36 protein-coding genes and 3 rRNA genes (2 of these 39 only partly in view) are annotated in these 57671 nt (G+C 65.8%); 16 read left to right on the forward strand and 23 right to left on the reverse strand.

Annotated elements, in window-relative coordinates; all coding sequences use genetic code 11:
• Positions 1 to 357, reverse strand: a protein-coding gene (prfB, locus tag TA3x_RS23035) for a peptide chain release factor 2 (RefSeq protein ID WP_435022417.1) whose coding sequence is annotated in 2 segments (ribosomal slippage) — positions 1 to 293 and positions 295 to 357 — 1113 coding nt in all (it extends 757 nt beyond the left edge of the window). Because the reading frame shifts where the segments join, the coding sequence is not laid out codon by codon here.
• 124 nt (positions 358 to 481) lie between these two features.
• Between prfB and gluQRS the strand changes: the two genes are divergently transcribed.
• Positions 482 to 1465 (forward strand): tRNA glutamyl-Q(34) synthetase GluQRS, encoded by a 984-nt coding sequence (gluQRS, locus tag TA3x_RS23040; protein WP_435017021.1) that lies wholly within the window; start codon positions 482 to 484, stop codon positions 1463 to 1465.
• A gap of 10 nt (positions 1466 to 1475) precedes the next feature.
• Here the strand turns inward: gluQRS and TA3x_RS23045 are convergent, their stop codons facing one another.
• The 6 genes from TA3x_RS23045 to TA3x_RS23070 form a co-directional block, all read right to left on the reverse strand.
• Positions 1476 to 2033, reverse strand: a complete 558-nt coding sequence (locus TA3x_RS23045; protein ID WP_435017022.1) for a hypothetical protein — start codon at positions 2031 to 2033, stop codon at positions 1476 to 1478.
• Positions 2030 to 6457: a discoidin domain-containing protein gene (locus TA3x_RS23050; protein ID WP_435017023.1), complete on the reverse strand. Its 4428-nt coding sequence runs from the start codon at positions 6455 to 6457 to the stop codon at positions 2030 to 2032. Before TA3x_RS23050 ends, TA3x_RS23045 begins: the two co-directional genes overlap by 4 nt.
• Positions 6458 to 6478: 21 nt before the next feature.
• Complete coding sequence (locus TA3x_RS23055) at positions 6479 to 7324, reverse strand: sugar phosphate isomerase/epimerase family protein (protein ID WP_435017024.1); 846 nt, start codon at positions 7322 to 7324, stop codon at positions 6479 to 6481.
• A gap of 35 nt (positions 7325 to 7359) precedes the next feature.
• Positions 7360 to 8571, reverse strand: coding sequence for a ribonuclease D (locus tag TA3x_RS23060; RefSeq protein ID WP_435017025.1), 1212 nt, complete (start codon positions 8569 to 8571; stop codon positions 7360 to 7362).
• Positions 8572 to 8722: 151 nt separating this feature from the next.
• Entirely contained in the window at positions 8723 to 9499 is a 777-nt protein-coding gene (locus TA3x_RS23065; protein ID WP_435017026.1) for an alpha/beta fold hydrolase, read from the reverse strand.
• Positions 9500 to 9620: 121 nt separating this feature from the next.
• The gene (locus TA3x_RS23070) at positions 9621 to 9959 is read right to left on the reverse strand and encodes a hypothetical protein (protein ID WP_435017027.1); all 339 of its coding nucleotides are present in this window, start codon (positions 9957 to 9959) and stop codon (positions 9621 to 9623) included.
• Positions 9960 to 10489: 530 nt separating this feature from the next.
• Between TA3x_RS23070 and TA3x_RS23075 the strand changes: the two genes are divergently transcribed.
• From TA3x_RS23075 to TA3x_RS23090, 4 genes are all read left to right on the forward strand, one after another.
• A complete protein-coding gene (locus TA3x_RS23075; protein WP_435017028.1) occupies positions 10490 to 12868 on the forward strand; it encodes a DUF1592 domain-containing protein in 2379 nt (792 codons plus the stop codon).
• 35 nt (positions 12869 to 12903) lie between these two features.
• Positions 12904 to 14241, forward strand: a complete 1338-nt coding sequence (locus TA3x_RS23080) for a DUF1552 domain-containing protein (protein ID WP_435017029.1) — start codon at positions 12904 to 12906, stop codon at positions 14239 to 14241.
• A gap of 224 nt (positions 14242 to 14465) precedes the next feature.
• Positions 14466 to 14723 (forward strand): hypothetical protein, encoded by a 258-nt coding sequence (locus TA3x_RS23085; protein ID WP_435017030.1) that lies wholly within the window; start codon positions 14466 to 14468, stop codon positions 14721 to 14723.
• A gap of 45 nt (positions 14724 to 14768) precedes the next feature.
• The gene (locus tag TA3x_RS23090; protein ID WP_435017031.1) at positions 14769 to 15890 is read left to right on the forward strand and encodes a serine hydrolase domain-containing protein; all 1122 of its coding nucleotides are present in this window, start codon (positions 14769 to 14771) and stop codon (positions 15888 to 15890) included.
• Between the two features lie 4 nt (positions 15891 to 15894).
• On the opposite strand, the gene hrpB is transcribed toward TA3x_RS23090, so the two are convergent.
• A complete protein-coding gene (gene hrpB, locus TA3x_RS23095) occupies positions 15895 to 18465 on the reverse strand; it encodes an ATP-dependent helicase HrpB (RefSeq protein ID WP_435017032.1) in 2571 nt (856 codons plus the stop codon).
• Positions 18466 to 18885: 420 nt separating this feature from the next.
• On the opposite strand from hrpB, the gene pilM reads away from it, so the two are divergent.
• The 7 genes from pilM to TA3x_RS23130 all read left to right on the forward strand — a co-directional run bounded on the left by pilM (position 18886) and on the right by TA3x_RS23130 (position 31169).
• Positions 18886 to 21351 carry a type IV pilus assembly protein PilM gene (gene pilM / locus TA3x_RS23100; RefSeq protein WP_435017033.1) on the forward strand — a complete coding sequence of 822 codons (2466 nt, stop codon included), beginning with the start codon at positions 18886 to 18888 and terminating at the stop codon, positions 21349 to 21351.
• A gap of 148 nt (positions 21352 to 21499) precedes the next feature.
• Positions 21500 to 23068 carry a hypothetical protein gene (locus tag TA3x_RS23105; RefSeq protein WP_435017034.1) on the forward strand — a complete coding sequence of 523 codons (1569 nt, stop codon included), beginning with the start codon at positions 21500 to 21502 and terminating at the stop codon, positions 23066 to 23068.
• Positions 23069 to 23158: 90 nt separating this feature from the next.
• Complete coding sequence (locus tag TA3x_RS23110; protein ID WP_435017035.1) at positions 23159 to 25027, forward strand: hypothetical protein; 1869 nt, start codon at positions 23159 to 23161, stop codon at positions 25025 to 25027.
• A gap of 275 nt (positions 25028 to 25302) precedes the next feature.
• Positions 25303 to 26418: a DUF1559 domain-containing protein gene (locus TA3x_RS23115; protein ID WP_435017036.1), complete on the forward strand. Its 1116-nt coding sequence runs from the start codon at positions 25303 to 25305 to the stop codon at positions 26416 to 26418.
• 10 nt (positions 26419 to 26428) lie between these two features.
• Entirely contained in the window at positions 26429 to 26683 is a 255-nt protein-coding gene (locus tag TA3x_RS23120; RefSeq protein ID WP_435017037.1) for a hypothetical protein, read from the forward strand.
• A gap of 48 nt (positions 26684 to 26731) precedes the next feature.
• Complete coding sequence (locus TA3x_RS23125) at positions 26732 to 28393, forward strand: kelch repeat-containing protein (protein WP_435017038.1); 1662 nt, start codon at positions 26732 to 26734, stop codon at positions 28391 to 28393.
• Positions 28394 to 28796: 403 nt separating this feature from the next.
• Positions 28797 to 31169, forward strand: a complete 2373-nt coding sequence (locus tag TA3x_RS23130; RefSeq protein WP_435017039.1) for an MMPL family transporter — start codon at positions 28797 to 28799, stop codon at positions 31167 to 31169.
• A gap of 308 nt (positions 31170 to 31477) precedes the next feature.
• Here the strand turns inward: TA3x_RS23130 and TA3x_RS23135 are convergent, their stop codons facing one another.
• On the reverse strand, positions 31478 to 34018 hold the full coding sequence (locus TA3x_RS23135) for an ATP-dependent Clp protease ATP-binding subunit (RefSeq protein ID WP_435017040.1): 2541 nt from the start codon (positions 34016 to 34018) through the stop codon (positions 31478 to 31480).
• 1207 nt (positions 34019 to 35225) lie between these two features.
• Between TA3x_RS23135 and TA3x_RS23140 the strand changes: the two genes are divergently transcribed.
• A complete protein-coding gene (locus tag TA3x_RS23140) occupies positions 35226 to 35903 on the forward strand; it encodes a hypothetical protein (RefSeq protein WP_435017041.1) in 678 nt (225 codons plus the stop codon).
• 18 nt (positions 35904 to 35921) lie between these two features.
• Here the strand turns inward: TA3x_RS23140 and TA3x_RS23145 are convergent, their stop codons facing one another.
• Positions 35922 to 37049, reverse strand: a complete 1128-nt coding sequence (locus tag TA3x_RS23145) for an AI-2E family transporter (RefSeq protein ID WP_435017042.1) — start codon at positions 37047 to 37049, stop codon at positions 35922 to 35924.
• 205 nt (positions 37050 to 37254) lie between these two features.
• On the opposite strand from TA3x_RS23145, the gene TA3x_RS23150 reads away from it, so the two are divergent.
• Positions 37255 to 37944, forward strand: a complete 690-nt coding sequence (locus tag TA3x_RS23150) for a HEAT repeat domain-containing protein (RefSeq protein WP_435017043.1) — start codon at positions 37255 to 37257, stop codon at positions 37942 to 37944.
• Between the two features lie 11 nt (positions 37945 to 37955).
• Here the strand turns inward: TA3x_RS23150 and TA3x_RS23155 are convergent, their stop codons facing one another.
• The 11 genes from TA3x_RS23155 to TA3x_RS23205 all read right to left on the reverse strand — a co-directional run bounded on the left by TA3x_RS23155 (position 37956) and on the right by TA3x_RS23205 (position 53991).
• Positions 37956 to 39104 carry a glycosyltransferase family 4 protein gene (locus TA3x_RS23155; protein ID WP_435017044.1) on the reverse strand — a complete coding sequence of 383 codons (1149 nt, stop codon included), beginning with the start codon at positions 39102 to 39104 and terminating at the stop codon, positions 37956 to 37958.
• A 506-nt stretch (positions 39105 to 39610) separates the two neighbouring features.
• Positions 39611 to 39719: ribosomal RNA gene (rrf, locus tag TA3x_RS23160) — 5S ribosomal RNA — on the reverse strand.
• 191 nt (positions 39720 to 39910) lie between these two features.
• Positions 39911 to 42718 (reverse strand): 23S ribosomal RNA (locus TA3x_RS23165).
• Positions 42719 to 43317: 599 nt separating this feature from the next.
• Positions 43318 to 44828, reverse strand: a 16S ribosomal RNA gene (locus TA3x_RS23170).
• Together the 16S, 23S and 5S rRNA genes form the textbook arrangement of a ribosomal RNA operon.
• Before the next feature lie 612 nt (positions 44829 to 45440).
• Positions 45441 to 46472 carry a 6-phosphofructokinase gene (locus tag TA3x_RS23175; protein ID WP_435017045.1) on the reverse strand — a complete coding sequence of 344 codons (1032 nt, stop codon included), beginning with the start codon at positions 46470 to 46472 and terminating at the stop codon, positions 45441 to 45443.
• A 151-nt stretch (positions 46473 to 46623) separates the two neighbouring features.
• Positions 46624 to 47697 carry a DHH family phosphoesterase gene (locus tag TA3x_RS23180; protein ID WP_435017046.1) on the reverse strand — a complete coding sequence of 358 codons (1074 nt, stop codon included), beginning with the start codon at positions 47695 to 47697 and terminating at the stop codon, positions 46624 to 46626.
• Positions 47698 to 47790: 93 nt separating this feature from the next.
• Positions 47791 to 48354 (reverse strand): hypothetical protein, encoded by a 564-nt coding sequence (locus tag TA3x_RS23185; RefSeq protein WP_435017047.1) that lies wholly within the window; start codon positions 48352 to 48354, stop codon positions 47791 to 47793.
• Between the two features lie 148 nt (positions 48355 to 48502).
• Positions 48503 to 48811, reverse strand: a complete 309-nt coding sequence (locus tag TA3x_RS23190; RefSeq protein WP_435017048.1) for an antibiotic biosynthesis monooxygenase family protein — start codon at positions 48809 to 48811, stop codon at positions 48503 to 48505.
• Between the two features lie 39 nt (positions 48812 to 48850).
• On the reverse strand, positions 48851 to 49933 hold the full coding sequence (gene mnmA / locus TA3x_RS23195) for a tRNA 2-thiouridine(34) synthase MnmA (RefSeq protein WP_435017049.1): 1083 nt from the start codon (positions 49931 to 49933) through the stop codon (positions 48851 to 48853).
• Between the two features lie 146 nt (positions 49934 to 50079).
• Positions 50080 to 50490 (reverse strand): hypothetical protein, encoded by a 411-nt coding sequence (locus TA3x_RS23200; RefSeq protein ID WP_435017050.1) that lies wholly within the window; start codon positions 50488 to 50490, stop codon positions 50080 to 50082.
• A 135-nt stretch (positions 50491 to 50625) separates the two neighbouring features.
• Positions 50626 to 53991 (reverse strand): hypothetical protein, encoded by a 3366-nt coding sequence (locus TA3x_RS23205; protein WP_435017051.1) that lies wholly within the window; start codon positions 53989 to 53991, stop codon positions 50626 to 50628.
• A 735-nt stretch (positions 53992 to 54726) separates the two neighbouring features.
• Between TA3x_RS23205 and TA3x_RS23210 the strand changes: the two genes are divergently transcribed.
• A complete protein-coding gene (locus TA3x_RS23210) occupies positions 54727 to 55170 on the forward strand; it encodes a methyltransferase family protein (RefSeq protein ID WP_435017052.1) in 444 nt (147 codons plus the stop codon).
• A gap of 27 nt (positions 55171 to 55197) precedes the next feature.
• Here the strand turns inward: TA3x_RS23210 and TA3x_RS23215 are convergent, their stop codons facing one another.
• Positions 55198 to 55542, reverse strand: coding sequence for a hypothetical protein (locus TA3x_RS23215; RefSeq protein ID WP_435017053.1), 345 nt, complete (start codon positions 55540 to 55542; stop codon positions 55198 to 55200).
• The gene (locus TA3x_RS23220) at positions 55539 to 56630 is read right to left on the reverse strand and encodes a YheT family hydrolase (RefSeq protein WP_435017054.1); all 1092 of its coding nucleotides are present in this window, start codon (positions 56628 to 56630) and stop codon (positions 55539 to 55541) included. The genes TA3x_RS23215 and TA3x_RS23220 overlap by 4 nt, the downstream gene beginning before the upstream one ends.
• A 239-nt stretch (positions 56631 to 56869) precedes the next feature.
• Between TA3x_RS23220 and TA3x_RS23225 the strand changes: the two genes are divergently transcribed.
• On the forward strand, positions 56870 to 57671 hold the 5' portion of the coding sequence (locus TA3x_RS23225) for a B12-binding domain-containing radical SAM protein (RefSeq protein ID WP_435017055.1). It continues 767 nt past the right edge of the window; only the first 802 of its 1569 coding nucleotides appear in the window; it begins with the start codon at positions 56870 to 56872; its stop codon lies off the right edge, out of view.

Genomic DNA, 57671 nt, shown 5'->3' on the forward strand with positions numbered 1-57671 from the left:
TTCATGCCGCTCAGCATCGAACGGAGTTCGAATTCCTGGAAGTCGGCCGCGGCTTTCTTCGAAGCCTCGCGCAACTCCTCGTCGAATTCGTCCTCGCCGCTTTCCTCGGCCAGTTCGATCAGGGCTTCCAGGTCTTCCGCCTGGCGCACCAGGGCTTCGAACGGCTTCAGGACGTTGTTCAAGGACTTCATCTCGGCGATGATGGCCTTGGCTTTTTCCTGGTCATTCCAGAAGTTCGGCCCTTCCATCTCGCGGGCCAGCTCGTCGCGTTTTTCGGTCTTGTCGCCCAAGTCAAAGAGAGTCTCGGAGCTGGACGATCCGGTCGATCACGCTGCGTACGTCGCGCTTCAGTTCCAAATCCATCGCGATATGTCCTTGATTCGGCCGGGGATGTCCGGGCCGATCCGATGGATCGGCCGGCCCTCGGCACCGGAAGATTATGACCGATCGCAGCCCTGCCGAGAAGACGGAGCCAGAGGCGATGCCGCCCATCACCACGCCAACCCCGACGACCGGCCGCCTCGCCCCCTCCCCGACCGGCGGCCTCCACCTCGGCCACGCCCGCACCTTCCTGCTGGCCTGGCTCTCGGCCCGGGCGGGCGGCGGCCGGGTCATCTTCCGCCTGGAGGACCTCGACGCCTCCCGCGCCCGGCCCGACGCGGCCCTCGCGGCGATCGACGACCTCTGCTGGCTCGGGATCGACTGGGATGAGGGGCCGGACATCGGCGGCCCATCTTCCCCTTACGTCCAATCCCTGCGGATGGATCGGTACGAACATTCGCTCGAACGGCTCAGGGAGCAGGACGCGATCTACCCGTGCACCTGCACCCGGGCCGACATCGCCCGGGCCGCCTCCGCGCCCCATCCCGAGGACGAAGGCCCCGTCTACCCGGGGACGTGCTCCGGCCGATCGGCCCGCGATGCCGCGTCCCTCGGGGATCGGCCCTTCGCCTGGCGATTCCGCGTCCCGCCCGGCCCGGTCGCGTGGCGGGACGGCTTTCGCGGAGAGGTCTCGCTCGATCCCGCGCGGCTCGGCGGGGATTTTGTCGTCGCCCGGTCGGGAGTCGGCCCGTCCTACCAGCTGGCCGTGGTCCACGACGACGCGGCGATGGGCGTGACCGAGGTCATCCGGGGCGATGACCTGATGCCCAGCACCCCCCGCCAACTCCTGCTCTACCGATCGCTCGGGCTTGAGCCCCCGACCTTCGCGCATGTCCCGCTGGCCATCGGCCCCGATGGCCGACGCCTGGCCAAACGCGACGGATCGCTGAAGTTGTCGACCCTCCGCGCGTCGGGCTGGGATCCCCACCATCTGGTCGGATGGTTGGCCCGGGCCTGCGGGATGACCGACCGGATCGAGCCCGGCCCCCCGGCCTCCTGGATCGATCGGTTCGACCTGGGCCGGGTCCCACGGCAGCCCTGGGTCGTCGATCTCTCGCCGATGTCGCGTCCGCCCGGGTCATGACGGCGGGCGGTCAGGATGCTGCGGTGGTCATCGGCCCGCTCGTCCTGATGGCGTCGCGCATCCTCGCGATCACCGCGTGCCGCTCGGCAGGCGTCGGGAAGGCCCGGTCCGGGATCAGGAGCGCCGACCCGGCGACCCGGAGGTGGACCAGGGAGACCTGGCCGTGATGCGACACCTGGGCGATTTCCGACCAGGCATAGGTCCGGCCGATGCCGTCGGCATCCGGCTCCAGGACGACCCCGTCCGGGGTGATGAGCAGGGCGACGTCGCGCGGCAGGCCGAGGAGGCGGGTAAACTCCCGGCAGCGGAGGCGGGCGAGCCCCTCGCGAACCAGGGCGGCGAGCAGCAGGATCCCCGCGACCCCCGCGATCTCCACCGCGACCGCCCGGAACCCTCCGGACCGGGCCGAGGCGAGGGCCAGGACCACGGCGATGGGGGCGAGCAGGCTGAGCGAGCCGACCCACCTCAGGCAGTGGGATCGGCACCAGCATCGCCGCTGCGATGCGAGCACCCCGGTCAGATCGCCGGGTTCCAGCCGGTAGGCCAGGCGCGTGATCGTCTCGGTCATCGTTGGGGCTCCGCTTGCCCAGGTGTCATCGGTACGGTGGGGGCCGCATCGATCGCGACCTCCGCCGCGGCCATCGACGGCCCGCCATCGACGGCCCCCAGGCCGCGAAGCCGGACGAATCGCGCGAAGCGTCCAGGCCAGGCGACGGGCTGGGGGGCCGGATCGTCGGGCCACGCCCCACGAACTATCGAATGCCATGCCCGACCATCTTCGGAAACCGAGATCTCGAAGTCCTTGACCCTCCCGATCGGGGAGTCCTGCCGGGGGACGTAGACCAGGCCCCGGACCGTCCGCTGGACCCGGAGGTCGATGGTCAGGTCGTGCGGATAGCCCGGCGTTGCGCCGATGAATTCGGTCTGCCAGATCGTCGACAGGTCGCCGTCCAGGGCGAGGCCCGGCTCGTGGCCGGGGGCGTGGTTGTCAGACGTCGCCGGATAACGATCCTCCCCGACCGACGCGGCCGAGGCCGCGCGGATCCAGCCGAGGGCAGCTCCGTAGGCCGGGTGGTCCGGGTCGTCCCACCGCGTCCCTCCGGCGTGGGTCAGGCCGGTCGGGCTGGACGGGTCGGCAGCCCCCTGCCCTTGCGGGCTCCGGGGTTTGCGGAGCAGGAGGCTCGACTCGGGATCCGCGAGTTGGATCACTCGCGTGGCCGACGCATAGTTCATCATCAGGGCCGAGGCCTCGGTGATCCCTCGCGCCGGGTCGGGGGCGGCGAGCCGGAAGACGGCGTGGTTGGAGTGGCACTGGACGCACGAGGTTCCGTCGGGCCCGGGCCGCGTCAGCCAGGGATCGACCTCGTCCCGGAATTTTGAAAGGCCGAGCGGTCGCATCCGGGCCGTGAAGGCATCTGCGACGAGACCGGCGGGATCGAAGCCCTGATCCCTCAACGCCGCGTCGGCCCGGGTGCCCAGGGCCGGATCGCCGGAGAGGGCCCGGACGCGCAGGGCGAGGTCGCGGCGGCCTCGCACCAGGCGTAGCCGCTCGACGACAGACAGGGCTCGGTCCCGGACCCCGAAGTCGGGATCGATGAGCAGCGACCGCAGCCGCTCGACGGCATCCGGCCGGTCCCAGAATCCCGGACGCGACGAGGCGAGGCCCAGCGCGAGTCGCCTGACCGACGGCGCCTCGTCGGCCAGGGACGCGACCAGAAAGCCCAGCGCGGCCCGGCCATCGCGGAATCGACCCCACTCGAAGGACGTATTCAGGGCCCGCTCGCGGATCGAAGCCGATGGATCGGCCATTCCCAATCGGATGATTCGAAGGGCGTCCTCGGCGGGTGCAGGCCGGTCGAGCAGCCAGGGCCGGGCGAACAGGGCATCGAGCAGGCGGGACCGATCCCGTGCCTCGGGGGTGGTCGCCCAGGCGCGGGCGATCGCCGTGAGGACTTCCTCATCGTCGAATGACCGATGGCCCAGGACGGGCACCAGGCCGGACGGGTCGTCCTGCATCAGACTTCGGACGACGGCCCGCACGTCGTCCCGGTCCAGGAGCGACGGGTTTCGGCCGACGGCAGCGGCGACCGCCGAGCGCACCTCGGCGGGGCCGCGGAGACGGTCGATGATCGCCCCGATCAGGTCGGGATGATCCTCGGCGTCGATCAGGCCCAGGTCATTGGCCACCGCCTCACGCGTGGCCGCGCGAATCCCGTCGTCGGGGTCGGTCAGGCCCTGCAAAAGGGCCATCTGGATCGCCGGATTCGCAGTCCGCTCGACCACCCGGAAGAAGCAGGCCAGGCGGATCGCCCGCGACCGGGTTTCGGATTCCATCGTCAGGGTCGGGGAGAGCAGGATCGCGAAGATCCGATCCAGGCGGTCCGGGTCCGGCTCATGGAGGAAGCCGAACTCGCGGTCATTCCCCACGTCCAGCATCCCTTCCGGCCGCCTGGCGAACGATCGGCCCTTGAGGAAGGATCCGTCGAACGAACGGATCAGGGCGTCTCGCCGGAGCGGGTCGCCCGCTTCCAGGGCATCCAGGATCGGCCCGAGCAGGATCGCTCGCTCCACGTCCTCCCGGCCCTTCAGGGCCGACGCCCTCTGGGCTTCGGGCAATGCCGCCAGGTTTTTCTGGAGGCTGACGCCACCGCCGAGGTTCTCGTCGAGCAGGATGTACATCCCTTCGATCAGGGCGCGACGGATCACCGGCTCGTCGGGCACGGACATCGCGGCGAGATAGGCGTCGACGATCCTCCGGCGCAGGCCGTCGTCGTTGGTGCGGTAGAACCATTGCCGCAACGACCGGAGGGCCTGGAGCCGGGTCCAGAGGTCGGCATCCCGGGTCCGGGCAGTGAGCCGATCCGCGATGTCGATCCGCCCGTCCATGCCGTGGAACTGGGCGGAGAAGATCCGGGTCGTCCCGCGTCGTACGGCCGGGTCCGGGTCATCCAGCGCCTCGGCGATCGCATCCACGCCCAGGCCCCGATTCCCCAGCGAGCGCAGGGCCCACGCCGCGGCCCGCCCGACGATCTTGGACGGGTCGCCCAGGCGGGCGATCAGCGGGCCCACGGCCTCCCCCCCGCCCACCCGGCCGAGGCACGACGCCGCCGAGGCCCGGACCAGGGGTTCGGCATGGTCGAGGAACCCGGCGATCTCCGCGGTCATGCGGGGCCGATCCGCCTCGGGCACATCCCACAGGTTGTCGAGGTCATCGAGCAGGGGGACGATCGGGCCCGGCCGGGGAGATCGCGGCGGGCCGCCATCGCGATTACCCCATGAATTCAGGGCGGGGCCGGGTCGCGGGAAGCCCTCCGCCAGCGCCTCGACCGCATAGCGGGTCTCGCGCATTGGGGTGCGGAAATTCTCGTGGGTGTCGGCCTGAAACCAGCCGCCGAACGGTTGCTGCCGGTCCAGGAGGAACCGGAGGGCCTTGCGGATCCGGGGATCATCGCGCCGGGCTCCGGCACGCAGGAGCGTCCAGGCCACCTGGCCGGTCGCGTAGATGGCACTTCGAGCCGGCTTGCGCCCCAGCTCATGCCACCCCCCGTCCTCGTTCTGGAGTGCGAACAGGGCGTCCACCTCGTCCTCGATCCGGCGGGCATATCGGTCGGGGTCGACCGTCTGCCAGGCATGGAGGCGGTGGAGGCGATCCTGAAATGTCTCGACCCGCTGGTCGGTCTCGGGGTCGCCGAGGATGTCGGCGATGTTGTCCGAGGCCCGCGCGTAGGCGATCCGGCCGGTCCGGCGGGCCGCCAGTTCCAGGACCCGCCAGTCGCGCCACAGGAGGGCGAACTTGCTATCCGCCGGGACCACGCCGTTCTGCTCGTCGCCGGGGATCATCGCCCGGGACGACCACGCGGCGCGGAGGAACGGGGCGAACCGCTCGAAGGCGGGCGTCTCGCGGCCGCTCACCTGGGCGTCGAAGTCGGCCAGGATGCCTCCCTGCTTCCCCTGGGCCTGGAGCGGGATGGCGATGAAGCGTTGCCAGTTCAACCCGCCATCGCCGTAGAGCGGCGTCGGCGAATTGGCCAGCCGTTCGATCAGCGATGCCATGCTCGCCTTGGATCGGATCGGATAACCGTTGCGCTGGGCCACCAGCGCGGCCTCGGTCGGGTAGCTCGACGCATGGCAGGCCGTGCAGCGCGTGGCCGTCTCGTGGAGGTTCGCCGCACGAGTGTAACGGTGGCCTTCCCGGGGGATCTGGGCGAACCAGGCATCCCCGGCGTCCAGGAGATAGTCCGAGCCGATTGCGACCGCCTCGCCCGGATCCGCCAGAGGCGGGACGGGGCGTCGGCGGGACCGCAGGATGTAGGCGGGATGGTTGGCGTTGACTTCGAGGTAGTAGGTGCCTCGGGTCAGCGTGCGGGTGATGTAGGTCGAATATCGCTCCCGCTCGCGGTCGTGGATGACCTCGGTCGGATCCTTCCCCATTTCGAAGGGCTTCGTGTTGCCGGCCTCGTCGACGACGTGGAGGCGCAGGTTGGCCGAGACGTCGCGATCGAGCAAATCGAGCTGGAACGTGGCCAGGATCGGCCCATCCTCGGCGATCTCCAGCCGGAACCAATCCAGCCCGGAACGCCCTTCCTCGGGATTGTCCAGGTAGTCGACATCATCGCCCGAGCCGTGGACGTCGCGGCCCAATGTCAGGGGATTCGCCATGCGCCAGGAGTCGTTGGGCTCGGCCTCGATCCGGTCGCTGTCGGGGGCGGAGATATTCAGGCGAGACCACGATGCGGTCGCCTCGCCATCGATGACCAGGCGGGCCGGCCCGGCCACCGTCGGGCGATAGGCGAACGTGATGTCGGGGTCGCCGGCATGAAGGGCCTTGGCAATCCGCTCCCCGCCCGCCCCTTCCAGCATGACGCGGGCCCGGGACTTGGCCGGGAATCCGTTCGGCAGGGCCGCATGGACCCGATAGGTGGCCCCGGCTTCGAGGCCATCCATCGGGACGACCGGGGCGAGAGTACCGAGGGCCAGGAGCATGGCGAGCATGGTCGAGACCCTCGGTGTCGATCATTCGTCCCAGTAGCCGCAGGATCGGAGGTGCTCGACGCTCCGGGCCACCCGCTCGTGGCGGGCTTCGGGTCCCGGTTCTGGCTCCCCGCCGATCCCTTCGATCTCGATGGTATAAGGGCCGGCGAAGCCGACGCCGTCGAGGATCTCGCGGACCCGACGGAAGTCGACCGCCCCGCCATCGCCGATGGCCGGGAAGTACCAGTCCTCGAACCCGCCCCGGTTATCCTTCAGGTGGACGTTGCGGACCAGGTGCTTGACCTTGTCCAACTCGTCGACCGGGTCGACGCCTCGATTATAGTAGGCGATGTTTCCGGTGTCGAAATTGAGGAGGACCGACGGATGGTCGACCTCCGCCATCAGGGCCAGCATCGCGGCGGCGTTCTCGGTGGGCCCCTTGTGGGTCTCCAGGGCGATCACGACCCCGACTTCCCGCGCGACGTCCCCCAGGGCCTGCAACCCGGCCACGATGGCCTTGCGCTCGGCCTGATCGGCGGGCTGACCCACCCCGGTCACCACAACGTCCACCCCAAACCATTCGCGGGCGCGGCGGATTTTGTTCGCGGTCTTCTCCACCCCTTCGGGCGTGCGGAGGTCGCCGCCCCCCACGTTGCAGCCGCTGATGGACACGCCGTTGGCTCGGAGCTGATCCTGGAAGGCCCGGACCGTCGGCTCGTCGGCCTCCTCGGTGATGACCGCCGAGACGGGGATCACCAGCCCGCCGAAGTCGTGGCCGCGCATGGCCAGTTCGAGATGGTCGATCCCGGCCGAACGGACGAGGTCGGCGGCGGCGCGGACCCCCTCGGGTCCGTAGCAATTCGTATAGCAACCGATGATGCGACGCATGGAAACTCCGGTCACGGGCGTGCAGGACGATCGGATCAGGCGGGCGATGCGGGGGCGTCCACGTCGTCGAGCGCGACGGGGACCTCCGCCTCGGGGTCGACGATGCGGAGGGCGCGACGGCCGGAGAGGACGTCCAGGAGGGTCTTGCCGCAGACCTCCGCCCGCCAACCCTGGAGCAGTTCTGGGGTCCGGTCGGACGGCTGGCCATCGGCGTGCCAGCGGATCAGGTCCTTCAAGTCGCTGGCCCCCCCCGTCAGGCCGACCGCGACGTGGTTCTGGGCGCACGACTGGGCCAGGGTCGCCGCCAGGAGGCTGACCACCATCGACTGGCCCGGGCGGTCGTCGTGTCGGGCCGCGGTTTCGGGGAGGTGTTCGGGCAGGACCTTCTGCCCCTGGGCCACCACGTCGAGGATCTCGTGGGTCCGGGACAGCAGGTGGGGGCGATTGAAGTCGCGGAGCGTCTCCAGGTCGCGCGGGTGGCCCGGTTTCCGCTTGGCGATCGCGACCAGCAGGTCGTCGCGGAGGACGTACCTGAGGGGGCGGTTGGCCCGCCGGGCATCCTCCATCCGCCATTCATAGAGCAGGCGGGCGATCTCCAGCCCTCGGCGGTCGAGCATGTGCAGGCCCGATAGCTTGCGCCAGCGGTCCTCCTCGCCTCGGTGGTCGATCTTGTGGAGGAATCCGGCGAACTCGCCGGCGACCCAGTCTTCCCGGTGGAGCCGCCTCAGTTCCCTCTGGAACAGGTCGGCGAGGTCGAGGAGATGGCGGACATCCTCCAGGGCATAGCGGAGCTGGTTCGGGGTGAGCGGCCGCTTCCGCCAATCGGTCCGGGTCTCGCCGCCGAGGAGGGTCACGCCCAACGCCTGGTGGACGAGATTGCCCAGCGACAGGGGATAGCCGTAGCCGACCAGGCCGGCCGCGATCTGGACGTCGAAGATCCTCCGGGGGACGGCCCCGGCCTGGATCCGGCAGATCCGCAAATCCTCGCCACCGGCGTGCATCACGACGTCGAGGTCGGGGTCGAGCACGGCGTCCCAGAACGGGCCCATGCCGCCGATCTTGATCGGGTCGACCACCGCCAGTCGATCGGCGGTCGCGACCTGGACCAGGCACAACACCGGCTCGAAGGTCTCTTCCGAGACGAACTCGGTGTCGAAGGCGAAGCGTCGGGCCTCGCGGAGGTGGGCGATCAGCTCTCGGAGCGCAGCGGGCGTCTCGATCAACGGGGGCGGAGCACTTTCAGCCATCGCGGTCGCTCGCCGGTTCGATCCTGGACGGGGCGATCCGCCCGGCCCTCGCGTCGACGAGGTGCCATCCGAGGCGTCGGCCACCACGATCACGCCCGGAATTATGCCCCCCATGACCGGCCCACGCAAGGGGATGGGCCGGCGCCCCGGATCACCAGAGGGCCTGGAGGAAATCGAGGATGGCCGCATCCACGGCCTCGTGTTTCTCGATCGGCGCGAGGTGGCCCGCGCCGGCGATCGTGACCAGGCGGGCGTTGGGCAATGCGCCTGCCATGCGGTCGGTTTCCTCGGCGGGGACAATCTGATCCTCGGCCCCGGCGATCACGAGCGTGGGCACCTTGATGTTGGGCAGCAACGCCATGCGATCGGGCCGGGTCGCCAGTCCCCGCAAGGTCCCGGCCACCGCCCTCGCGGTCATCCGGGACATCCGCCCGTGCAGCCGGGCCACCGTCTCGGGATGCTCCTGGAAGCTGGAGAGTGAGAACAGCCGGGGCAGCATCTTCGCGATCACGGGCTCGATGTCGCCGGTCCGGTCGACCTCGGTGGCCATCTCCTCGCGGAGCCGGGCCGTCTCCTCGGAGTCGGCCGAGGCCCGCGTGTTCATCAGCATCAGGGCCCGGATCCGATCCGGGTAGCGTTCCGCGATCGAGAGGGCAACGTACCCGCCCATCGACAGCCCGCCCAGCGTCAACGGCTCGTGGAGCTGCAGGGCGTCGAGCAACTCGATCACGTCGTCGGCCATCTCGTCGACCGAATAGACGCCGTCGGGGGCGGCCGAGGTCCCGTGCCCGCGAAGGTCGGGCGCGATCACGCGGTAGATCGACCCGACGCTCGCCTGCTGATGGGACCACATCGAGCGATCGAGCGGGAACCCGTGCAGGAGCACGACCACCGGGCCGGGGCCGTCATCGTCGAAGGAGAGCAGCATTTGGGACGCTCCCGCGGAGGTGCGGCCCCCCGGCCATCTCATCCGGGCGTCGAGGCCGAGCGTATTTTGACCGCGCCCCGCGACGCGGTCAATCCTCGCCCCCGGCCCGGGACCCCGCCCGTCAGCGGCCGATGTGGACGGGGTTGGGGGCCCATGGGACCCCCGGCAGGAAGCCGGGATACCAGCCGGGTTCGTTGGAGGCGCCCGGGGTCGGGCCGATCCCGCCTCCCAGCTGGGAGAACCGTGCCATCTTCGCGGACGGCGTGTCCGACTGGGCCAACGCGTAGGCCCAGGGGCGGCGGCCATACGAGGGGGGCGTCAGGGCGGCGGGCGATTGCAATCCCGGCTCCGCCCATCGGGGAGGGACCTGGGACTCGCGCCGGGGGTGGAGGGGCCAGCCCGCATCGCTGGTCGCGTTCAGGAGCAGGGGAAAGGCGAAAACTAATAGCAACCGCTTCATGGAGATCCCTTCCGGAAGGACGGTTGGACGGGGGGGCGAGGGTTCCGTCAGGAATATGACCCATCCCACCGACGCAGGGATGAATTCCTGCGGCCTTCTTCGGGGCATCACCCGATGCAACGCTCTCGACCCTCACCGCTTGCCGTCTCCCCGGTCCGGATCGACACATCGTCTCGGGTGGGGCGCCTGCACGCCCCGGGCGGGATCGTGCGAGGGCGTCGATTGGCCCGATTCCCCGGCCCTGGTCTCCCTGCAGACCAGCCGAGCCCCCTCCGAGGCGATTCCCCGGCCTGATCGTCGCGATCCAGCGAGCCGATGGGCCTGGAGGGATGGGTCGAAAACGAAGCCAATCGGACCGCGCGCCTTGTCGATCGGGCGTTCGTCCATTATAAAGAACTTCAAGCTCATCGCCCCGACTTGCGCTCGGCCCTGGCCGAGACCGGAGATCGAGGGCGGTCCGCACCCTCCCCCGCCCGATGCGAAATCGGCCCCGCCCGATTCGATACGGCCTTGCCCCCGCGGCGGTCCGCATGACCAAGATCGCTCCCCGCCACCTGAGCGTCGTTGCGCTGCTCGTCCTCGCCGCCGCCCCGTGCCCGGCGAAGGCCGACGACCCGCACCCCGGCGCGGCGACCTATCAGAAACGATGCGCGTCCTGCCACGGGGCCGACGGGGCCGGCACCGCGGAATTCCCGCGTCCCCTCGAAGGGGACCGATCCGTCGCGCAGCTGTCCCGCCTGATCGCCAAGACCATGCCGGAGGATGATCCCGGCACGTGCGTCGGCGAGGAGGCGGATCAGGTCGCGGCCTACATCCATGACGCCTTCTACTCCCCCCTGGCCCGGGCCCGCAACCGCCCCGCCCGGGTGGAACTGTCCCGGCTCACCGTGCGGCAGTATGCCAATGCCGTCGCCGACCTGATCGGGAGCTTCCGGCAGGCCCCCGAACGGCCGGGGGACGCCCAGGGCTTGCACGCGGCCTACTTCAAGAGCCGCCGGATGAGGGATGCCGAAAAGGTGATCGACCGCGTCGACCCGGCGATCCGGTTCGATTTCGGGACGAGTGCGCCGGCCCCGGAAGGCTTCGATCCCAAGGAGTTCGCGATCCGGTGGGATGGGTCGATCCTCCCGCCCGACACCGGCGAATACGAGTTCCTGGTCCATTCCGACCACGCCATGAAGCTGTTCGTCAACGACCCCCGCAAGCCGCTCATCGATGCCACGGTCCGGTCGGGGTCGGACACGGAATACCGGGCGACGATCCACCTGCTGGGCGGTCGCCGGGTGCCGATCCGGCTGGAGTTCACCAAGGCCAAGCCGGGCGTCGACGACTCCAAGGATAAGAAGGAACAGGAAAAGCCCCCTGCGCCTGCCTCGATCACCCTGGCCTGGAAGCCCCCGGGCCGCGTGACCGGGCCCATCCCCGAGCGTTACCTCTCGCCCCAGAACGCGCCGATGGTCTACGCCCTGGAAACCCACTTCCCGCCCGACGACCGGAGCGTCGGCTACGAGCGGGGAACGGCGATCTCCAAGGCGTGGGACCAGGCCACCACCGAGGCCGCGATCGAGGTGGCCGGGTATGTCGTCGACCGGCTGCCGGAACTGGCCGGTGCCCGAGACGATGCGGGCGATCGGCCCGGCAAGATCCGCGAGTTCGCCGCCCGGTTCGTCGAGCGTGCCTTCCGCCGGCCCCTCGATGATGTCCAGAAGGCGACGTACATCGACCGCCAGTTCGCCGAGGGGCGGCCCCCCGAGGAGGCCCTGAAGCGGACCATCCTCCTGGCCCTGAAATCGCCCCGGTTCCTTTATCGCGAGGTTGACCGTCGGGACGACGCCCATGAGGTAGCTTCCCGGTTGTCCTTCGCCCTGTGGGATGGCCCCCCCGACCGGGCCCTGCTCGATGCCGCCGCCTCGGGCAAGCTGGCTAAGCCGGATCAGGTCGAGGCCCAGGCCCGGCGCATGGCCGACGACCCCCGGGCCCGCGCCAAGCTCCGCGAATTCTTCCTCCAGTGGCTCAAGGTGGATCAGGTCCACGACATCGCCAAGGACCCCGCTCTCTATCCGGGGTTCGATGCCGAGGTCGTGGCCGACCTGCGTACCTCGCTCGATCTCTTCCTGGATGACGTGATCGCTTCGCCGGAGGCCGACTTCCGCCGGCTGCTTTTGGCCGATGACGTTTATCTCAACGGGCGGCTCGCCAAGTTCTATGCCCAGGAAGCCCCGGCCGACGCCCCGTTCCGGCGCATGCCGCTCGACCCCGACCAGCGGGCCGGCGTCCTTTCGCATCCCTATCTGATGGCCAGCTTCGCGTATACCGGCTCCACCTCGCCGATCCATCGCGGGGTCTTCGTCGCCCGGAGCGTCCTAGGCCGCGGGCTGAAGCCCCCGCCCGTCGCCGTTTCCCCTCTGGCCCCGGATCTCCACGCCGGCTTGAGCACGCGGGAACGCGTGACGCTCCAGACCAGCCCGGCGGCCTGCATGACCTGCCACGGGATGATCAATCCCCTGGGATTCGGCATGGAGCGCTTCGATGCGGTGGGCCGCCTCCGAACCGAGGAGAAGGGGAAGCCGATCGATGCCTCGGGCAGTTACGATCCCCCCTCGGGCACGCCGATCCCGTATGATGGGGCGAGGGGCCTGGGGAAGATCCTGGCGGAGAGCGATGAGGTGCGTGAGGCCTTCGTCGGACAGCTTTTCCACTTCATGGTCAAGCAGCCGATCGCGGCCTATTCGCCCCAGGCGCGGGCCGAATTGGCCCGCTCGTTCGCATCGTCCCAGTCCAACATCCGCGAGTTGATGATCTCGATCGCCGTGCTCGGTCAGAAGCCGGTCGCCGTCGCCTCGGGGGCAAGTCCAGCGACGGCCTCTCGGACCGATGACTCGAAACCGGCTTCCCCGACGAACCAGTGACGCGGCGGACCACCTGTCCCGGGAGCATTCCGATCATGGCCCAGACGAAGACTCGACGCGATTTCCTTCGTGACCTGGGCGTCGGGGCCGCGGCCCTGCCGTTCCTCTGGAACCTGCCCAGCCTGGCCCGCGCCGGGGACGGGGCGGCGGCCGGGGAACTGCTGCGCAAGAAGCGGCTGGTCATCATCTTCAGCCCGAACGGGGTCATCCCCAAGAACTTCTGGCCGGATGAGGAAGGCCCGCTCGCCTCGTTCAAGGAGAGCCTCACGCCGCTGGAACCGTTCCGGGACCGGACGCTCACCCTCCACGGGGTCTGCGACAAGGTCCGCGGCGACGGCGACAACCACATGCGCGGGATGGGCTGCCTTCTGACCGGCATCGAGCTGTTCCCCGGGAACATCCAGGGCGGGTCGGACACCCCGGCCGGCTGGGCCAGCGGGCACTCGATCGACCAGGAGATCAAGAACCACCTCCAGGCTAACCCGGCGACGCGGACGAGGTTCGGCTCGCTCGAATACGGGGTCCTGGTCCCCGACCGGGCCGATACGTGGACTCGCATGGTCTACGCCGGCCCCAACAAGCCGCTCACGCCGATCGACGATCCGTACCGGATGTTCGCCAAGATGTACGGCGGGGCCAAGGATCGCGCCAGCCTCCGGAGCATCCTCGACGACCTCCAGGACGATTTCAAGAAGGTGGGCGCCTGCGTCGGGGCCGAGGACCGGCGCATCCTGGACGAGCACGCCACCTTCGTCCGCGAGATGGAGCAAGAACTCCGGGCCGACGACAGCGCCCACCTCGACCACGAGGTCCCGGAGCTGGAGCCTGGGGTGAAGGCCCAGAACGACAACATCCCCCGCCTGAGCAAGATGCAGATCGACCTGATGGTCAACGGCTTCGCCGCCGACTTCAACCGCGTCGCCACCCTCCAGTACACCCACTCGGTGGGCGGGGCCAAGATGCGCTGGATCGGGGTCGACGAGGGGCATCACGAACTCTCGCACAACCCCGACAGCGACGAGAGTTCGGTCGAGAAGCTCACCAAGATCAACAAGTGGTACGCCGAGCAGGTGGCCTACCTCGCCAGGCGCCTGGCCGAGACGCCCGAGCCGGGCGGCCCCGGCACCCTGCTGGACAACACCACGATCGTCTGGACCAACGAGCTGGGCAAGGGCAATTCCCACACCCTGGACAACATCCCGTTCGTCCTGGTGGGCAACGGCCTCGACTTCAAGATGGGCCGTTCGCTCAAGTACAAGAAGGTCTCCCACAACCGCCTCCTGATGGCGATGGCCCACGGCATGGGGCACACGATCGAGCGGTTCGGCAACCCGGACTTCTGTGGCGATGGCATCCTGCCCGGCCTGAGCTGACGCCCTCACGATCGATTCCCGATCGAACCCATCTCGGCCCGGATCCGGCGGTTGCCCACCGCCGGATCCGGGCCGTTTTCGTCGTGCAGATCGATGGGCGAAAAAGGGCGTCGAAAAATGACGCAAATGGTTGTGCTTTCGCGAACTTGGATCGTCTCGCCGGCGTATTAATGGGAGCCAAATCGAACGAGTATGGACCACTTCATTCATCGAGGTTGACCACCGTGCGGAAGCTCCAGAATTACGTCGCGAAGTATGGCCCCGAGGTGGGCCCCCGGTTCTATCACCTGCTCCAGAGCCAGGCCGCGCATGCCAGCGTCTCGGCGCGGCTCCGGAAGAAAATCGAAGCCATCCGTGGCCGTCCGGCCGTCACAGAATCCGTCGTCAAGGCGGAGGCCGACTCCATGCCATTGTTCTCCCGGCCCTCCGCGATCGATGGGGCCGCCCCCTGCCCCATTGCCGACCTACCGGCCGTGGGGTAAACCAGGGGCCGACACAGGCCCCCTCGTCCCGGACGGAGCATGCCCTTGGCCGAGCCAACCCGACTCCCCGGCGAGGGCCGCCCGACCTGGTCCCTGAACCGGATGGCCGAGGCATTCGCCCTGGTCGATGCCTGGACGGCATCGGGCGAGGTCCCGGGGCTCGCCGTCTGCGTGGGCCAGGCCGGTGCAACCCTGGAGAAGCTCGCCGGGCGGGTCTCAAACGAACCCAAGGCCGGTCCGATCGGCCCGGAGACCTTGTTCCTGGCCGCATCGCTGACCAAGCCGGTCATCGCGGTCGCCGTGATGCAGATGGTCGAGCGCGGCTGGCTCGCCCTGGACGAATCGGTCGCCTCGATCCTGCCCGAGTTCGCGGCCGAGTCCAAGGGGTTGGTCCGGGTCCGCCACCTCCTCGCCCACACGTCGGGGCTTCCCGACATGCTTCCCGATAACGACGCCCTCCGCGCCTCGTTCTCTCCCAACGACGCGTTCGTCGCCGGGTCCTGCCGCCAGCCCCTCCTGTTCCCGCCCGGCTCGCGGTCCTGGTATTCGAGCATGGCCTTCGCCGTCCTGGGCGCCATCATTTCCAAACTGTCGGAGTTGCCGCTGCCCGAGGCTCTGGCGTCCCAGATCTTCCGCCCGCTCGGCATGACCGACACTTCGCTGGGTGCAAGCCCGGACCGCCAGGCGCGGGTGGCGAGGATCCAGCTCGATCCCGAGACGAAACGAACCCAACATCACTGGAACTCGCCCTACTGGCTCGGGCTCGGTTCGGCCTGGGGCGGGCTGATCACCACGGCCGCCGACTACGCGAGGTTCCTCCGGATGGCCCTGGACGGCGGGAGCCTCGACGGGGTCCGCATCCTGGGCTCGGCCTCGGCCCGGCTCATGACCGCAAACCAGACCGCGACCTTCCCCGGGATCGAGGCCGAAACTCGTCGGCTCCGCCCCTGGGGGCTCGGATGGCGGCTGATGTGGCCGGGGACCTCGGCCTACTTCGGCGACCTGGTCGGCCCCCGCGGTTTCGGCCACTGGGGAGCCACCGGGACCGTCGCCTGGGCGGACCCCGATAGCGACTCGTTCGCGGTGATCCTCTCGACCCTCCCGCAAGGTATAGAAGGGGCGTACCTGGCCCGGCTCTCGAATGCGATCGTATCGGCCCTGTGCTGAAGGCTCACCCGGACGTCCGCCGGCTCCCCTTGGCCTCGGCCCGGGCCGCCAGGGGATCATCGGGCCACGAATGCTTGGGATACCGGGAACGGAGATCCTTGCGGACCTGGAAATACGTCTCCATCCAGAAGTTGCGCAGATCCTCTGTGATCTGGACCGGGCGATAGTTGGGCCCCAGCAGGTGCAGCACCACCGGCATCCGGCCCCCGGCGATCCTCGGGGTCTCGGCCAGCCCGAACATCTCCTGGAGGCGGACCGCCAGGATCGGCGGGCCGTCGGGCCGGTATTCGAGACGGATCCGGTTGCCCGACGGGACCGCGAGCGCCTCGGGGACCTGCTCGTCGAGCGTCCGATTCAGGGCGTAGTTCAGCTTCGATTTGAGGGCGGCGAGAACCATCCCCGACCTGATCTCATCCAGCCCCTTGCAGCCCCGGCAAGCCGAGGCGATCAGGTCGGACCAGTCCTCCTCCGAGAACTCCGGCCAGCCGACCTCGGGCATCAAGCGCCGGGCCAGGTCGAAACGGAGAAGCCACGGGCCGCACGACGGATCGGCCTCGAACCAGGATCGGCCCTGGGGCTGGAGATAGTCGGCGAGGCAGGCCGCCGCGGCCTCGGCATCGACCGGCGCGTTGGCATCATCGCGGACGGTCAGCCCGCGATAGACCAGGGACGCGACGCCGACCGCGCGACGCCGACCCTCGTCGAACCGGACCGCGCGGTCGCGGCCCACCGAGCCGGGGAACAGTTCGTTGAGCCAGGGCAACTCGATCGCGCTGGCGATCCGGACCCGGGCTTCAAGGGTGCCGCCCCGGCGGTCTTCGCGGGGGTCGATGGCCAGGAAGAATTCGGCCTCGCGGACGACCGAGGCCGGGTCGAGTTTCACGCCCCGGCCGCCGACCATCACGCCGGTCGAGCCGTCGCCGCCCCGGCGTCGGACCACGCGGTCGGGGTAGGCGAGCAGGACCAGACGGAGCAGGTCCGCCTCGTCGGGGTCGCGGCGGCCCTCAGATCCGGGCAGCCTGCGCGCGATCCGGAGCAGGTCATCGCGGACCTTGGCCGCCTGGCGGGCTGAGTTGGGGTCGATCCCGCTGTCGCGAAGATGCGGGGCGAATCGGGCACGTTCCGCCTCGCCGAGCCGGTCGAGCCGGATCAGGATGTCCGATGCAGCATGAACCGAGGGCCTGACCGCCCGGCCGGGTCCGCCCGCCAGGATATCCTTTTCCGAGAGCAGGGCCGCCAGGGCAGCCCCCTCCTCCGCCAGCCCCATCTCCGCCGCCCCCAGCAGCAATCGGCCGATCCGGGGGTGGGCCGGAATCTCCAGGAGACGGCGGCCGATCGGTGTGATTTCCTTCCGGACCGGATCGAGGGCGCCGAGCATCGTCAGGAGCGACTCGGCAGCTTCGAGCGACAGGGCCGGCGGCGCTTCGAACCAACCGAATCGGGACGGGTTGGCCTGCCCCCAGGCGTGGAGGGCCAGGACCGTCCCGCACAGGTCGACCCGGCCGATCTCCGGCACGTCGGCGTCGAGCAGGCCCCGGTGTTCCCCCTCGCTCCACAGCCGGACGCAGCGTCCGGGCCGGGTCCGGCCGGCGCGACCGGCCCGTTGGTCGGCCGAGGCCCGGCTGATCCGCCCGAGTTCGAGCCGGTCCAGCCCGCGCTCCGGGTCGTAGCTGGCATAGCGGGCCCTCCCGCCGTCGATCACCGTGGCCACGCCGTCGATGGTCAAGGATGTCTCTGCGATGTTGGTCGCGAGGATGACCTTGCGTTGCGCGGCCGGCCGCAGGGCCCGGTCCTGCTCGTCCGCCGACAGGGAACCGTGGAGCGGGAGGACCGAGGCGTCCACCTGCCGGGCCCAGCCTTCGAGGGCGCTGCCGGCCCGTCGGATCTCCTCGACGCCGGGCAGGAACGCCAGGATGTCCCCGGTCGCCTCTCCCGAATCCAGGACGTCCCGGACCGCCGACGCGACGCGGTCGTGGAGCGGCGTCGTCGCATCGGCGCTTCCCCGGTAGGAGATGCTGACCGGGTAAGAACGGCCCTGGGCGCGGACGATCGGGCAATCGCCCAGGAACCGCGCGACGGGGCCGGCCTCCATCGTGGCCGACATCACGACCAGGATCAGGTCCTCGCGAACCGTCTCGCGGATCTCGCGGAGGAGGGCGATGGCGAGGTCCGAGTCGTGGCTCCGCTCGTGGAACTCGTCGAGCACCACCGCCCCCACCCCTTCCAGGAATGGGTCGGCGACGAGCTGCCGGTTGAGCAGCCCTTTGGTCAGCACCCGGAGCCGGGTGCGCGGGCCGATCTTCCGTTCGAACCGGATGTGATAGCCGACCTCCTCGCCGAGCCTCCAGCCGTTCTCGTCGGCAATCCGCGCGGCGGCGGCCCGGGCGGCGACCCGCCGGGGCTGGAGTAAGACGAGGCGGGGGTGGGCCGGGTCGAGCAGCCCCGACCCGAGCAAGGCCGGCGGGACCCGGGTCGTCTTGCCCGCGCCCGGGGGGGCGATCAGGACCAGGCTCCGCGCAACCCGCGCGGCCTCCAGGATCTCGGGGATCGAGGCGTCGATCGGCAGTGGATTCATGGGGCAATCGTGACGGATGGACCGGGGCGGGGGGAAGATCATTCCGGGAACCGCGGCCGAACGCCGCTTCGCCCGCGAACGTATGTTACGATTACGCAAATCCGCGGGGAACTCCGCTCGGCACCGCCTTGCTCCCGGCCGACGACGTCCGGCCTCCTGGAATCTCGGGCCCTCCCGGGAACTTTCCGCCGGGATCCTTCGTCGAATGGGTTGCCAGTCGATCGTTCGTCCCTCCGACGCATTGGACATCGGGCGAACGGCTATGCTAGCGTGTTCCTCCGATAGGCGGGCGGCTCCACCGGCCGACCGGTTTGCCCGGTTTTCCCCGTCGCATGGCCTCGACTCATCGGATTGACCGGTTCGTCCGACCCCCGGCCCGTTCCTCGGGCCTGGACGGCGGCCCCCATGGAGACTGATCGCATGGCGAAGATCCAGGCCGTCTGGGCGCTCGACATGGGCCAGGCCGCCCTGAAGGCGCTCAAGCTCGTCCCGGGCGAGACGCCCGACGAGGTCGTGGCCGAGGCCTTTGACTACGTCGAATATCCCAAGATCCTCAGCCAGCCCGACGCCGATCCCGAAGCCCTGGTCAGCGAGGCGCTGGCCACATTCCTGGACCGCAACGACCTGAAGGGCAGCAAGGTCGCCATCGCCGTGCCGGGCCAGGCCGGCCTGGTCAAGTTCATCAAGCTCCCCCCGGTCGAGAAGAAGCGGATCCCCGACATCGTCAAATTCGAGGCCCGGCAGCAGATCCCCTTCGCCCTGGAAGAGGTGGTCTGGGCCTATCAGCAGATCGGCAACGACGACGAGGAGGCCGAGGAAGAGTTCACGATGGCCGAGGTCGGCCTGTTCGCGATGAAGCGCGACCAGATCCACCGGGCCATCGCCCCGTTCAAGGCCGCCGGCATCGAGATCGACGTCGTCCAGATGGGGCCGATCGCCCTCTATAATTACATCACCTTCGACCAGCTCAAGGGCACGGGCCAGAAGGGGTCGATCGTCCTGCTCGACATCGGGGCGGACAACACCGACCTGATCATCAGCGACGGGACGAGGATCTGGCAGCGGAACGTGCCGATCGGGGGCAACCACTTCACCCGCGCCCTGACCAAGGAACTGAAGCTCACCTTCGCCAAGGCCGAGCACCTGAAGCGGAACGCCACCAAGGCGCCCGACCCGAAGGCCGTGTTCACGGCCATGCGCGGGGTTTTCAACGACTTCGCCAGCGAGGTCAACCGCTCGATCGGCTTCTATTCGAGCGTCAACCGCCAGGCGACGATCCTCAAGGTTGTCGGGCTTGGCAACGGGTTCAAGCTGCCCGGGCTCCAGAAGTTCCTCCAGCAGAACCTCAACGGCCTCGACGTCGAGAAGCTCGACGGCTATGTCAAGCTCGTCGGCGACGAGGTCAAGGCCGCCCCCCAGTTCGTCGAGAACCTGCCGTCGTTCGCCGTCTCCTACGGCCTCGCCCTCCAGGGGCTGGGCAAGAGCCAGCTCAAGACCAACCTCCTCCCGCCCGAGGTCGAGCAGGTCCGGCTGATCCGCCGCAAGAAGCCGTGGGCGCTGGTCGCCTCGGCCATGCTCATGCTCGGCTTCACGGCGCTCTATGCCGGCGCCTACAAGGCCTACGCCAAGGTCGTGAACCCCGAGTTCAAGTCGGCCACCGACCGGGCCAAGAGCGTCGCCGGCCAGGGCGCCAGCTTCGCCTCCGATTTCTCGGCGGCCAAGGGGGCCTGGGAAGGGGAGTTGGCGAAGGGCAAGGCGCTGGTGGTGGCCGACACCGACCGGGCCATGTGGCCCAAGTTCCTCCAGACCATCAATGCCCACCTGCCCGATCCGGCCGCCCAGTACAAGCTGGACCCGCGGATCCCGGCCAACGTTAAGGTCCTGGATAAGCTCCGGGTCCACGTCGACAAGATCAAGCCGGTCTATCGGACCGACGTCGCCGAGTGGTACGGCACCATCAAGGATGCGTTCAAGGGGACCCTCCACCCCCTCGACCGCAAGGAACCGCCCGCCGGCGAAGGCTGGATCATCCAGATCCTTTGCCACCACTACAACCCGACGCCGACCGCCCAGCAGCGCCTGGCCCAGCAGAAGATGCCGCAGGCGCAGTGGGTCGAATTCGGGCCCTACAAGTACATCACCGACAAAATTCTGCCCGAGTTCTACAAACCCAGGCTCCGCGAGATGGGCGTCCACCACGTCGCGTTGACCTGGCTGTCCATCGACAAGAAGTGGACGGCCGAGAGCGGCGCCGCGGGCAATGCCTCCAACAACATCGCCACCCTCCTGGCCCGGGCCACGCCCCCGGTGGCCGCCGCCGGCGAAGGCGGGATGATGATGCCGGGGATGGAAGGCCCCGGCGGGATCGGCGACATGATGGGCATGGGGATGGGCATGGGGCGAGGCATGGGGATGGAAGGTGCCATGCCCGGGATGGGAATGGGCATGGGTATGGGCATGGGGATGGGTATGGGTATGGGAGGCCCCGCGGCCAAAAAGATCGAGCTCGTCACCCAGACCCGGACCGACTTCCTGATCCAGTTCGTCTGGCAGCCGCCCACCGCCGAGAAGCCGGCCAAGCCGCTCGCCGAGATCGTCAAGGAACTCCAGGCGGCCGAGGGCGACGAGAAGAACAAGGGGACGATCGCGGCCACGGCCGACATCGAGATGGAGAAGACCCTGGAGCAGGAGTCCCTCAAGAATTCGCAGGAGGTCCAGACCAAGGTCCAGGAGGCGATGAAGGCGGCCGGCAAGGCGATGCCGACCCCGGCCACGCCCCCGCCGGGCACCGGCGATGCGCCCGCGCCCGGAGAAGAGGCCGCCCCCGGGACGACCCCCGCCCCGGCGCCCGGGGCGGCCCCGGCCGCTCCGCCGGCCGCCCCCTGATCTCTGCACCTTCGATCTCTCACGACCCCGGCGGCACTAACCGGCCGCCGGGGGCCGTGACCCCCGTCCACAACCGATGGCCGCGATGGCCCGATCAGGCCCGGCCCGGACCGCCCCTCGACTTCCCCCGTTCCAGGGCAGGATCACCATGGATCAAGTCAAGGTCTTCCTCCGACAGTGCGTCAAGCATCGCTTCTGGATCGCCGTCGGCATCTCGATGTTGCTGCCGATGATCGGCTATTTCCTCGGCATCGGCCCCATCGTCGAGGCCACCACCAAGGCCGAAGGCGAGATCAAGAACGCCGACACCGAGGTCAAGAAATACAACTCCCCCGGCCTCCCCAACTCCCAGTACCCGCCGATCGTCAAGGAGAAGACCGAACTCCTCACCAAGGACGTCGACGCGACCTGGCAGAAGCTGTTCGAGCAGCAGGAGCCCCTGCTCCGCTGGCCCGCGGTCGTCGAGCCCCAGTTCCGGGCCTGGGGCAAGAAGTGGCCCGAGAACGTGGACCGGGGCGTGGTGACCCAGGCCATCGTCGACTACACGATCGCCTATCCTGACTTCGTCACCAAGCTCTACAAGTCCTTCACCCCCTGGGATCCCCTGGAAGGCACGGGGATCGTCGCGGCCCCCGAGGAGCAGATCCTGATCCGGCCGGCCGCCTTCGACCCCGCCGTCCCGCCCGAACTGGGCAAGGTCTGGGCCGAGCAGGAACGGCTCTGGGTCGTGACCGCCCTGCTCGACGTGGTCCGGAAGGTCAACGACAGCGTCGGCGCCAAGGACTGGGACGGGGCCATCATCAAGCAGATCAACGGCATCGAGGTCGGCACCCAGCTGGCCCAGGATCAGGTCTCGATCGCCCGGGGCGAGACCCTCGAGCCGGCCCAGGATCTCTTCCCCGAGGGCCAGGAACCGGCCGCCGCCCCCACCGCCGACGCGAGCATGGACCCCACCATGATGGGCATGATGAGTCCGAACCCCAACGCTCAGGCCGGGCTCGTGCTCTACATCAAGACCGACAGCACGCAGTACACCTCCCTGCCGATCATGATGAGCGTCCTCGTGGACCAGGCCCACCTCCAGGATTTCCTGATCGGGCTGGAGAACTCCCCGATCTCGATCCAGGTGAAGGAGCCCGAGATCTCCAAGCCGATGAAGCCGGTCGAGAAGCCCGTCTACGGCATGAACATGAACTTCGGCTATGGCATGGGCGGCTATGGCATGGGGATGGGCATGGACGGGGCGATGATGCCCGGCGGCTATGGCATGGGCATGAACATGGGCATGGGCCGAGGGATGGCCATGCCCGGCGAGGGCATGCTCGGCATGGGCATGGGCATGGGCATGAACCCGGCCGCCAAGCAGGGCAAGAGCGTCCGCGACATCGACAAGAAGGCCTTGCGTGAGAAGGCGGCCAAGGAGGCCAAGGCGAAGCCCGTGGTCAAGGCGAAGGCGCTCGATCCCTACTACAACGTGATCGAAGTCACCGTCTACGGCCAGGCCCGGTTCTACAACGCCCCGCCGCCCCCCGCCCCCGCGGAGTCGTCCTCGACCCCGCCGGCCGATGGGGCGACGTCCCCCGATCCGGCCGCGCCGGCCCCGGCCGCCGATCCGGCCACCCCGGCCCCGGCCGATCCCGCCGCCGCCCAGCCGGACGGCGCCGCCCCGGCCTCCGCACCCGCTCCGACTCCGGCCCCGGCGCCTCCCCAATCGTGACGGCCCGTCCGAGTCCCTACCTGACGCCCGGGGGCGGGCTTGGGGCCCGCCCCCCTCGCCGAGGCCTTTCTCGAAAGGGTTTCTCCCATCATGGCTAACGCGGCAGTCGAGAAGCTCAAATCTTTCGGACTCCACCACGGCGAGAAGCTCGTTGTCGGCCTGGCGGCCACCTTGCTCGTCGCGTTCGTGGGCATCGCCGTCAGCAAACCCACGATCGAACTCCAGCCCGATCAGCTCCTCAAGGCGGCCGAGTCCGCCCAGGCGAACATCAATCAGCAGCAGAAGCCCGAGGACATCCTCACCAAGCTGGAAGAAGCGGGCCTCAAGAACCCCGGCTTCCTGGAGATGGTCGAGAATCAGGCCAAGAATGCGTTGAAGCCCGAGGACTACAAGGTCCGCACCGACTGGGCCACCCCCGAACCGGGCGCCGGCCTGATCCGCGACCAGCCCGAACTGGTCGCCCCGACCGATCTGGCCGCCTTCCCCGGCCGCGGGGGGCTTCTGCTCTTCGCGACCGACGAGAAGGGGGAGAAGATCGTCGACGAGGAAGCCTCCAAGAAGATGGTCATGAACTTCGGCGAGGCCGGCATGCCGGGTGGGGCCGCCGCCGATGCCAAGGCGAAGGCCGAGATGGAGCGGCAGCGGGCCGAGGCGGAGAAGCGCCTCAGGAGGAGCCTCGTCGGCATCGGCAAGGTCGACAAGGCCAAGGAGAAGGAAGAACAGGCCAAGATCGATGCGTTGGCCGTCGCACCCCAGCAGATTTACAAGGAGGAAACCAAAGGCCAGCGTTGGGTGACGATCACCGCCGTGATCGATAACGCCAAGCTCCGGGAGAACTTCTCCACCGCCCTGAAGATGCCCCCGATGACGGCCTATCCCAACTACTACGAGGTCGACCTGGAACGCCAGCAGCAGCTTCCCGATGGGGAGTGGACCGAGTGGAAGGCCGTCGACCGCAACGCCAACTACAAAGTCCTCGACAACATCACCGAGGTCGATGAGGAACTGGTCCCCGACGATCGGCGGTTCGAAGCCCTGGTCGACCCCCTGCCGTTCCTCAGGGCCGGCTACTGGACCGGAGTCCACGTCGCCAAGCTCGTCCCGGCCGAGGCGCGGGAGATCCCCAAGGCCAATCCCAACATGATGGGGATGGGCATGGGCATGGGTATGTCCGGCATGGAAGGGGCCGGCATGCAGGGCATGGGCATGCAAGGCATGGGCATGCAGGGCATGGGCATGGAAGGCGGGATGATGATGGGCGGGATGGGCCCGGGCGACGACATGAACTTCGTCAAGTCCGAGCAGCCCGAGCTGATGATCCGCAAGCTCGACTTCAGCGTCGAGCCCGACACGACTTATCGATTCCGTGCCCGGATCCTCGTGGTGAATCCCAACAAGAACCACACCGACGTGAACCCTGGCGTTGATACGGAGTCGGACCACCTGGCCGGCCCCTGGAGCGAGCCCAGCGACGAGGTGACCGTCCCGGCCGACGTCGCCGCCTACGCCCAGACGCCTGTCTCCACCGACCGTCGCAACGACATCGTCCAGTTCCAGGTCGTCAAATGGGACTCCAACACCGGCCAGACGGTCGTCAGGAATGACGACGTCACCCCCGGCGAACTCGTCGGCGAGCAGGCCTCGACCCTGGTCCCGTCCTCCGACGGCAAGGGGGCGTCGAACTCGCTCATCGACTTCAACGCCCGGGCGATCATGTTCGACGCGATCGGCGGAAAGCAATCCCTCCCCGTCATCGCGGGGCTTGAGCGGAATCCGTTCGTCGTCCCCGCCGTGGCCCTCATGGTCCGGCCCGACGGTTCGGTCACCGTCCGGAGCCAGGCCCGCGATAAGGCCGATGACGTGCGACGCGACATGGAAAATAACTACCGCCAGGCCATCAAGGATTCGACCAAGAAGCGCGAGCCGAACATGATGGACGGGATGATGCCCGCGCCCTGATACCAGGCCGCGAAACCTCCCGACCGCGACCAACACCCGACGGCCCTCGGAACCCGCTTCCGAGGGCCGATTTCTTTTGTCGGCGGAATTCCACCGAGATCGTTTTCGACCCTTGAATCCATTGTCCTGGATTTCACCACCAAGGAGTTGACGACCGGCAGTCCAGTCGCTAGAGTCTCATTCAATGAGATTGAGATCCAATCTCATTGAGGTGCATCCTCGCGTCGGTTCCTGGTCCGACCTGGCGCGTGGTCCTGACCGAGATGATGGCTCCGATGGATCGACAGCGACGCTGGCCGCATCGTTCGCCCCGACGTATCGGCTTCACCCTGATCGAGTTGCTGGTGGTGATCGCGATCATCGCCGTATTGATCGCCCTGCTCCTCCCCGCCGTGCAGGCGGCCAGGGAGGCGGCCCGCCGGGCCCAATGCGTGAACCATCTCAAGCAATTGGGCCTGGCCCTGCAGAATTACCACGACACGGCCGGCGTCTTGCCTCCCGCCGCGCAGGGGGGGATGGGCCACGTGTATCTGAACTACACCGGTTATAGCTTCCTCCTGCCATTCCTGGAGCAGGGTAACGCCTACAACACCTTCAACTTCAATCTGAATTCGTACAGCGGCACGACCGCCTACTTCGGCTGGTCTTTGCCGGGGAACAGCACGGGCTTTTCCATCCAGCACTCGGTGTTCCTCTGCCCCTCCAACCGGGCGATGGGCGAGGTGGGGGCGACGGTGGGATCGGGATCGGCCGCCTACTCTCTCGCCCCGGGCAAGGTGGCGGTCACGGACTACCTGTTCAATGGTGGGGCCGGGCGTTACGCGATCTCCGGCTATGGCGAGAGCGATCGGATGGGGCCGATCGGCTTCAATTCGTCGACGAGGCTCGCGGACATCGTCGACGGAACGAGCCAGACCTTCGTGATGGCCGAATCGGCGGGCGGGAACCTCCGCAACCGTTACCGGGCCGTCGGCGGCGGCGCGAGCCGGGTGTGCGTGCCCCTGAGCCCGGGGCTGGCCGCCGCGCCGACGGCCACGGTCTATTATGACAACATCATGTTCATGGCCTATGGCCGGTCGAGGACCTGGGATTCGGACAAGCGGATCATCGGCGGGCTGGTCGCCCGGACCGTCGATCACCTCGGCGCCCCCTACCGGGCCAACGACTGCGGCTTCGACTCGATCACCGACGTCTACACCGACCCGCCCGGGGCCGCCGCGCCGGCCGCTGGGCAGCAGTTGCCCAACTTCCGCTCGGCCCATCCCGGACTGGTCAACGCCGTCTTCGGCGACGGGAGCGTGAGGGCGATCAAGGACACGATCGCCATGCCGGTCTACATGGGCCTGTCGACCATCTCCGGCGGGGAAATCCTCTCATCGGACGCCTTTTGAGGCCACGGGCATGACCCCCGAATCGACCCCGGCGCTCGACACAAGCCGGGCCGCCCTGGCGGTGCTGGCCGCCGGCTTCGCGCTCTTCGTCGCCTCGGGGGGATGCGATCACGGATCGCCCCCCCCCGATGCCTCGCCCATCGTCGATGCCAACTCGGAGCAGGGCAAGAAAGCCCTGGCCGAATCCGAACAACTGCTCAAACTCCGCCAGCAGCAAGAAGCGACCGCCCGCAGGCGGAATCGCGGCCTTCCCGACGAAGGCTGATCCGAATCACGACGCGTCGACCCATACGAAACCCCTCGGAAACCCAAGATGACCCGGTTCGCATCCCGCTGCTTCACGTTGGGCACGATCGCCGCCGCCCTCCTGCTCGCCCCCCGCTCCGGCTCGGCCCACTTCGTCTGGATCACCCTGGAACCGGCGGCCGAGGCCGGAGCGACCACGATCCGACTCTTCCTGAGCGAGACTCCCACGCCGGGCGGCCCCGAATTCCTCGGCATGGTCCGCGACATCCGCCCGAGCGTCGATGGCCAGCCGGTGCCCGCAACCGCAGGCGAAGAGACGATGGATTCTCGATGGGCGGGCAAATTGCCCCGATACGTCGACGCCGCCAAGGATCTCGGTGTCAAGTCGCGCGAGGGGAAGGACTACCGCCTCTATTACACGGCGAGGGCGCAGACCGCCCCGGTCGCGGCCGATGCCAGTGAGGAAGGGGACAAACTCCGGGCCCGCCTCGTCACGGTCGAGGGCAAGCCCCGCGTGCAGGTCCTCTTCGAAGGCAAGCCGGTGGCGAAAGCCCGCCTCAAGGTCACGCCGGAGGACGGCGACCCCTTCGACGCGGTCGCGGACGACGCCGGGATGGCCGACATCGCCGGTTTGGCCGAGGGCAAGTCGGCCCTGTGGGCGAACCATGTCGACGCGAGGGCTGGCGAGATTTCCGGCAAAGCGTTCTCAGAGACCCGCTATTACGCCACCCTGACCGTCTTCCCGAAGATCAGGCCGGTCGCGTCGAGCGACGCCCAGGCGGGAACTGCACCGTTCGCCACCATGACCGAGCCGGCTGTCAACAGCTTCGGCGGGGCTGTCCTGGGGGACTGGCTCTATGTCTACAGCGGACATGTCGGCCATACGCACGAATACAGCGTCAATACCACGTCCCGAAGCTTCCGTCGATTCAACCTCAAGGATCGGACGACCTGGGAATCCCTGCCCATGGCCCGGGACGTTCAGGGGACTGCGCTGGTCAGCGATGGGACGACGGTCTATCGGGTCGGGGGGATGTCGGCCCGGAACCAGCCGGATCAGGAGCACGACCTCTACTCGGTCGCCGACTTCGCCCGGTTCGACCCCGCGACGAAGAAGTGGACGGACCTGCCTCCCCTGCCCCAGCCCCGCTCCACCCATGATGCCGTCATCGTCGGCCGGACCGTGTACGCCGTGGGCGGGTGGGAGATGAAAGGAGCGACCGAGAAGGCCACGTTCGTCGACCACGTCGCGGCCTTCGACCTCGATCATCCCGAGCTTGGCTGGAAGAAGATCGATCAGCCGTTCCGGCGCCGGGCCCTCTCGGCGGCCGAGGCGGGCGGCAAGATCTTTGTCCTGGGCGGCCTCACCGACGGGATGAAGGTGGTCCGCCGGGTCGACGTCTTCGATCCTTCGGCCGGCACCTGGTCCCAGGCCGCCGAACTCCCGGGCACCGGCAAGAATGATGGCTTCGGGACGTCGTCTTTCGGCGTCGACGGCCGGATCTACTACAGCGGGGCCTCCGGCCGGATCTTCCGGCTCGACGATTCGGGCCAGGCCTGGGAGGCCATCGGCGCCTGGGAACTGCCCCGGATCACCCACCGGATCCTGCCCGGCCTCGACCATTCGCTGCTGGCCGTGGGCGGGAATTCACGGGGTCAGCAGACCCCGGTCATCGAATGCGTCCCGCTGCCCCGGCCCCGGACCTCGCCCGCATCGGCCGGCGAGTGATCTTGAAGTCGGCCGATCCTCACTTTCAGGGTCCCGGACGCACCTCGGAGCGAGCCCGGCGTCCGGGACATCGCATGGACGAAGGATATGCCACATGCGACCGTCATTCTCTTGACTGGGCGGACCGTTCAGCCGATATCCATCCTCGGCCCGCCCTATGGGACTCGGGATGGGCCGTGGGATGGAAGGCCTTTCTCGTTATAAAAAGCGGTCGGCAGATACCGACTCGAGCGGCCGCCGATTCCAGGAGAAAATGCCGGCCCGGGCGTCCCAAAATAGGAGGCAGGAAAACACCCCCAAGGTGGTTTGGTATTGCACGGAATTTAACCTTAGGCAATATTCCTCAATCCCTTGTTCACAGCCTTTGTGTTCTCGACGGCCTTGCCCCGGATAGTACATCCCCATGTTCAAATCGTTAGCCGATCTGGTGACTCGTCGGGGGTGGCTGGTCGTCCTGATCTGGCTGATCGCGGTCGGAATCTTATATCGGTTCGCGCCATCATGGGAGACGGTGAGCAAGGATGATGATGTGAGCTTCTTCCCGGCCGGCTACCCCAGCGTGGTCGGCCAGTCGCTCCTGAAGCGGGGATTCCCGGGGGAAGTCGCAAGCTCCCAGGCGGTCATCGTCACCGCCCGGGAAGATGGGCCGTTGAGCCAGGATGATTTCAGGTTCATCGCGGAGCTTTCCGCGGCGATCACCCAATTGAAGAAGGCGGAATCTACCCTGGGGATCCGTCAGATCGTCGATTATCGACTGCCCGTCCTCGGCCCGCGGCTGATCGGCGATGCTCGCGAGGGGAAGGGCCAGGCCGCCTTGATCCTTGTGTCGCTGAATGGGACCTATATCGCCAAGCAGACGAGGATCGCCGTCGATCGCCTCCACCGGCTGATCGACGACTTCCGTCGGCCCCCGCCGGGCCTGAGGCTCTCCATCACCGGGTCGGCCGCCGTCGGCCGTGATATGAACCGGGCCGCCGCCTCGAGCGTCTCCACGACCACTTATGCGACCATCGGCCTCGTGGTCCTGATCCTGCTCGTCGTCTATCGATCCCCGCTGCTGGCCCTCCTGCCCCTGGCGACCATCTCCCTGTCGGTCTGGACATCCCTCCTGGCGATCGCGTCGTTGACGTTGTTGCCCGGACTGCGGTTCCAGGTGATCACGATCACCAACATCTTCGTGATTGTGGTCCTATTCGGGGCGGGGACGGATTATTGCCTGTTCCTGATCGCTCGATATCGCGAGGAACTCGCCCGGGGTCGATCCGGCACCGACGCCTTGCGGGAAGCGATCGAGCAGGTGGGCGGGGCCCTGGTGGCCAGCGCCGGGACGGTGATCGTCGGCCTGGGGATGCTCTGGTTCTCCAGCTTCGCGAAGATCCAGTACACGGGCCCGGCGATTGCCCTGAGCCTCGCCATCGGCCTGCTTGCGGCCCTCACGCTGGCCCCGGTCCTCCTCCACCGACTGCGTGGGGCCGTCTTCTTCCCGTTCCGGCCTCCGCACCATGAGAAGGGGGCCGATCGGGATCAGGAAAGCCTGGCACAGATCCCGCTGTCCGCCTTCTGGGAGTCCGTCGCCTCCTTCGTGATCCGTCGGCCGGGGCTCATCCTCCTCCTCAGCCTCGGCGCACTAGCACCCTTCGCCCTGATCGGTGCCCGGACTTCTTCCAACTACAGCCAGCTCACCGACCTGAGCCAGGATCAGCCCAGCGTGATCGGTGCCAAGATCGTCCGGGGCTATTTCGCGGCCGGCGAACTGGGCCCGACGACCCTCATCCTGCACCATCCCGGGCTCGATTTCCGGTCCGAGGTCGGGAGGGTGGAGACGGAAAAACTCTGCAAGAAGCTGGCCCAGCACCCCAACATCACCGAAGTCCGCTCCGTCTCCCGCCCCCTGGGGTTGCCGCCCGAAAATCTCGGCGAGATCCTGTCCGATCGCATCCGCAGGCCGTTCGTGGATCCTCGCTACGTCGGCATCTCGCCGGTGGATGCTTCCGATCGGAATCATATCAGCCGCATCGATCTCATCTTCAAGAGCGACCCGTTCGCCGATGCCAGCCTGCTTTCGCTCGATGAGGTGCGCCGGATCGTGGGCGATCATCTTTCGACGGATCCGGCGATGAAGGGCGTCGTAGCCCAGGGCGTCATCGGCTCGACCTCGATGGTGGCCGACCTCAAAAATGTGACCACCGAGGACGAGTACCGGATGTATTATCTGGTCACCCTCGGGGTCTATGTGATCTTGGTGGTCCTCCTCAAGAGGCCACTGATCTGCCTGTACCTGATCGCCACGGTCATTCTGGGCTATCTCGCGTCGCTCGGGATGACCGAACTGGTCTTCCGGTATCTCCATGAAGGCCCGGATCCCTGGGTCGGCCTCGACTGGAAGGTGAGCTTCTTCCTCTTCGTAATCCTGGTCGCCGTCGGCGAGGATTACAATATCTTCCTGATGTCGCGCGTCATCGAAGAAGAGAAGAAGCATGGGGTCATCGAAGGGACGCGGCAGGCGATCATGCATACGGGGGGGATCATCAGTTCGTGCGGGCTGATCATGGCCGGGACCTTCGGTTCCATGATCACCGGCAACCTGACGGCACTGCGCGAACTGGGGTTTGCCCTGGCGCTAGGTGTCCTCCTGGATACATTCATCGTCCGCCCGGTCCTCGTCCCGGCCTTCCTGGTCATCCTCGATCGCTACAGGCCACGCCCCATTCACAATGGCCAGGTGATGGTGAAGCCCGTGGGCGTCGTGGATGATCCTCGCGATGCCCAGGCCTGATTCGAGCCGGATTCCTCCGCGACCCGGAACCATCCCTTTCAAATGAACCGATTGCCGTCGATCCTCAGCGAGACGAGGGTCTCGGCCGATGGAAGCCGTCCCATCTCTCGGTTTTCTCGTTACTGGATCCGCATCCGATCGTTCCAGGAAGCGACGACAAGGCCTTTCCCGACCGGGGCATGAAAGACCGCGACGCACAAACGTCGTGGTGGTTTAGAAATCGGATGGGTCGCATCAAAGAAAAATCGGCGGGTCGGGATCGCTCCCAACCCGCCGATCATTGGTTCACGACGATGTGACGCCGAAATTTACGAAGCCTTCGGCTTCGCGGGCGGAGGTGTTTCGCCGCCCACGGCGGCGAGGTCGGCTTCGCCCTTGAGACTCGGGTCGAAGACGAGGTGGCGGTCGCGGTCCTCGCCGGTGATCGACACGTTGATCGTATCCATCCCCTTGTAGCGGCCGCTGAGGATGTCCTCGGAGAGGGGATCCTCGATGAGGTTTTCGATGGCACGACGCAGGGGCCGGGCACCATACTCGGGGTTGAACCCCTTGTCGATGAGGAAGGCCTCGGCCTCGGGGGTGAGGATGAGTTCCAGGCCGCGATCGCGGAGCCGGCCGCGGACCTTCGACAATTCGATGTCGATGATCTGCCGGAGGTTGTCGCGGTTGAGGCTATGGAAGACGATCACATCGTCGAGCCGGTTGAGGAACTCGGGGCGGAAGTACTTCTCGATCGAGCCCCTGAAGTCTTCTTTCATCTTCTCGTACGACTTGGCATCGTCGCGGCTCCCGGGGAAACCGAACGAGTTGCTGGAGCCGGTCTCGGCCCCGGCATTGGTCGTCATGATGATGATGGTGTTTTTGAAGTCGACGTTGCGGCCGAAGCTGTCGGTCAGCCGGCCTTCCTCCATGATCTGGAGGAGCATGTTGTAGACGTCGGGGTGGGCCTTCTCGATCTCGTCGAGCAGGAGCACGGCATAGGGGCGGCGGCGGATCTTCTCCGTCAGCTGGCCCCCCTCCTCGTAGCCGACGTAGCCCGGAGGGGCACCGATCAGCCGCGAGACGTTGTGCTTCTCCATGTACTCGGACATGTCGATCTGGATCAAGGCATCCGCGTTGCCGAACATGAACTCGGCGAGGCTCTTGGCCAGCAGCGTCTTACCGACGCCGGTCGGGCCGGCGAAGATGAACGAGCCGATCGGCTTCTTGGGGTCCTTGAGCCCGGCGCGGCTGCGGCGGACGGCCTGGCTGATCCGCTTGATCGCCTCGGACTGCGAGATGACCTTCTTCTGGATCTCGCTTTCCATCGCGATCAGGCGGGCCGATTCCTCGGCCTCGAGTCGGGTGAGCGGCACCCCGGTCATCTTGCTGATGACCTCGGCGACCACCTCCTCGTCCACGGTCCCGTCCACTTCCTTGGAGCGCTCGCGCCACTCCCGGTTGATCGTCTCTTTCTTCTTCTTGAGCTTGTCGGCCTGGTCGCGGAGCGCGGCCGCCCGCTCGAAATCCTGGTTGGCGACGGCCTCTTCCTTGTCCTGGTTGAGGCGCTCGATCTGCTCGTCGAGATCCTTGAGGTCGGGCGGCCGGGTCATCGCCTTGAGGCGGACGCGGGCGCCGGCCTCGTCGATGACGTCGATCGCCTTGTCGGGCAGGCAGCGGCCGGTGATGTAGCGGTCGGACTGCTCGATGGCGGCTTCCAGGGCCTCGTCGGTAATCTGGACCCGGTGGTGGGCCTCGTACCGGTCGCGGAGTCCGCGGAGGATCTCCAGGGCCTCGGCCTTGTTGGGCGGCTCGACAACGATCGTCTGGAACCGGCGCTCCAGGGCGTTGTCCTTCTCGATGTACTTGCGGTACTCGTCGAGGGTGGTCGCCCCGATGCACTGGACCTCGCCGCGGGCGAGGGCAGGCTTCAGGACGTTGGAGGCGTCGATCGCCCCTTCGGCCCCGCCGGCGCCGACCAGCGTATGCAGTTCGTCGATGAACAGGATCGTGTTCTTGGCGCGACGAACCTCGTTCATCACCGCCTTGATCCGCTCCTCGAACTGGCCGCGATACTTGGTGCCGGCGACCATCATGGCCAGGTCTAGCACGACGATGCGGCGGTCCCGGAGCAGTTCGGGGACGTTGCCGTCGATGATCATCTGGGCCAGGCCCTCGACGATCGCCGTCTTGCCGACGCCGGCCTCGCCCAGGAGGACCGGGTTGTTCTTCTGGCGCCGTGAGAGGATCTGCACGACCCGCTCGATTTCATTGAAGCGGCCGATGACCGGGTCCAGCTTGCCTTGCCGGGCCAGATCGGTCAGGTCGCGGCCGAACGAGTCCAAGGCGGGCGTCTTGGACTTGCCCCCCTTGGAAGCGGCACGTTCGCCCCCTTCGCCACCAGCCCCGCCACCGCCGCCGCCAGCGTCCATCCCGTGACCGAGCAAGTTGAGCACCTCCTCGCGCACTTCTTCCAACTTCAGATTGAGGTTCATCAACACCTGGGCGGCCACGCCTTCTTGCTCGCGCAGGAGGCCCAGCAGGAGGTGTTCGGTCCCCACGTAGTTGTGATTGAGGTTGCGAGCTTCCTCGATCGCGTACTCGATCACCTTCTTGGCCCGGGGGGTCTGGGGCAGTTTCCCCATGGTGACCATGTCGGGCCCGGATTGGACGATCTTCTCGACCTCGACCCGGATCTTTCGGAGGTCGACGTCGAGGTTCTTCAGGACATTCGCGGCCACGCCGCTGCCTTCCTTGACCAGTCCGAGCAAGACGTGTTCCGTGCCGACGTACTCGTGGTTGAAGCGCTGGGCCTCCTGATTGGCCAGCTGCATCACCTTCCGGGCACGATCGGTGAAGCGTTCATACATGCGGGCGACTCCGACGATTCGACCGGGGCGAATCCCGGCCTGGGGCAGTCAAGACGTCTCGCTCGGAGGTGTCGAACGACGCGGGAAGGACTCTGGCATCACCCATCCCCGTTGAAGGCCGACCCTCTGTGCAACCGGCCTCGCCGCTTGCGGCGACAGGACGGGGAGTCAACAAGGCGGGAGGCTCTCGCCGGAAAGTTGTCCACAAACCATTGTAAGTCCCGCCCGGCTCTCGCCAAGGGGAAGATGGCGGATCGAGGACCGGAGACAATCCCCACCCGGCCATCCGACAAGCTCGCTCCTCATCATTGCCGTGGCTGTCACGGGTCGGATTTCGCGATTGCCTGAATTCTAGCCCCGGTCACTCGCCGAAAGCAAGCCGCCCGATCCGCGTGCCTCCACGGTATCGATCGATCATTCCACGCTGCCGAGAAGCCGTCATCCGACGGGCTTCGTTTTGCCGGCCGGCAGCGAGAAATGGATCCTCTCTGTTGATCCGTTGTTTGACATGGACTCCTTTCGCCGAACCGAGCTTCGACACCGGCCCGATCGACTCGGTCAGAAGGGAGGTGGAATCCTCAAGGGCTGCAGCCAATCCCCGATCCGAGAGAGGACAAGGGATGAGCTTGACCGAACATCAATCACAACCATGCATGGATTGCCTTGGGAGGCGACCCCTTTCAGGAATTGGGGCGGCCGGCGACCACCGACCCGACACCGGCATTGGCCGCCGCCCAGTTGACAATGTCTTATCAGAGAGCCTTGCCCCGCTGTTGCCCTTGATCTGAGTGGACCGCTTCAGCCTGCTAATCATTATCGCCAAGTCGTCGGCAACACAGGTCGTGAGGGCGAAGATTTTTCGAGTTGTCCGACCAATAGGACAGGAATGCCACCTTCGACTTCGGGAATCGGCCCAGATCGCTTGCAAATTCATAGGGGAGGAAACTCCGAAATTGGATCGACCTGAAAGAATTACTCCATCGCAAAAGGGTGGAGCCCGCGTTGGAGCCAAGGGCTAAAACCGTTACGTGGCGTGTCAGGACTTGAACCCTCGCAGTCAAACCTGCTTCCGGCCCGGTCTCATATCAGAGATCCTTCGGAACGCCGAAAACTCCTTCGTCCCCTGGATGAAATCATTCACCGATGCAATTAAACTGAAATCTCTTTTGTTGCCAGAGTGTCAGCCATGAGTGAAAGGAGTGAGTTGATGAATGGCAATCAATCCCATGCGAGTCTTTCGGCCGCCGGAGACCTTGCCCTTGAGACCCGGGAAAACGCAACATTCGGCTCAGCAATGCCAGTTCGCGGCCTCCGACTGTCCGAGTCGATGATCCTGATCGCTGCCCTGGCGACCGGGCTCCTGTTCAATAAATGGATGCAGCCAATGGCCCATCCGTTGATCCGATCAGGCAACTTATATTCCAAGGATTCTCTCGTCATGGGAATGCGGTTGGTCATGCCGCATCTGGCCTCGCTCTCGGCGGCGATCTGGGCGATCTCCGTCCGTCGGCCCCGGCCTGGGCTCGAACCTCGCTCCAATCAGCCTGGATTTCTTGCCTGCACAATCGCCTCGGCGGGGGTCGCTTCGTTGCTCGGTTGGCTGGCCCTGAATCGCGTCATCGGGCGTGATGTGATCTGGAATCTGGAAGTCATCTCGATGGAGCCCGGGAACCGCACCGCGGTGTTCCTGGAACCGTTCTGGCACGGGGCCTTGCCCAACTATGGGGACCGCATCGGCCTTGCGGTCGCGAGTGCCTGGCTCACCCTAAGGATGTTGGGTCGTTGGGAGGCCCGACCGGACTGGATCGACCGATGCGGCCGAATCCTGGGAGCCGGATGGATCTTCTGCGCAGGTCTGATCTGGGCCCGCCCGCTCCTGCCGTGATTCGAATCGGCCTGTAGCTCAGTTCTTCGCCGTCAGGATCCCATCCTCTGCGGCGGGAGTCTCGATCGGCGGTTGCCAGCTCTGGCTCATCAGGTCCGCCCAGCGATACAACTCGGGGACGGTCTGGAACACCAGCTTCAGGCAGGCGGTGATCGGCATCGCCAGGACCAGCCCAACCAAGCCCCAGAGATAGCCCCAGAACAGGCAGGCGATGAGAATCACCGTGCCATTGAGGTCGAGCGAGCGGCCGAGGATGTAGGGGGTGACGACGTATCCCTCGACAGTGACCAGGGCCAGATAGACCGAGGCGACTATCAGGGCATCCCCGAACGACTCGTACTGTGCCACCGTCACAAGGAACGGGAGGCCCCCTCCGAGGAGCTGCCCGACGTAAGGGACGAAATTGGTCAAACCGGCGAACAGGCCCAGGGCGAAGGCGAATCGAATCTTGAAGATCCAGAGGAACAGCCCGAACGCCAACCCCAGGCCGAGATTGATCAGGGTCCGGGCTACCAGGAACCCTCGAATCTGGCGAGTCAGGTGCTTGAGCGTCTCCTCGGAGGCCGCCGCGTCGCCCGGGGTCCTGGCGAAGAAACGGATCACCTTGGGGGTGAGCATCTCGCTCTCGGCCAGGAGGAACAGGACAAGGATCAGGACGATGAATCCCTGGGCCACCCAACGCGACAGGTCGGCCAGCCCGTAGCTCAGGGATTCATAAAGGAGCTGATTGTTGCGATCGCCGAGCTTATCGATCGTGCCCGGCTCCGGCAGGACGAACCGGAGGTAAGGGCGGTCGCGGAGCAGCTCCGTGACACTCCGACTGGCCTGGCCAGTAAGGCTGTTGATCTCGGTCGGCAGACGTGTGCTGGCCTGGACCAGGCTCTCGGCGGTGAGGCTGGCGACGTAGAGGCCGAACATCAGGCTGAGCAGGAACAGGACCGCCGCCGCGCCGGTCGAGCTGAGCGGCAGGATGCGGCGGAGAAAGGTCGTGGCAGGGGCCAGCACGGTCGCCAGGATCACGGCGAGCGTGATCGGGATCAGGATCGACTTCAACAGGTACAACGCAGCGATCGTCGCCAGGACGGCGAGGATGATCTGCGATGCGTTGCGATAGCGCGTACCATCCTGCACCGTGCGCACGACCATGCCTTTCTCCCGCAAGGATCCTCGATGTCATGATGGGCCGAATCCTGCCCGATCGCAAGGGTGGACCACGCTGATCCGCAGTTCCTTGCCGGTCCATTCGCCGGACCATGAACCTCGGAGGTCGATTTTGGAATGGCATTCGCCCGATGCTAGACTGGAAGGATGGCCTCGGACGCGAGGCCAGGGACATGGGGAGAGGTGACTCATGATTGCGATGATCGTGGGACTTGCGACCCTCCTGGGTCCGATGTCGACCGCGGGTAGTCATGGACATAGGGTCAAGATCGACGCACCGCGTGTCTGCCAGGCGTGCGGCGTGGATGGCCGGGCGACCCTCCCGTTAATCACCCGCCTGCAATCCGACCCGCGCTGGAAAGTCCGGGACGACGCGGCCCATGCGCTCGCCAAGTTCGACTGGCGGGCCCATCCCGAGGTCGTCTACGCCCTTTGCGATGCATTGCTCCTCGACCCCAAGGACGATGTCCGCGAGGAGGCCGCCGAAGCCCTGAGGGACATGGCCCCCTGCGTGCCTGTGGCCCACCAAGCGTTAAGGCAGGCCGCCATGCACGATCCCGAGGACGACGTCCGCGAAGAAGCCCGCGAGGCTCTGGGCCGACTCCGTCGCCGCCGTTGCATCGCCGATTGCACGCTCTGCGGGCCGGCCTCCGTGATCGTCCTCCACGGTCCGAGTGCCCTGCCGCCCGCCTGGGTGCCGATGCTGATCCCGCCTTCTTCGGGTGGTGGGAACCCCCTTCCCGGCGATCCTCCGGTTGAACTCGACCCACTGCCCCCCGCCTTGCCGGAACAAGGCCCTTCAATGGATCCGGGGAGCGGCTTGGAGCCGATCTTGGAAGGCCCGATGGGGTCGAGGACCGGGCGTTCGCGGCGCGGCTGACTTCGACGCCCTCAACGCAGGCCGCGGCGCAGGGCGGACTGATAGACCTCGAGATATCGATCGATGTTCCGTTCCATGCCGAATAGCTCTCGGGCCACAGGGCCGGTTGCGGAAGCAAGCCTCTGGGCGAGGTCAGGATTGCGAAAGATCTCGACGATCTGCCCGGCAATCGAAGCCGTATTCTCCTGGGTCAGCAGGCCCGCCCCGGTCGGCCCGAGGATGGTCGCGTAATCGGCAAAGTCGGTCGCCACGATCGGGCGGCCGGCTGCCAGGTAGACGGCAATCTTGCTTTGAACCGAAAAGTTTTCCCTGCAAGCGAGCCGGGAATGGACCAGGACGTCGGCCCTCCGGGTGAGGGCCACGACCTGCGAAGGGGTCTGCCCGGTCAAGACGATGAGGCGATCGCCATACTCACCGAGTTGATGACGGTAAGCTTCGCCCGCCTCGGCGGGGCCGCCGACGAGCACGCACCGGGCCTCCGGCACGGCGCCGAACACGGCGGGCAGGGATTCGACCAGGAGCGGTACCCCCTGGTTGGGGTGGACGATGCTCCCGACATACATGGCGACCTTGTGATCGGGGCCGATCCCAGCGATCTCGGCCGGCCCACCCGGGGCATCGTACTCTTTGAGGTCGATGCCCGGATAGATGACCGTCACCCGATCAGCAGGGACGCCCTTCTCCTCGACCATGACCCTTTTGACTTGCTCGCCGAGAACGATGACCTCAGCCGCATGACGACAGACCGAGCGTTCGAGGCGGACATTGATTCGAAACGCCAGACCCCGTCCGAGGCGGTCTCGCTCGTATTCCTCGCCGAGCAGAGAGTGAAGTTCGTAGACCAGGGGCCAGTTGTATCTCCGGCAGGCGAAAAGGGCTCGTCCGGCCCCTCCGTGATGCTGGGCGTGGACCAGGTCGAATGGGTATTCGCGGTGGATCCGCTTGAGGCCGCCAACCCATTCGCGGGGGTGGAGAACAAAAGAAGGGGTCCCCTCGAACTCCTCGCGAACCATCGAGGCCCATGGCGGACGCGCCTTGAGGTGAGCCACCACGACGTCGATCCCCCGTGTTTTGAGTGCGCGAAGGATCTTGATTGGAAGCATCGACGTCCCGTCGTACTCGCCCGGGACCGGAAACGACGTCGCCAGCAACACACGCATCGGGCAAACTCCGCCAAATTCGGGCCAAAGGGGCACATCCTAGAGGCCCGCCCCGACGTTTGAAAACCCCAATCGCCGAGACGATGACATCTCTAGCCCGATCGCGCAACCAGGAGGCGCTTATACAACGTCAACAAATTCAGAGAATGAGACCACGTTCGCCTCACGATGCGTGACCGCCTTTCACTGCATCAAGAGCATGGGTCTCATCGGTTACAATTCATATTTCTGTTGCCCCGGCACGATCATTCAGAGTCTGCAGTCGTCGAATTGTCATCCGATTGGTGCGGTGGACTTTGGCCCCGTGGGTCCTGGTTGAGGGCGAAAACAAGGAATGGGCCCGGATCAAGGTGATCGAGACGGTGGTCCGTCGCCTCAAGGCCCAGCTTTGAAGGGGCGATCGGGACCGGATGAGGAGGCGCCGACCCGGTCCGGAAGCCTTCGAAACGAAAAAAGCCGCCGCCCGGCATCCCTGGTGGGGGATGTCGGGCGGCGGCTGGTGTGGGATCCGGCGATGACCGACTTTCGCGCCAAGGGCACTATCATGGGCCTGGCGGGCTTAACGGCCGTGTTCGGGATGGGAACGGGTGGGGCCCCGCCAGTATCGTCGCCGGAAGTCGGCCGGGGGAGGGTCAGCTCCCCGCGGTCGCGGTGGTTCGGATCGTCCGCGGAGGGTGGTCGCACGCACGCGTCGTGGTAGCGGATCGAATCGTCCTCGGACATGGACCCGTGGAGGATCATGGATCGTCGTCGATGGGCCTGAGATCCCGAATGATCACCGCCTTTGGGGGCGGCGACGAGTCGGGGTGGTCAAGCCGCTCGGCTGTTAGGACCGGTCGGCTGCGACGGTCGCCCGTCGTGCACTCCCGGCCTATCGACCTGGTCGTCTTCCAGGAGCCTTCGCAGCGTAAAGCTGCCGGAAACCTCGTCTTGAAGAGGGCTTCGCGCTTAGATGCCTTCAGCGCTTATCCTTTCCCGACCTGGCTACCCGACGATGCCCCGAGCGGGACAGCCGGAACACCAGAGGTCGGTCCTCCCCAATCCTCTCGTACTAGGGGAGACCCTTCGCAAGTTTCCAACGCCCACGGCAGATAGGGACCGACCTGTCTCACGACGGTCTGAACCCAGCTCGCGTACCGCTTTCATTGGCGAACAGCCAAACCCTTGGGACCTTCTCCAGCCCCAGGATGCGATGAGCCGACATCGAGGTGCCAAACCTCCCCGCCGCTGTGGACGCTCGGGGGAGATCAGCCTGTTATCCCCGGAGTACCTTTTATCTGTTGAGCGACGGCCTTTCCATCCAGCACCGCCGGATCACTAAAGCCGACTTTCGTCCCTGCTCGACTGATGGGTCTCGCAGTCAGGCACCCTTGTACTTTTGCGCTCATGTTGCCCGATTGCCGACCGGGCCGAGGGTACCATTGCACTCCTCCGTTACGCTTTGGGAGGAGACCGCCCCAGTCAAACTGCCCGATGAACACGGTCCCGATCCGGGCCACGGATCGGTGAGGACCAACGTCGGTTCAGGGTGGTATTTCACCGATGGCTCGCCGACGGCTGGCGCCGCCGGGTCGCTGCCTCCCACCTATGCTACACAAAACCGACGCTGGGCCAGTGTCAACCTGCAGTAAAGGTTCACGGGGTCTTTCCGTCTGACCGCGGGTACGTGGCATCTTCACCACGGCTACAGTTTCACCGGGTCCCTCGTGGAGACAGCGCTCCAGTCGTTACGCCATTCATGCAGGTCGGAACTTACCCGACAAGGAACTTCGCTACCTTAGGACCGTCATAGTTACGGCCGCCGTTTATCGGGGCTTCGGTCGCCAGCGTCGCTTTCGCTAACCGGCTCCCTTAACCTACCGACACCGAGCAGGCGTCAGACTCTATACGTCCTCTTGCGAGTTGGCAGAGTCCTGTGTTTTTGATAAACAGTCGCTAGAGCCGATTCTCTGCGGCTCACCCCTCGCGGGATGAGCACCCCTTATACCGAAGGTACGGGGTCATTTTGCCGAGTTCCTTCACGAGGGTTCTCCCGAACGCCTTCGGATGCTCGCCTAGCACACCTGTGTCGGATTGCGGTACGGGCCGATGGATCGTCCACGGCGGGCTTTTCGTGGCCGGGTGAAGAGGGGCTTCCGGATCGAATGCCGTCGCCCTTGCGGGACGGGGTAATCTAACGCCCCGACCCCTCATTTCCCGGCGTCCTCGCCGCTTCAACCTCACCACCGGGTGGCGGAATATTAACCGCCTGCCCATCGTCTACGCCCTTGGGCCTCGACTTAGGTCCCGACTGACCCTGGGCGGATTGACCTTCCCCAGGAAACCTTGTGCTTTCGGCGGACGGGCTTCCCACCCGTCTTATCGTTACTCGTTCCGGCATACGCACTCGCCATCGCTCCACCGTTCGTCCCCGTACGGCTTCGCCGCGGATGGCGACGCTCTCCTACTGCTCGATAAATCGAACCCGCGACTGCGGCGTGACGCTTGAGTCCCCGTCATTTTCGGCGCGGGATGGCTCGACCGGTAAGCTGTTACGCACTTTTGAAATGGTGGCTGCTTCTAAGCCAACATCCCGGCTGTCACCGCGATCCCACTTCCTTTGCCACTGAGCGTCAACTTGGGGGCCTTGGTCGGCGGTCTGGGTTGTTTCCCTCTCGAGCGTGAAGCTTATCCCCCACGCTCTGACTCCCGGGGTCCGCCTGACGGTATTCGGAGTTGGGTTTCGGCGGGTAGGCGGGAAGCCCCCCGGCCGAATTCCGTCGCTCTACCCCCGTCAGGTACTGCCCGAGGCTGGCCCTAAAGCCATTTCGGAGAGAACGAGCTATCTCCAGGTTTGATAAGACTTTCACTCCTCCCCACGGGTCCTCCCCCGATTTTTCAACATCGGTGGGTTCGGTCCTCCACGGCCTGTTACGGCCGCTTCAACCTGCCCATGGGTAGTTCACCTGGTTTCGCGTCTACTGCGCCCGACATCGTCGCCGGTTAGGACTCGCTTTCGCTGCGGCTCCTCCCCTGAAGGGATTAACCAAGCCGGACACAGTAACTCGCCGGATCATTATGCAAAAGGCACGCGGTCAGGCCGGCCGAGGCCAGACGCCCTCCCACCGCTCGTAGGCACGGGGTTTCAGGTTCAGTCTCCTCCCCTTATCGGGGTTCTTCCCACCGTTCGGTCGCCCTACTGGGTTCGCTATCGGTCGTCATCGAGTACTTAGCCTTGCGGGATGGTCCCCGCCGATTCAGGCCGGGTTTCACGTGCCCGACCCTACTCGGGTACCGGATAGGAGAGTTCGCATCGTCGCCTACGGGACTGTCACCCGCTCTGGTGCCGCTTTCCAGCGGACTTCGGCTGACGCTGGCTCATTCCATGGCTCCGGCCCCACGACCCCGGGTGGTGTCCCACCCGGTTTAGGCTGGTCCCCGTTCGCTCGCCGCTACTGAGGGAGTCTCGGTTGATTTCTTTTCCTCCGGGTACTGAGATGTTTCAGTTCCCCGGGTCTCCGACGGGCATTCCGGGATCGACGCTCTTTGGGCAGCTCCCCCGGACTTATCGCAGCCAACACGCCCGTCATCTGATGACGCCTAGGCATCCCCCCCGTGCCCTTAAGGACTTGACCACGCCGACCCGTGCCCGCCCCGATCCCGTGAAGGATCAGGAGGCCGTGATCGCATGAATCTTGAGTCCCATCGATTCGAGGCCGGCGCGTCTCGCGACGCTCCTTCCCTCGGAGTAACGATCCTCGCATGGGATGGTTTAGTCCCCATGCGGATCCAAAAGGGTCCACGTTCGTGGATGATTCTGTGCCACTACCACTTTCGAGTTTGCACTCGCTTGCGTGTGTGTGACCAACCGCCGAATTGTGAAAGATCCGATGCGTCGGGGCCAACGCCCCGGGCACCTGGCCACCGGCCAGGGGGCGACGCAGCATCCCTGGGGGACCTGCACCGCCCCGCACCCGGTGGGGGAGCGGAGAGGGAAGCGACGGGAGGGCCGGGGAAGGGGTATTAACCCCACCCCCGGCATCCCGGGATTCGATCGATCTGCTGCAAGCGTAGACCACGTTCTATCGAGTCGGGCCCGCAAGGGGGGCCGGCGTCGGGGATCGTGTCCGGGACGGGCCGATGTCATCTCACGGCCCGGCACCGCGGTGAGGATACGGGATCCTCGGTGCGGCGTGTACTCCGGCGTGGATGAAGATTTTCCAAGTTTCCTTAGAAAGGAGGTGATCCAACCGCAGGTTCCCCTACGGTTACCTTGTTACGACTTAGTCCCCATCACGGGTTTCATCTTCGGCGCCTGCCTTTCGGCTCCGGCGACTTCGGATGCCCCCCGCTTTGGTGGCTTGACGGGCGGTGTGTACAAGGCTCAGGAACACATTCACCGCGGCATGCTGATCCGCGATTACTAGCGATTCCGGCTTCATGCGGGCGGGTTGCAGCCCGCAATCCGAACTGGGGGCCGGTTTATGCGATTAGCTCGGCCTTGCGGCTTGGCGACGCTCTGTCCGGCCCATTGTAGTACGTGTGCAGCCCCGGGCATAAGGGCCATGAGGACTTGACGTCATCCCCGCCTTCCTCCGGCTTAACGCCGGCGGTCTGTCTAGAGTTCCCGGCATGACCCGTTGGCAACTAGACACAGGGGTTGCGCTCGTTAGGGGACTTAACCCAACACCTCACGGCACGAGCTGACGACAGCCATGCAGCACCTGTGCACGTTGTACCTTGCGGCCTCACCGACGTTTCCGCCGGCTAATCCGTGCATGTCAAGCCCGGGATAAGGTTCTGCGCGTAGCCTCGAATTAAGCCACATACTCCACCGCTTGTGTGAGCCCCCGTCAATTCCTTTGAGTTTCAGCCTTGCGACCATACTCCCCAGGCGGAACACTTCACGGTTTCCCTACGGCAGGGAGCCCATCGGCGAGCCCCCTACCCAGTGTTCATCGTTTACGGCCAGGACTACCGGGGTATCTAATCCCGTTCGCTCCCCTGGCTTTCGCGTCTCAGCGTCAGAAAGGGTCCAGGACCTCGCTTTCGCCACGGGCGTTCCTTCCGATCTCAACGCATTTCACCGCTCCACCGGAAGTTCCAGGTCCCCCTACCCCCCTCGAGGCCGGTCGTATCCCCGCCACTTCCCCGGTTGAGCCGGGGGATTTCAGCGTCGGACGTGCCGGCCCGCCTACACGCGCTTTAAGCCCAGTAATTCCGAATAACGTTCGCACGGTTCGTCTTACCGCGGCTGCTGGCACGAACTTAGCCCGTGCTTCCTCCAGGGATCGGTCAAGCTTGCACCTTCCTCCCCCTCGACAGGAGTTTACAACCCGAAGGCCTTCGTCCTCCACGCGGCGTCGCTCGGTCAGGCTTGCGCCCATTGCCGAAGATTCTCGACTGCAGCCTCCCGTAGGAGTCTGGGCAGTGTCTCAGTCCCAGTGTGCCGGGCCATGCTCTCACACCCGGTAGGCATCGCAGGCTTGGTGGGCCGTCACCCCACCAACAACCTAATACCACGACGGCCCGTCTCGCGGCGGCCGAAGCCTTTGGCGGCAAACCGATGCCGGTTCGCCGCGTCGCCGGGAATTACCCGGGGTTTCCCCCGGCTATGCCCGTCCGCGAGGTTGGTTACCATCGCCTTACTCACCCTTGCGCCACTCCCCTTGCGGGGCGTTCGACTTGCATGCCTAATCCACGCCGCCAACGTTCATTCTGAGCCAGGATCAAACCCTTCGAGATGGGAGAGCGGACGAGTCCGCTCCCATTTCCTCGGGTCGAGGAAAAACTAACTGGTCGCCCCGGTCCGATCGGTCGGAGATGAACCCGACCTCGCCACCGAGTGCTGCGTGATCCGACCCGGACAACACGGCGAGGCCGAGGCCCCACCCTGCTCATCCCGATCCTCCCACGCCGGCTCCCCTCAAGGGCCCGCTCACATGCGTGTGTCTGCTTGCAGACGATCGACCGAATTGTCAAAGAAGGGACCGGGAGAGCTTCCCCCCGACCCACGCGACCGCGGCTCGTCCGATGGACTCCCCGCGACCTTGCTTTTTCCACCCGCCCTGAGACGCAGCAAGCGACCCTCGCGGGCCGCCCTGTTCGAGGGCTTCGGTGGTGGTTGTCGCCGGTTTCACTCGCAAGTCATTCGCATGACTCGGTTTGTGTCGGCGACGAGTGAGATATTACCGGGAAGATGTCGCGAAGTCAATCACTTCGTTTTTTTCTTCTCGGCCCGCTCCGCGGCGACTCTCGCCCCCGCCTCGCGTCGTCGTCCCGTCTCACAGGCGACAAGGGCTATAATACCGGGGAGCTGGCCGAAGTCAACCACCTTTTCTCAGAAGACTTGAAATCTCAGCGGAAGAACTTCGAGGCTTCCTCGTAGTACTTGAGATCCAACGTCTTCGTCGCAGCAACGCCAGCCTCGAGCGTCGTCTCGATGATCTTGGTCCCCGAAAGGGCGACCATCGTGCCGAATTTCTTTTCCAGGACGAGCTTGGCGGCTCCGAGTCCGAGACGCGTTGCGAGGATTCGGTCATAGGCGCTCGGCGCACCTCCTCGTTGGAGGTGACCCAGCACGACGGCCCGTGTTTCGAACCCGGTCGCGTCCTCTACCATCTTGGCCACCACTTGGCCTACCCCGCCCAACCTGACATGACCGAATGCGTCGGTTTCGGCGGCAATCGTGCTCATCCCCTTATCGGGGAAGGTGGCACCTTCGGAGACGACGATGATGTTATAATTTTTCCCTTCGCTTCGACGGCGCTTGATGACCTCGACGAGGTGGTCGATGTTGATCGGAACCTCGGGCACGAGGATATAGTCGGCCGCGGTCGCGATACCCGAGAGGCATGCGATCCATCCGGCATGCCGGCCCATCGTCTCGACGACGATGATCCGCCGGTGGCTCTCGGCGGTCGTTCGAAGCCGATCCACTGCTTCCGTCACGATATTGAGGGCCGTATCGAAACCGAATGTGAAGTCGGTGACCATCAGGTCGTTGTCGATGGTCTTGGGTACACCGACCATCGGGAGCTGAAACTCTTTATGCAGTCGATGGGCGACGCCAAGCGTGTCGTCGCCGCCGATGGCGACGAGGGCATCGAGGCCGAGCTTCTTGAAATTCTCGCGGACTGCGGGGACATCCGTCTCTGCGTTCTTGAAGGGATTGGTCCGGGATGACCCGAGGATCGTCCCGCCGCGGGCCAGGATTCCGTCCGTCTCGGAAATCTCCAACGGGCGGCTGTTGCCGCGCACCAGCCCTTTCCAACCTTCGAGGATGCCGAGGCAAGACCCGCCATCATTGACGACGTCCTGGACCACCGCCCGAATCACCGCGTTGAGACCGGGGCAATCGCCGCCACCGGTCAGAAGACCAACTTTCATGGAGAGCATCCTGTAATGCAGGGCGATGTGAGCCATGCTCACGAAGTGGAGCGACCGTCCGCTCGGGACAATATGCCGAGGATTCGGCTCGAAAATAACAGAGATTCGACGGATGAACCAGCCATGCGTCGGGTCGTGTCGCGCCAACCGATCATGGAACCTGGATGGTCGGACTGGCTTCGAGCAGCCGATGGCCTCGCTGTTCATCCACTTCGAGTTTGGCGAGCAGGCGGTGACGGACCAAGGAGATGGCAGCCTCAACCGTCTCGGGTCGGGTGTCCGTCAAGGGTATCGCCCCTCCCGCCCGCTTGTCATGGCCTCCCGCCGTACCCCTCCCGTCGACGACTTCCCGGAGCACCTCGCCGGAGTGGCCTCCAAGATGCGCGGCCCGGATCGAAAGTTTGAGAAGGTTGTCGTAGAGGCCGATTGACAGGGCCCAGGTAACGCGATCGAATCGGATGAAGAAATCGGCCAATTCGGCGATGATGTCGGGCTGGGTGACGGTCCCGCACCAGCTCACCACGACGTCTCGATAGAGAAATGCGTTATTCAAGGCATGTTGGAAGGTGGCAAAGTGGCTCTGGGGTAGTTTAGGGTTTTTGATCCGGGCGAGCAGATCCTTGTCGGCACGCGGGAAGAGCCAGGTCAAAGATCCATCGTCGATCGGGCCGGCCTCCCGGGGATAGCCGGAAACCTCGGATTCGATCCCGTAGAGCAGGCTCGTCGCCAGCCGGGGCGAGACGCTGACGCCTTGCTCCAGCAGATAGCCGGTCACCATGGTGCTGGTGGCTCCGACCTTGTCGCGAATGTCGCGATACTTGACCCCACCGAGATCACCGCCGGTTTCGTGGTGATCGAGGACGGCAAGTGGCGTCTCCGATTCGCTGGCATGTCGGCCGGTGCGCGGCTGGGAATCGACCATCACTACGGCATCTTCAGGGCCGATGATGATCTGCTCGACCGGAACCAGCGGGATCGGCACCAACTCCACCATCGCCCGATTTTCGGCGCGGGCGATGATGCCATCGACGGTCATGATGACCGTCTTGCCTGGAAGGCGGTGCTCGACCAATGCTTTGAGGCCGAGCATGCTCGCCAAAGCATCCGGGTCGGGATTGACGTGGGAAACCAGCACGACGCGAGAATATGGAGCGACGGCCGCCAGGAACCTTTCGGAGCGATGGCGTCGGATCAAGGCGGATTCCGCATCGGATTCGACCATCATCGCGGACGATCCCCGGGCGTATCGGAAGTTTGGGCGGACGCTGCAGCACGGGTATCAAATCTCGTGCCTTAGACCCACCGAGCTTACGACAGCTTACCCCGGCGATCCAGTCCCATCATTGGACGTGGGCAACTCAGGCAGTTCGGCCGATGATTCCGATTCTGGCTTCGTCGCCGATTCAGGATCTGCAGTCGAAACACCGGCCAACCGGGCCTCGACGGACTGCAGAACGGAGCGGCTCATGGCAGGATCGCCGGATGTGTCGAACAGGACGCTGGCCTCGGAGCCGGCTTCCCCCTTGAGCTGGATCACGGCGGCGACGCGGTGGTTGTTGACCGTCTTGGCGGTGAGGGCAAAATTAACGTCACGACTCGGCGAATTCGGTCCGAGTGCCGCCTTCTGGTCGCGGGTCAAGGGGCGAGAGCCCCGTGATCGCGGCTCGGCCACAAGCGACACATCTTTATAGAATGGGTCGGAGGCCAAGACGTCGCGCATTGCCTGCGCAACGCGGAAAGCGGGAAGTGAGAAGGATTGATTGACCGCATAGGGATTCGGCTCAACGATCCCCGGGAAATTGCGACCGCCCGGCATCAGTCCGCATCCCGTCGCGAACCAACAAATGGCCATCAGGCCGGGGACGAGAGCTTCCTTGCGCATCGTCCAATTCCCTCACGCGTATTAGATTGACAAGATCTGGGTCCGTCCCATTTCTCCGCGCGGCAGGTTAGGGCTTCCAGGGATCTGGGTCAACACGGTTATCGGGGACGACATCGCCGGTGTCGTACCGTACGACCATCAACGGGATTCACCCCGGGCGGCCGATCTCTTCAGAACGGGGATAGATCTTGTGGCGGGGCGGATGGCGGAGGACCGTTTCGCGACCCCAGGCCGTGACGGATCGGAAGGCCTCCGATCGGATGAACGCCTGGAACGCTTCGGGATCATCCCATTCGCTCAAGATGGCGAACGAGTCCGGGTCGTCGACGCGTTGATACAGGAAACTGGATTTGTGCCCTGGTCCGGTCTTGAGCGCCTGGACGACCTCCTCGAACTTGGCGCGAAACCGCGGTCCCTCGCCGGGAAGGACGTCGTAGTACAAACCGACCGTCACCATGTCGCGAACTCCGAGATCGGGCGAGTACGGGTCGAGCCGTCACTCAACCTCCAGGCCACCATCGATCCACCCGCCGCCCAGGACGACATCCTCTTGATAAACAGCGACGACCTGTCCGGGAGTTACGGCTGCTTGAGGGATGTCGAAGAGGATCCGAGCTCGACCTCCATCGATCGGCTCGACAGTGGCGGGCACGGCCCGATGATGGGCCCGAATTTGTGCCAAACAGCGTGTGGGCCCTGCCGGAGTCTCTTCATGCCAGAGGAATCGTGAGGCAATCAACCCTGGCTTGTCCAATGAGGCACGACGGCCCACCGTGATTGTGTGGCTGGCGGGCTCGATCTGAACGACATAACGGGGTTCGCCCACGGCGACTCCGAGCCCTCGTCGCTGACCGATCGTGTAGCCTTCGATCCCGTCGTGCAGCCCGAGTGTCGTTCCATCTTCATCGATGATGGTCCCCGGGGTTGTCGCGCCCGGTCGGCGACCACGGACGAATCCGAGGTAATCATCATCGGGGACGAAGCAGATTTCCTGGCTATCCGGCTTGTCATGGACGGGCAGTTCCTTGGCCCGTGCCAGATCCCGGATCTCTGCCTTGGTGTAATGCCCCACTGGAAGGAGAACATAGGGCAGCAATTCTCGCCGGAGCCCGAACAGGACGTAGGATTGATCCTTCGAGGAATCGACCCCGCGTACAACCCTCGGTGTCCCTTGCGGGCCCGGCATCATCCGGGCGTAATGGCCCGTGGCGACGAAATCGGCACCGACTTGCTGTCCATACGCCCAAAGCTTTCCGAACTTCAACCAGATGTTGCACATGACGCACGGGTTGGGCGTTCGACCGCCGAGATACTCGTCGGCAAACTGATCCATGATCCGGGCGAAATCCGCCTCGAAGTCCAGGGCATAGAACGGAATGTCGAGGCGATCGGCGACGTTGCGAGCATCGATGGCATCGGTCGCGCTGCAGCACGTCTTGGCACGACGGTCGAGCGAATCGCCGTGCGCGCCGGTGCGCATGAACAGACCGATGACCTCATGGCCTTCCTCTTTGAGGAGGTGTGCCGCCACGGAGCTATCCACCCCCCCGCTCATCGCCAGGACGACCCGTCCAGCCATCAGTCATGCCTCGTCATCACTCGATCCACAACGTCGCCGCCTCCAGGATAGACGCATCTTGGAAGAGACGGCAAGGTGAGTCGCGCGAATACGCTTTCGCCACCCTCCTTGCCGATCTTGATCCGATGAAGTCGACGTCACAGCCTTCAAGGTTGCTGATTCGTACCGGGTCCGGCCGCACCCGGCGTCGGCTTCGCCCCTTCCGTGGTGGCATCCGAGCCGGCCCCCGACTTGGACCCGCTGGTCTGCCCGGAGTTCGTGTCGCCGGACGGAGGGGCCCCGGGGGCGGGCGACACGGGAGGAGCCGCCCCGGCCCCTCCGCCGCCGTAGGGAGTGCTCGCGTCGGCCGTGGCCGAGCCGTCGTGCGCATTTTCCTTCTTGAGCTTGTTGACGTCGTCGGCCGCGCCGATGTCACCCTGGTTGGTGACGGGGGCGACATTGTCGACCCGAGTGCCGCCGCGGGTCTCGGTCTCGTTCATCTTCTCTCCGCCGCAACCCGCCGCCCCGAGGGCGAAGAACAGCGAGAGCGGGGCCAGGCTTCGTGTGATTCGGAACATTGTCTTCGTTGCTCCTGGTATCGGTCGAGGGATTTGCCAGGCGAAGCAAAGATCGCCCTTCACCCTCTTCTGATGGAGATCAGGGCAAATGGCGATCCAATCGTCGGCGAATGGAGCACCAAACTCGTAAACCGATCAAGGAGGCGCAAGGCCTCTGCGTTGCGCCTTCCGTTCCATCCGCCTGGCCTTCCTCTCCTCGGGTGACGGACGCGGCTCGGGAGCGTCCTCGGCGGTGTCTCGGGGCCGGGCCAATCCTTTCAGGAGTTCGATGGCCCCTCGGGTTGCCCCCCGTGTAATCAGGGACTGACCAAGGTCTTTGAGGTGGGCGGCGAGGGCTTCTCGATCGAGCTCGGGCCGGTCCAAATTCCCGCGAATCGGGAGCGAGACACGCGTCCCTCCGGCGATATCAGCGAGCATGGCATACTCGCCAAACATCGCCGGTGTCATCGGGAGGATCGCCGTCAAGGATAGGCTGCGGTCGAAACCAACCCAACCTTCGATCTCGACGCGAGACAGTTCTCCGATCGGGATCGCCAGGCCTCTCTGATTGACCCGTCCATCAGCGATGGTCAGCGTGATGGGTTGGTCGAGCCGAAGCCGAGTCTCCTGGCGGCCCGTGGCGCGGATCAACTGGTCGGCCAGGGGTCCGGGGGTGAACTCGACGTCGGCAAACTCCACCTCACCTTCAAGCCGAGTGGCCTTCGCTCGCCCCGCCAACAGGGGGATTTCGGCATGGTCAAGATCGACGCTGACCCGTCCGGTGGCCGTGGTCGCCCCTTCGAGGACCGGGGCGACGAAGGCCAGGACCCGACGCGATACCTCATCGTTGATCCGGGCGTCTCGGATCGTGGAATTCTTGCCGAACCGAAGCGAAGGCCCGTCCGGCCCCTCCCAGTCCAGTTCCGGCTCCAACCGGAGATGACCCTGGTTGAGCGTTGTCGAGATCGGTTCCACGGACATCCGGCCGGCCCTCGCGTGCATGAGGACCGCGGCCGGGCCGAGCTTCATGCCGTACACATCGGCCGATTCCAGATCGAGACCCAGGTCGCCTTCGAGATCGGAAGGCCACCCCCGCTCGAACGACCCCGAGACCTGGAAGGGCCGTCCCCGACCGGCCACCTTCGCCCCGGATTCCACGTTGGCTTCGAGCCAGGCATTCATCGCAGCGACATCGGGAGCGATCGAGCCTTTCAGATCGAATCGACGACGCGTGGAAAGATCCTCGACCCGGCCCGAAGCGTCCAGGACGCCGAAGGCAGAGGCCAGTGTCACTTCGGCCAGTTCGATGCGGTCGGCCTGCGGATTGAATCGTCCCTGGACCATCGCGGTGGTCGCGCGAGAGAACGTTGCCCCGGGCGATCCTAGAGCGAATTTTGCGGCCAGATCGACCCCCGTGCCATCGCCTTCGATCTCAACGAGACCGGACCATTGGCGATCGGGACCTGTGCCTGAACTCGGTTGTCCCGATCGGCCGGCCAGATGACCGACCAGGTTGGCCGAGGCGTGGAGATGGGCAAGTCCCCGGCCGATCCCCGAAATCGTCATCCCCTCGGGTGCCAGACCAATCCAATTCGGGTGGGGAGTGTCGGGGCCCGGACGAAGCCTGAGCGTGCCCTCGTCGTGCTCATATCGGCCGACCGCGACGACCGACAGGGGGGCCGAGCGATCCCCTCGGTCGACGACCAGCGAAACGGGCGCGATGTCCAGAGCCTGACGATCGGCGAGCCAGACCGCTTGAAGATCGACGTCGCATCGGGCGGAACGGTTGCCGGCATCGATCGGAATCGAAACGTGCGCCGACATCCGTCGGGATGGCAACCCTTGGGGGGATCCTTCATCCGACGCGGGCAGCATGAAGCTCGCCGACTCCCCGGCTGACGAGACCGCAAGATGAGCCTGTCGGATCTGCCAGCCGTCCTCAAGCCGTGCATCGATCCGGCCCTCGACGGTGACATCATCCCGGCGGATCGGTGAGGCGAGGAGACCATCGACCCGCAGGTTACCGATCTTGGCTTCGAGGTTCGCGTCGAGTCCCTTGTGCTCGAAGCGGAGATGTCCCTTCACCTCGGCGTGTCCCGCAAATCCGTAGTCGCCCAAATCCACCCACTGGCCGAGTTGTCGGTGCAGTTCGCCGAGGTCTGCCGACCCTTCGAGGGCCATCGAATCAAAACCGATCGGGCGGGTGGTGGGCGACGTCTCGTCGATCACGTTTTGGGCCCGGCCCGACATTTCCAGGAACGGGGTTTTGATGCCGATCCGGTCGAGGCGAGCCCACTGATCCGCTGTTGAACGAGGCCTGAGAACGGTCAGCGAGGCCGAAAGACTGGCAGAATCGCGGATGCTGAGCTGTCGATCTCCATCATGGCCGGCAAGGTCGCCGAGTCGCGCCTCGGCATCCCAGATCATCCCCTCCGGACCTGGGGTTGCATCCATTTCGAGGCGGGCCGTGCCTCGTTCGAGGACCAATCCTTCCCGCAAGCCCAGCGTCCGGGGAATCTGTGCCGCGATGGCGGCGAGATCGAGGCGTCCCGTGATCCGTTTCCGGCCATTGGGGTCCAAAGACCCTTCGGCCTTGAGGTCTCCGAATCCGCCCGTGACATCCAGTCGGCGAATCGCCCAGCCTTCCGAAGCCTGTTCCAGGTCCCAGCCGGCGTCCACGCGGTCGAGGTCGAGGACGTCGCCATGAAGGGCATCGCCCCGGACTGCAACGCCGAGCAACTGGGTGTCGCCGAGGAGATGCCAGAGGTCGCGACGCCGGATCACGTCGACGCTCCCATCAAAGTGGCCGGATAGGTCCACTCCCCCCGAGCGGACGGCGAATGGCCATCGACGGCCGCGCAAGTCGAGTCGGATCTCGGGGAGTCCACCCCGGTCGCCCGTCGTCTTCCACCGGTCCAGCGAACCACCAGCCACGAGCGAGGCATCGCCCAACTCAAGACTCAGAGTGCCGGTGATCGGATCGGGGGCGGCGGGGAGGCGGAGCGAGAGCTGGACCCGGTCGGCGGTCGCCGGCACGGTCAGATCCGGATCGCGATAGCGGAGGGTGCCGCGGGTGATCTTGATCGTCAGGTCACGCCGGGGGTCGGGATGTTCGATCAAGGAGGCCAGGGCTCGGCCAAGGTTGATCGTCCCGTCGGCGGAGCGTTCGATATCCAGGGCCGCATCGGCGAGCGTGAGCGTCGCCCCCCTCAAGCCCCCGGTCCACAGGTGCCACAGGCCTCGATCCAGCGTGGCCGAAGGGGTGGCAACGACTACCGCCCCTTTCGGATCGAGGAGGGTCACGCGTTCCAACCGGATGGGCCCCGACCAGCCGAGTTGCAACGCCCCCACTTCGAGGAAGCCGGGCGCGAGCACCTGGTTGATCTTCCCGACGATTCGAGACTTGGCCGCCCGCGTGCTCAGAAGCGACGGCAGGGCCAGGACGAATGCCAGGAGTATGGCCGAGGCGATCATCGCTGCGATCAGCACGCGACGCTTCAGCGGACGCCGGGGGTACATCATACCAGGGGACTCCCGAGCACCAAATCGCCGATGCCACCCACTACGCAGGGCCCGACTGCTCGGGCCGTATGATGTGCAACCATGATACCCAAAGTCCCGGCCGATGCGACTTCGCCTCGGCTCGACTCACGACGATCTGGATCGAGTAGGGGCGGCGAATCGTCGGCTGTTCGTGGGGCGGTCAGGGCCCGGGAAGCTTGAACGTCACGCCCGGTCGGACAACAAGGCCTGGAGGTCAATCGCTCGGGAGAGGTTGATATTGTCCTTGACCTCGGGCCCTGAGCTTCATCGAATCGGAAGGAGATTGCCGGCCGTCAGAGAGGCCTCCGCGTGATACCCTTGCTCTCAAGGCGACAATGGGTTCGATTACTCCTTGGCATGCCCCAGTATGGCAGGTCATGAAAGGCCGGGGCCATCGATCCTGAGTGCTTCTGCAAGGCCGTCGCTCAGGCTTTCGTCACCCCGGAGGGACCCTGAGCGCGACCCCGGCAACTTTCCCAGGAGGTCAACATCACTCCTCGCTGGCCGAGCCCTGGCCTCTTCCTCATCACCGCGATCGCCATCGCGTCTTTCTTCGGGCTGGCAATCCTGGCCTGGGGCAACCTCGACGACTTTTTCAGCAATCCCCTTCGGATCGCGGGGGTCATGGTCATCGCCCTGGCGGCGATCGCATCCCTATTCACAGGGATCCACCTGGGCGGTTGCGTGCGATCCGATTCGCACGGTCAATGGCGATTGATCCCGCTTGCGGTGATCAGCCTGGCCCTGGCATGGTGGCCCCCCTATGCGGATCGTCGCGACCTGCTGACGATCGATGGCCAGGGTTGCCGGATGCTGGGGCTCGTCGGACTCGTCCTCGGGGCCATCCTGCGAGTCGGTCCCATGTTCCTCCTGGGCGATCGATTCACCTGGCCACTGGCCTCGCAGAGGGATCATGGGCTCCACACGTCGGGTTTCTACCGGGTCGTCCGGCATCCGAGCTACTGCGGCGCCGTGGTCGGGGGCGTCGGATGGGTCTTGTTGTTCCGGTGCATGACCGGCCTCATCCTGGTGGCGTTGCTGTTTCCATTCTTCTTACCGGTCATCCGGGCGGAGGAAAGGCTCCTGGATGAGGAATTCGGAAATGCTTATCGCGACTATCAAGGCAGGACATGGAAATTGATACCCTACCTCTATTGATCGACTCCCTGTCCCGCCCGAGGAGGATCAGGCGTCGTCGGGCTTGCTTTCCGCAGAAGGCTGCTGGGCCACTTTTTTGGCGCGGGGTTTCCGCTTCTTGGGTGCAGGCTTGATCGCTGGAGGGATGGGCGGGGGCATCATGGCCATCTCGTCGAACGTATCCGCCGACTGTTCCAACTGGGCCACCAGAAGGCTCAGGAAATGGAGCCGAGTCCCCTGAGACTCCAGGAACTCATTGAACAGAAATCCTCCCTCCAGCAAGTCTTCCTGCTGTTCGAGGACATCTTCGGCCAGGTCGCCGACCAGGAGATCGCGACCCTTCATGAGGACCTGGATGGCGGCGCGATATTTATTGAAGGTTGTGTCGTTCATGATCTTCCAACCTCCGGAGTGGAATGAATTTGGCCGGAATCGTCTCGGTGCGCCGTCGATCGACCGAGCGGCCAACGTTCAGCGAGCCATGCAAGGATGCGAGCATCGAGCCAGCGGCGGTCACCTTTCCAGCGGTTGCGACTTAAGTACCCCAGATGACCACCATGAGGAATCAATTCCAATGCCAAATGCGGAGGAAACGCGAGCTGCAAAAACGGGTCAGCGGGGATGAAAGGATCATCTTCCGCATGGATCACCAGGCCAGGCAAGGTGATCCGTGGCACCAATGGACCCGCACTGGATCGGGCGTAATAGTCCGAGGCGTCGGCAAAACCGTTCCTGGGGGCGGTGTAGTGGTCGTCGAAATCGAGCAGGCTGGAGGCCGACGACAGATCGATCGGGCCCAGTTCCGGAAATGCGTCGTGGAGACGAGACACCTCGGCGCAGAGCAATCGGAGGAACGCCCGATCGTAGACTCGATTCCCGGGCCGGTTGATGAACCGGCAGCAAGCATCGAGATCGAGCGGTGGATTGGCGGCGACCAAACAATCGAGCCCGGGAAGCGGATCGTCGGCCGCCTCTCCGGCCAACTTCAGGACCAGATTGGCCCCGAGCGAGAAGCCGACGAGCCCGATTGGCGAATCGGGCGAATGCTCGGCCAGCCAGGAGACCACGGAGCGGAGATCCTCGGTCTTGCCGCTATGGTAGAAACGACGAGCTGCGCCGAATCCTGCGCCGGCCCCCCTCAGATTCATCCGCACCACCCGGACACCGCGGTCGAAGAGCTTCTTGGCCACACGGACCACGTAGGGAGACCGGGCCGTGCCGCCGAGTCCATGGATCAGGATCGCGGCGGGATCGCCGGCAGCCCAGAGCGGAGGGCAAGACTCCAGGATGCTGATCCGATCGCCATCCTCGACCTCGACCTCGACGTAACTGGATGCGATCCGAGCCCGCGGATAAGGCCAGTACCGCGCGATGATCGTCTGGGCGTGAGGACCCCGGAGCCAATGGGGGGGCTCGAACGGAGGCGGCGAACTGACATCGTCGCCTTCGTGGGCGAGCGGCATACGGGTCGCGGTCGTCATGCGATCGGCGGGCTCCATCGCGAGGCCCGGCTGGTGTCCAGATGAATCCTGATTTTAACCACCTCTCCCCCCCGGCGTCGAGAGCGCGTCCGGACGCGTGTCCTCGGAGTTGAATCGAGGCCCGGTTTCGTTCGCGACCGCGATTCGTTTATGATGGAGATCCATCGCAGGGTCGACTCGCGTCGCGAAGCGAGGCATGGCCGCGGGCCCGCACTCCCAAGAAGGAATCAGGATCTCGCATGGCCGACATCGTCTTGATCAACCCGCGGTTCGAAGTCTCCTACTGGGGCATGGAACATGCCCTGCCGTTCATGGGGAAGCGGGCCAACCTGCCCGTGGCCTGCCTCCCCCTGCTGGCGGCGCTCACTCCCGAGGGGGAGGGGCACACCATCACCCTGATGGACGAGAACGTCGAGGCGATCAACTTCGAGCGTTGCGCCCGGGCGGATATCATCGGCGTGACGGGAATGAGCGTCCAGCGCTTCCGGATGAAGGAAGTCCTGGCCGAGCTCAAGCGGCGGGGCTGCTTCACGGTGGTCGGAGGGCCGCTGGTCACGGTCCAGGAAGATTACTTCGAGGGCCTGACCGATGTCATCTTCGTCGGCGAGGCCGAAGAAACCTGGCCGCAATTCCTCCGCGAGTGGAAGCAAGGGCTGCACCAGGTCCGCTACGAGCAACTCGAAAAGACCGACATGACGAAGCTGCCGACCCCGCGCTTCGACCTCCTGAAGATGCGGCACTATGCCTTCGGCAGCCTCCAGTTCTCGCGCGGCTGCCCGTTCCAGTGCGAATTCTGCGACATCATCGTGACGTTCGGCCGCCGGCCCCGGCTCAAGACCACCGACCAGGTGCTCGCCGAGATCGATGCCCTCTGGGCGCAGAAGATGCGCATCGTGTTCATCGTCGACGACAACCTGATCGGCAACAAGAAGGCGATCAAGGAAGTCCTCCGCGCCGTCGCGGCCTGGCAGGAGCGGCACGGCTACCCGATCACGTTCTTCACCGAGGCCTCGATCGACCTCGCCGACGACCCCGAGCTGA

Source organism: Tundrisphaera macrotermitis (genome assembly GCF_051175315.1).
Lineage (GTDB): Bacteria > Planctomycetota > Planctomycetia > Isosphaerales > Isosphaeraceae > Tundrisphaera.

Excerpts from the sequence above, each read along its gene's own strand:
- TA3x_RS23075 (WP_435017028.1), top strand. The coding sequence starts at position 10,490 with ATGACCAAGATCGCTCCCCGCCACCTGAGCGTCGTTGCGCTGCTCGTC.
- TA3x_RS23185 (WP_435017047.1), bottom strand. The coding sequence starts at position 48,354 with ATGCGCAAGGAAGCTCTCGTCCCCGGCCTGATGGCCATTTGTTGGTTC.
- TA3x_RS23050 (WP_435017023.1), bottom strand. The coding sequence starts at position 6,457 with ATGCTCGCCATGCTCCTGGCCCTCGGTACTCTCGCCCCGGTCGTCCCG.
- TA3x_RS23140 (WP_435017041.1), top strand. The coding sequence starts at position 35,226 with ATGAATGGCAATCAATCCCATGCGAGTCTTTCGGCCGCCGGAGACCTT.
- TA3x_RS23045 (WP_435017022.1), bottom strand. The coding sequence starts at position 2,033 with ATGACCGAGACGATCACGCGCCTGGCCTACCGGCTGGAACCCGGCGAT.
- TA3x_RS23150 (WP_435017043.1), top strand. The coding sequence starts at position 37,255 with ATGATTGCGATGATCGTGGGACTTGCGACCCTCCTGGGTCCGATGTCG.
- mnmA (WP_435017049.1), bottom strand. The coding sequence starts at position 49,933 with ATGGCTGGACGGGTCGTCCTGGCGATGAGCGGGGGGGTGGATAGCTCC.
- TA3x_RS23120 (WP_435017037.1), top strand. The coding sequence starts at position 26,429 with ATGACCCCCGAATCGACCCCGGCGCTCGACACAAGCCGGGCCGCCCTG.
- TA3x_RS23130 (WP_435017039.1), top strand. The coding sequence starts at position 28,797 with ATGTTCAAATCGTTAGCCGATCTGGTGACTCGTCGGGGGTGGCTGGTC.
- TA3x_RS23135 (WP_435017040.1), bottom strand. The coding sequence starts at position 34,018 with ATGTATGAACGCTTCACCGATCGTGCCCGGAAGGTGATGCAGCTGGCC.
- TA3x_RS23175 (WP_435017045.1), bottom strand. The coding sequence starts at position 46,472 with ATGAAAGTTGGTCTTCTGACCGGTGGCGGCGATTGCCCCGGTCTCAAC.
- TA3x_RS23060 (WP_435017025.1), bottom strand. The coding sequence starts at position 8,571 with ATGGCTGAAAGTGCTCCGCCCCCGTTGATCGAGACGCCCGCTGCGCTC.
- TA3x_RS23220 (WP_435017054.1), bottom strand. The coding sequence starts at position 56,630 with ATGACGACCGCGACCCGTATGCCGCTCGCCCACGAAGGCGACGATGTC.
- TA3x_RS23125 (WP_435017038.1), top strand. The coding sequence starts at position 26,732 with ATGACCCGGTTCGCATCCCGCTGCTTCACGTTGGGCACGATCGCCGCC.
- TA3x_RS23205 (WP_435017051.1), bottom strand. The coding sequence starts at position 53,991 with ATGATGTACCCCCGGCGTCCGCTGAAGCGTCGCGTGCTGATCGCAGCG.
- TA3x_RS23105 (WP_435017034.1), top strand. The coding sequence starts at position 21,500 with ATGGATCAAGTCAAGGTCTTCCTCCGACAGTGCGTCAAGCATCGCTTC.
- hrpB (WP_435017032.1), bottom strand. The coding sequence starts at position 18,465 with ATGAATCCACTGCCGATCGACGCCTCGATCCCCGAGATCCTGGAGGCC.
- TA3x_RS23055 (WP_435017024.1), bottom strand. The coding sequence starts at position 7,324 with ATGCGTCGCATCATCGGTTGCTATACGAATTGCTACGGACCCGAGGGG.
- TA3x_RS23190 (WP_435017048.1), bottom strand. The coding sequence starts at position 48,811 with ATGGTGACGGTCGGTTTGTACTACGACGTCCTTCCCGGCGAGGGACCG.
- TA3x_RS23065 (WP_435017026.1), bottom strand. The coding sequence starts at position 9,499 with ATGCTGCTCTCCTTCGACGATGACGGCCCCGGCCCGGTGGTCGTGCTC.
- TA3x_RS23180 (WP_435017046.1), bottom strand. The coding sequence starts at position 47,697 with ATGATGGTCGAATCCGATGCGGAATCCGCCTTGATCCGACGCCATCGC.
- pilM (WP_435017033.1), top strand. The coding sequence starts at position 18,886 with ATGGCGAAGATCCAGGCCGTCTGGGCGCTCGACATGGGCCAGGCCGCC.
- TA3x_RS23200 (WP_435017050.1), bottom strand. The coding sequence starts at position 50,490 with ATGTTCCGAATCACACGAAGCCTGGCCCCGCTCTCGCTGTTCTTCGCC.
- TA3x_RS23110 (WP_435017035.1), top strand. The coding sequence starts at position 23,159 with ATGGCTAACGCGGCAGTCGAGAAGCTCAAATCTTTCGGACTCCACCAC.
- TA3x_RS23070 (WP_435017027.1), bottom strand. The coding sequence starts at position 9,959 with ATGAAGCGGTTGCTATTAGTTTTCGCCTTTCCCCTGCTCCTGAACGCG.
- TA3x_RS23215 (WP_435017053.1), bottom strand. The coding sequence starts at position 55,542 with ATGAACGACACAACCTTCAATAAATATCGCGCCGCCATCCAGGTCCTC.
- TA3x_RS23080 (WP_435017029.1), top strand. The coding sequence starts at position 12,904 with ATGGCCCAGACGAAGACTCGACGCGATTTCCTTCGTGACCTGGGCGTC.
- TA3x_RS23155 (WP_435017044.1), bottom strand. The coding sequence starts at position 39,104 with ATGCGTGTGTTGCTGGCGACGTCGTTTCCGGTCCCGGGCGAGTACGAC.
- gluQRS (WP_435017021.1), top strand. The coding sequence starts at position 482 with ATGCCGCCCATCACCACGCCAACCCCGACGACCGGCCGCCTCGCCCCC.
- TA3x_RS23145 (WP_435017042.1), bottom strand. The coding sequence starts at position 37,049 with ATGGTCGTGCGCACGGTGCAGGATGGTACGCGCTATCGCAACGCATCG.
- TA3x_RS23115 (WP_435017036.1), top strand. The coding sequence starts at position 25,303 with ATGGATCGACAGCGACGCTGGCCGCATCGTTCGCCCCGACGTATCGGC.